53 protein-coding genes and 2 tRNA genes (2 of these 55 cut by a window edge) are annotated in these 56,025 nt (G+C 69.3%); 19 read left to right on the top strand and 36 right to left on the bottom strand.

All coding sequences use genetic code 11. The features are described from left to right. Both ASG71_RS04870 and ASG71_RS16570 read right to left on the bottom strand, forming a co-directional pair. Positions 1-471, bottom strand: the 5' portion of a protein-coding gene (locus ASG71_RS04870; protein WP_235563933.1) for a RidA family protein. The gene continues 99 nt to the left of window position 1, outside the view; only the first 471 of its 570 coding nucleotides appear in the window; it begins with the start codon at positions 469-471; its stop codon lies beyond the left edge, outside the window. A gap of 2 nt (positions 472-473) precedes the next feature. Next, complete coding sequence (locus tag ASG71_RS16570; protein WP_157366223.1) at positions 474-629, bottom strand: DUF4177 domain-containing protein; 156 nt, start codon at positions 627-629, stop codon at positions 474-476. Positions 630-666: 37 nt separating this feature from the next. Here ASG71_RS16570 and ASG71_RS04865 point away from each other — a divergent pair, with 37 nt between their 5' ends. The 5 genes from ASG71_RS04865 (at position 667) to ASG71_RS04845 (ending at position 8,094) form a co-directional block, all read left to right on the top strand. After that, on the top strand, positions 667-2,943 hold the full coding sequence (locus ASG71_RS04865; protein WP_056738518.1) for a transglycosylase domain-containing protein: 2,277 nt from the start codon (positions 667-669) through the stop codon (positions 2,941-2,943). Between the two features lie 8 nt (positions 2,944-2,951). After that, entirely contained in the window at positions 2,952-3,893 is a 942-nt protein-coding gene (locus tag ASG71_RS04860; RefSeq protein ID WP_414826659.1) for a metallophosphoesterase, read from the top strand. A 332-nt stretch (positions 3,894-4,225) separates the two neighbouring features. Continuing rightward, on the top strand, positions 4,226-6,043 hold the full coding sequence (locus tag ASG71_RS04855) for an ABC transporter ATP-binding protein (RefSeq protein WP_056737579.1): 1,818 nt from the start codon (positions 4,226-4,228) through the stop codon (positions 6,041-6,043). Next, entirely contained in the window at positions 6,040-7,902 is a 1,863-nt protein-coding gene (locus tag ASG71_RS04850) for an ABC transporter ATP-binding protein (RefSeq protein ID WP_056737578.1), read from the top strand. The genes ASG71_RS04855 and ASG71_RS04850 overlap by 4 nt, the downstream gene beginning before the upstream one ends. 115 nt (positions 7,903-8,017) lie before the next feature. After that, positions 8,018-8,094, top strand: a tRNA-Pro gene (locus tag ASG71_RS04845). A 161-nt stretch (positions 8,095-8,255) separates the two neighbouring features. On the opposite strand, the gene ASG71_RS04840 is transcribed toward ASG71_RS04845, so the two are convergent. After that, on the bottom strand, positions 8,256-8,474 hold the full coding sequence (locus tag ASG71_RS04840) for a hypothetical protein (RefSeq protein WP_056737577.1): 219 nt from the start codon (positions 8,472-8,474) through the stop codon (positions 8,256-8,258). Between the two features lie 128 nt (positions 8,475-8,602). Between ASG71_RS04840 and ASG71_RS04835 the strand changes: the two genes are divergently transcribed. Continuing rightward, positions 8,603-9,871, top strand: coding sequence for a helix-turn-helix domain-containing protein (locus ASG71_RS04835; protein WP_056737576.1), 1,269 nt, complete (start codon positions 8,603-8,605; stop codon positions 9,869-9,871). A gap of 55 nt (positions 9,872-9,926) precedes the next feature. Here ASG71_RS04835 and ASG71_RS04830 read toward each other — a convergent pair whose 3' ends face one another. After that, the gene (locus ASG71_RS04830; protein WP_056737575.1) at positions 9,927-10,874 is read right to left on the bottom strand and encodes a phosphoribosylaminoimidazolesuccinocarboxamide synthase; all 948 of its coding nucleotides are present in this window, start codon (positions 10,872-10,874) and stop codon (positions 9,927-9,929) included. Further along, a complete protein-coding gene (purD, locus tag ASG71_RS04825) occupies positions 10,871-12,196 on the bottom strand; it encodes a phosphoribosylamine--glycine ligase (protein ID WP_056737574.1) in 1,326 nt (441 codons plus the stop codon). The genes ASG71_RS04830 and purD overlap by 4 nt, the downstream gene beginning before the upstream one ends. Before the next feature lie 208 nt (positions 12,197-12,404). On the opposite strand from purD, the gene ASG71_RS04820 reads away from it, so the two are divergent. From ASG71_RS04820 to ASG71_RS04810, 3 genes are read left to right on the top strand one after another with little or no spacing between them, the layout of a single operon-like run. Beyond that, positions 12,405-14,126 carry a molybdopterin-dependent oxidoreductase gene (locus tag ASG71_RS04820; RefSeq protein WP_082574876.1) on the top strand — a complete coding sequence of 574 codons (1,722 nt, stop codon included), beginning with the start codon at positions 12,405-12,407 and terminating at the stop codon, positions 14,124-14,126. After that, positions 14,092-15,108, top strand: coding sequence for an asparaginase (locus ASG71_RS04815; protein WP_056737573.1), 1,017 nt, complete (start codon positions 14,092-14,094; stop codon positions 15,106-15,108). Before ASG71_RS04820 ends, ASG71_RS04815 begins: the two co-directional genes overlap by 35 nt. 2 nt (positions 15,109-15,110) lie before the next feature. Beyond that, the gene (locus tag ASG71_RS04810; RefSeq protein ID WP_056737572.1) at positions 15,111-15,497 is read left to right on the top strand and encodes a sterol carrier family protein; all 387 of its coding nucleotides are present in this window, start codon (positions 15,111-15,113) and stop codon (positions 15,495-15,497) included. Positions 15,498-15,512: 15 nt separating this feature from the next. Here the strand turns inward: ASG71_RS04810 and ASG71_RS04805 are convergent, their stop codons facing one another. Further along, complete coding sequence (locus ASG71_RS04805; RefSeq protein WP_056737571.1) at positions 15,513-16,274, bottom strand: SDR family oxidoreductase; 762 nt, start codon at positions 16,272-16,274, stop codon at positions 15,513-15,515. Positions 16,275-16,420: 146 nt separating this feature from the next. Between ASG71_RS04805 and ASG71_RS04800 the strand changes: the two genes are divergently transcribed. Then, positions 16,421-17,371, top strand: coding sequence for a CHAD domain-containing protein (locus ASG71_RS04800; RefSeq protein ID WP_056737570.1), 951 nt, complete (start codon positions 16,421-16,423; stop codon positions 17,369-17,371). Positions 17,372-17,452: 81 nt separating this feature from the next. Here ASG71_RS04800 and selB read toward each other — a convergent pair whose 3' ends face one another. From selB to ASG71_RS04785, 3 genes are all read right to left on the bottom strand, one after another. Beyond that, complete coding sequence (gene selB, locus ASG71_RS04795) at positions 17,453-19,249, bottom strand: selenocysteine-specific translation elongation factor (RefSeq protein WP_200947939.1); 1,797 nt, start codon at positions 19,247-19,249, stop codon at positions 17,453-17,455. Positions 19,250-19,252: 3 nt separating this feature from the next. Further along, positions 19,253-20,584 (bottom strand): L-seryl-tRNA(Sec) selenium transferase, encoded by a 1,332-nt coding sequence (gene selA / locus ASG71_RS04790; protein WP_056737568.1) that lies wholly within the window; start codon positions 20,582-20,584, stop codon positions 19,253-19,255. 35 nt (positions 20,585-20,619) lie between these two features. Further along, positions 20,620-20,714 (bottom strand) — tRNA-Sec (locus ASG71_RS04785). A 64-nt stretch (positions 20,715-20,778) separates the two neighbouring features. Between ASG71_RS04785 and selD the strand changes: the two genes are divergently transcribed. Further along, positions 20,779-21,780, top strand: coding sequence for a selenide, water dikinase SelD (gene selD / locus ASG71_RS04780; protein ID WP_414826658.1), 1,002 nt, complete (start codon positions 20,779-20,781; stop codon positions 21,778-21,780). 61 nt (positions 21,781-21,841) lie between these two features. Here selD and nrfD read toward each other — a convergent pair whose 3' ends face one another. From nrfD to ASG71_RS04740, 7 genes are all read right to left on the bottom strand, one after another. Further along, positions 21,842-22,930 carry an NrfD/PsrC family molybdoenzyme membrane anchor subunit gene (gene nrfD, locus ASG71_RS04775; RefSeq protein ID WP_056737566.1) on the bottom strand — a complete coding sequence of 363 codons (1,089 nt, stop codon included), beginning with the start codon at positions 22,928-22,930 and terminating at the stop codon, positions 21,842-21,844. Further along, positions 22,927-23,931 carry a 4Fe-4S dicluster domain-containing protein gene (locus ASG71_RS04770; protein WP_056737565.1) on the bottom strand — a complete coding sequence of 335 codons (1,005 nt, stop codon included), beginning with the start codon at positions 23,929-23,931 and terminating at the stop codon, positions 22,927-22,929. Before ASG71_RS04770 ends, nrfD begins: the two co-directional genes overlap by 4 nt. Before the next feature lie 103 nt (positions 23,932-24,034). Next, a complete protein-coding gene (gene fdh, locus ASG71_RS04765) occupies positions 24,035-27,340 on the bottom strand; it encodes a formate dehydrogenase (protein ID WP_235563932.1) in 3,306 nt (1,101 codons plus the stop codon). 135 nt (positions 27,341-27,475) lie between these two features. After that, positions 27,476-28,651 (bottom strand): zinc-dependent alcohol dehydrogenase, encoded by a 1,176-nt coding sequence (locus tag ASG71_RS04755; RefSeq protein WP_056737562.1) that lies wholly within the window; start codon positions 28,649-28,651, stop codon positions 27,476-27,478. Positions 28,652-28,722: 71 nt separating this feature from the next. Beyond that, positions 28,723-29,406 carry an HAD family hydrolase gene (locus tag ASG71_RS04750; protein ID WP_235563931.1) on the bottom strand — a complete coding sequence of 228 codons (684 nt, stop codon included), beginning with the start codon at positions 29,404-29,406 and terminating at the stop codon, positions 28,723-28,725. A 10-nt stretch (positions 29,407-29,416) separates the two neighbouring features. Continuing rightward, entirely contained in the window at positions 29,417-29,719 is a 303-nt protein-coding gene (locus ASG71_RS04745) for a YegP family protein (protein ID WP_056737560.1), read from the bottom strand. Between the two features lie 117 nt (positions 29,720-29,836). Then, entirely contained in the window at positions 29,837-31,600 is a 1,764-nt protein-coding gene (locus tag ASG71_RS04740) for a glycoside hydrolase family 15 protein (protein ID WP_056737559.1), read from the bottom strand. A 45-nt stretch (positions 31,601-31,645) separates the two neighbouring features. On the opposite strand from ASG71_RS04740, the gene ASG71_RS04735 reads away from it, so the two are divergent. Together ASG71_RS04735 and ASG71_RS04730 are read left to right on the top strand one after the other, a co-directional pair. After that, entirely contained in the window at positions 31,646-32,407 is a 762-nt protein-coding gene (locus ASG71_RS04735; protein WP_056737558.1) for a DUF72 domain-containing protein, read from the top strand. 63 nt (positions 32,408-32,470) lie between these two features. Then, the gene (locus ASG71_RS04730) at positions 32,471-33,550 is read left to right on the top strand and encodes an App1 family protein (RefSeq protein WP_056737557.1); all 1,080 of its coding nucleotides are present in this window, start codon (positions 32,471-32,473) and stop codon (positions 33,548-33,550) included. Here ASG71_RS04730 and ASG71_RS04725 read toward each other — a convergent pair. From ASG71_RS04725 to ASG71_RS04710, 4 genes are read right to left on the bottom strand one after another with little or no spacing between them, the layout of a single operon-like run. Continuing rightward, positions 33,547-35,118 (bottom strand): glycoside hydrolase family 1 protein, encoded by a 1,572-nt coding sequence (locus tag ASG71_RS04725; RefSeq protein WP_056737556.1) that lies wholly within the window; start codon positions 35,116-35,118, stop codon positions 33,547-33,549. The genes ASG71_RS04730 and ASG71_RS04725 overlap by 4 nt on opposite strands. A gap of 41 nt (positions 35,119-35,159) precedes the next feature. After that, on the bottom strand, positions 35,160-35,543 hold the full coding sequence (locus ASG71_RS04720; RefSeq protein ID WP_056737555.1) for a hypothetical protein: 384 nt from the start codon (positions 35,541-35,543) through the stop codon (positions 35,160-35,162). A gap of 24 nt (positions 35,544-35,567) precedes the next feature. Next, on the bottom strand, positions 35,568-35,933 hold the full coding sequence (locus ASG71_RS04715) for a J domain-containing protein (protein WP_056737554.1): 366 nt from the start codon (positions 35,931-35,933) through the stop codon (positions 35,568-35,570). 49 nt (positions 35,934-35,982) lie between these two features. Next, positions 35,983-36,408: an Hsp20/alpha crystallin family protein gene (locus tag ASG71_RS04710; protein WP_056738516.1), complete on the bottom strand. Its 426-nt coding sequence runs from the start codon at positions 36,406-36,408 to the stop codon at positions 35,983-35,985. 168 nt (positions 36,409-36,576) lie between these two features. On the opposite strand from ASG71_RS04710, the gene ASG71_RS04705 reads away from it, so the two are divergent. Then, positions 36,577-36,864 carry a MerR family transcriptional regulator gene (locus ASG71_RS04705; RefSeq protein WP_056737553.1) on the top strand — a complete coding sequence of 96 codons (288 nt, stop codon included), beginning with the start codon at positions 36,577-36,579 and terminating at the stop codon, positions 36,862-36,864. Between the two features lie 46 nt (positions 36,865-36,910). Here ASG71_RS04705 and ppsA read toward each other — a convergent pair whose 3' ends face one another. The 3 genes from ppsA to ASG71_RS04690 form a co-directional block, all read right to left on the bottom strand. Further along, positions 36,911-39,328: a phosphoenolpyruvate synthase gene (gene ppsA / locus ASG71_RS04700; RefSeq protein ID WP_056737552.1), complete on the bottom strand. Its 2,418-nt coding sequence runs from the start codon at positions 39,326-39,328 to the stop codon at positions 36,911-36,913. Positions 39,329-39,476: 148 nt separating this feature from the next. Further along, on the bottom strand, positions 39,477-40,295 hold the full coding sequence (locus tag ASG71_RS04695; RefSeq protein WP_056738514.1) for a pyruvate, water dikinase regulatory protein: 819 nt from the start codon (positions 40,293-40,295) through the stop codon (positions 39,477-39,479). Positions 40,296-40,329: 34 nt separating this feature from the next. Beyond that, positions 40,330-41,112 (bottom strand): phosphatase PAP2 family protein, encoded by a 783-nt coding sequence (locus ASG71_RS04690; RefSeq protein WP_056737551.1) that lies wholly within the window; start codon positions 41,110-41,112, stop codon positions 40,330-40,332. Positions 41,113-41,365: 253 nt separating this feature from the next. On the opposite strand from ASG71_RS04690, the gene ASG71_RS04685 reads away from it, so the two are divergent. Continuing rightward, the gene (locus ASG71_RS04685; RefSeq protein WP_056737550.1) at positions 41,366-41,575 is read left to right on the top strand and encodes a hypothetical protein; all 210 of its coding nucleotides are present in this window, start codon (positions 41,366-41,368) and stop codon (positions 41,573-41,575) included. Between the two features lie 113 nt (positions 41,576-41,688). Here ASG71_RS04685 and manD read toward each other — a convergent pair whose 3' ends face one another. The 7 genes from manD to ASG71_RS04650 form a co-directional block, all read right to left on the bottom strand. Beyond that, the gene (gene manD / locus ASG71_RS04680) at positions 41,689-42,918 is read right to left on the bottom strand and encodes a D-mannonate dehydratase ManD (RefSeq protein ID WP_056737549.1); all 1,230 of its coding nucleotides are present in this window, start codon (positions 42,916-42,918) and stop codon (positions 41,689-41,691) included. Between the two features lie 66 nt (positions 42,919-42,984). Beyond that, a complete protein-coding gene (locus ASG71_RS04675) occupies positions 42,985-43,974 on the bottom strand; it encodes a sugar kinase (RefSeq protein ID WP_235563930.1) in 990 nt (329 codons plus the stop codon). Next, positions 43,971-44,645, bottom strand: a complete 675-nt coding sequence (locus ASG71_RS04670; RefSeq protein ID WP_056738510.1) for a bifunctional 4-hydroxy-2-oxoglutarate aldolase/2-dehydro-3-deoxy-phosphogluconate aldolase — start codon at positions 44,643-44,645, stop codon at positions 43,971-43,973. The genes ASG71_RS04675 and ASG71_RS04670 overlap by 4 nt, the downstream gene beginning before the upstream one ends. Before the next feature lie 5 nt (positions 44,646-44,650). Then, on the bottom strand, positions 44,651-45,799 hold the full coding sequence (gene dgoD, locus ASG71_RS04665) for a galactonate dehydratase (protein ID WP_056737548.1): 1,149 nt from the start codon (positions 45,797-45,799) through the stop codon (positions 44,651-44,653). A 7-nt stretch (positions 45,800-45,806) separates the two neighbouring features. Next, complete coding sequence (locus ASG71_RS04660; protein WP_056737547.1) at positions 45,807-46,688, bottom strand: carbohydrate ABC transporter permease; 882 nt, start codon at positions 46,686-46,688, stop codon at positions 45,807-45,809. Beyond that, positions 46,685-47,650 (bottom strand): carbohydrate ABC transporter permease, encoded by a 966-nt coding sequence (locus ASG71_RS04655; protein WP_056737546.1) that lies wholly within the window; start codon positions 47,648-47,650, stop codon positions 46,685-46,687. The genes ASG71_RS04660 and ASG71_RS04655 overlap by 4 nt, the downstream gene beginning before the upstream one ends. A 150-nt stretch (positions 47,651-47,800) precedes the next feature. After that, complete coding sequence (locus ASG71_RS04650; RefSeq protein ID WP_056737545.1) at positions 47,801-49,090, bottom strand: ABC transporter substrate-binding protein; 1,290 nt, start codon at positions 49,088-49,090, stop codon at positions 47,801-47,803. 133 nt (positions 49,091-49,223) lie between these two features. Here ASG71_RS04650 and ASG71_RS04645 point away from each other — a divergent pair, with 133 nt between their 5' ends. After that, the gene (locus ASG71_RS04645; protein WP_056737544.1) at positions 49,224-49,961 is read left to right on the top strand and encodes a FadR/GntR family transcriptional regulator; all 738 of its coding nucleotides are present in this window, start codon (positions 49,224-49,226) and stop codon (positions 49,959-49,961) included. 65 nt (positions 49,962-50,026) lie between these two features. Here the strand turns inward: ASG71_RS04645 and ASG71_RS04640 are convergent, their stop codons facing one another. From ASG71_RS04640 to ASG71_RS04620, 5 genes are all read right to left on the bottom strand, one after another. Next, positions 50,027-50,902 carry a serine/threonine-protein kinase gene (locus ASG71_RS04640; protein WP_235563929.1) on the bottom strand — a complete coding sequence of 292 codons (876 nt, stop codon included), beginning with the start codon at positions 50,900-50,902 and terminating at the stop codon, positions 50,027-50,029. Then, positions 50,899-51,369, bottom strand: a complete 471-nt coding sequence (locus ASG71_RS16875) for a hypothetical protein (RefSeq protein ID WP_235563928.1) — start codon at positions 51,367-51,369, stop codon at positions 50,899-50,901. Before ASG71_RS16875 ends, ASG71_RS04640 begins: the two co-directional genes overlap by 4 nt. Before the next feature lie 55 nt (positions 51,370-51,424). Then, complete coding sequence (locus tag ASG71_RS04630) at positions 51,425-51,955, bottom strand: MarR family winged helix-turn-helix transcriptional regulator (RefSeq protein WP_056737543.1); 531 nt, start codon at positions 51,953-51,955, stop codon at positions 51,425-51,427. A 70-nt stretch (positions 51,956-52,025) separates the two neighbouring features. Continuing rightward, complete coding sequence (locus ASG71_RS04625) at positions 52,026-53,057, bottom strand: aldo/keto reductase (protein WP_056737542.1); 1,032 nt, start codon at positions 53,055-53,057, stop codon at positions 52,026-52,028. A gap of 38 nt (positions 53,058-53,095) precedes the next feature. Beyond that, a complete protein-coding gene (locus ASG71_RS04620) occupies positions 53,096-53,968 on the bottom strand; it encodes an NAD-dependent epimerase/dehydratase family protein (RefSeq protein ID WP_056737541.1) in 873 nt (290 codons plus the stop codon). A gap of 174 nt (positions 53,969-54,142) precedes the next feature. Between ASG71_RS04620 and ASG71_RS04615 the strand changes: the two genes are divergently transcribed. The 3 genes from ASG71_RS04615 (at position 54,143) to ASG71_RS04605 (ending at position 55,721) form a co-directional block, all read left to right on the top strand. Continuing rightward, the gene (locus tag ASG71_RS04615) at positions 54,143-54,604 is read left to right on the top strand and encodes a universal stress protein (RefSeq protein ID WP_056737540.1); all 462 of its coding nucleotides are present in this window, start codon (positions 54,143-54,145) and stop codon (positions 54,602-54,604) included. Between the two features lie 25 nt (positions 54,605-54,629). Beyond that, a complete protein-coding gene (locus ASG71_RS04610; RefSeq protein WP_056737539.1) occupies positions 54,630-55,304 on the top strand; it encodes a hypothetical protein in 675 nt (224 codons plus the stop codon). Positions 55,305-55,451: 147 nt separating this feature from the next. Beyond that, positions 55,452-55,721 (top strand): DUF6480 family protein, encoded by a 270-nt coding sequence (locus ASG71_RS04605; protein ID WP_056738503.1) that lies wholly within the window; start codon positions 55,452-55,454, stop codon positions 55,719-55,721. 16 nt (positions 55,722-55,737) lie between these two features. Here the strand turns inward: ASG71_RS04605 and ASG71_RS04600 are convergent, their stop codons facing one another. Further along, a protein-coding gene (locus tag ASG71_RS04600) for a phosphoribosyltransferase family protein (protein ID WP_056737538.1) crosses the window boundary here: on the bottom strand, positions 55,738-56,025 show its final stretch. It continues 1,065 nt past the right edge of the window; the window shows 288 of its 1,353 coding nt (coding positions 1,066-1,353); its start codon lies beyond the right edge, outside the window; its stop codon occupies positions 55,738-55,740.

The following is a 56,025-nucleotide window of genomic DNA, read 5'->3' as shown; positions in this document are numbered from 1 at the left end:
GACCTTGCCCAGCAGTTCGGAGGCGCCGTTGATGACGCCGGGCTGGCCGGTGAAGGACGGGTCGGAGGAGACGAAGCCGACGACCTTCACGATCCGCGTGATCCGGTCCAGGTCACCGATGACGCTTTTGACGGCGGCAAGGGCATTGACTGCGCAGACCTCGGCGTAGCGTTTGGCCGCCTCCGGTGAGACGGTGGCCTCGTCGGAGGTTCCCTCGGCGCCGGAAGCGACCTTGCCGGTGGCCTCGAGCTTGCCGTCGATGAACGGCAGTTGGCCGGAGGTGTAGACGTGGTTGCCGGAGATCACGGCCGGCACGTAGGCGGCGACCGGGGCGGCGACCTCGGGCAGTTTCAGGCCCAGCTCGGCGAGGCGCTGTTCGACGGCAGACGACGCGCCGGTGGCGGCCACGTCACCGGGTGCGCCGGCGGGGACGCCGGACCCGGTTGAAGCCGCGGTTTGGGGGGTGCTCATGACTAGCTCTTCTCCCGCTTGAGGTAGGCAACCAGGCCGTTACCGTCGGGTCCCGGCACGACCTGCACAAGCTCCCAGCCGTCGTCACCCCACTGGTCCAGGATCTGCTTCGTGGCGTGAATAATGAGCGGAATCGTGGCGTACTCCCATTTGGTCATGAAGTAAAGCCTAGTCCTTGCCGGTAAAGTGGAAAACATGGCGACTGGTAAGAACCCTTTATTCGATACTGCCACCACCCTCGGAAAGCTCGTACTCTTCCTTGGCGTGAGCGCAATCTGCGGCATCCTGGTGGCAGGGCTGCTGGTCCCGGCTGCCGCCGTGTCCGGCAATGCGGCCAGCGGTTCCATCAAGTTCTTCGAGGCGCTGCCGGCGGAACTGAAGGTTGACCCGCCCAGCCAGTCGACCAAGATCCTGGCCTCGGACGGCAGCGTCATCGCCAACCTCTACCTCGAGAACCGCACCCGCGTGTCCCTGGACCAGATGTCGCCATTCATCAAGGACGCCGTGATCGCCATCGAGGACAGCCGCTTCTACGAGCACGGCGGCGTCGACACCACCGGCATCCTCCGCGCGCTGGTCTCCACCGCCCGCGGCAACAAGCAGGGCGCCTCGACCATCACCCAGCAGTACGTCAACAACGTGATCAACTCTTCCCTGGAATCCGAGGGCAAGGGCGACCAGGTGTTGCTGAACGGCGTCAACAAGGGCGTCGGCGACAAGCTGCGCGAGATGAAGCTGGCCATCGCCCTGGAGAAGAAATTCAGCAAGGAGCAGATCCTTGAGGGCTACCTCAATATCGTCTTCTTCAACCGGGACGCGTACGGCATTGAAGCCGCCTCCCGGCTTTTCTTCAGCACCTCCGCCAAGAACCTGACCCTGCCGCAGGCCGCCCTGCTGGCCGGCGTCGTGAACAGCCCGTCGTTCTACGACCCGATCTCCAATCCGGACAACGCCAAGGTCCGCCGCGACCTCGTGCTGAAGGCCATGCTCACCCAGGGCAAGATCAAGAAGGCGCAGTACGATGCCGCCGTCGCCACCCCGGTCAAGACCAAGGTGACCCAGCCCCGGCAGGGTTGCGCCTACTCCCCGTCCGCCCCGTACTTCTGCGACTACGTCCTGCACCTGCTGCTGAACAACCCGGCCTACGGCGCGGACGCCAAGGAACGCGAGCGGAAGGTCTTCCGCGGCGGCCTGACCATCAAGACGACGCTGGACCCGAAGGCCCAGAGCGCAGCGCAGGCCCAGGTCAACGCCGCCGCCGGTTCGAACCCGGACAAGTGGGGCGCCGCGCTGGTTTCGGTGGAGCCAGGGTCGGGCAAGATCACCAACATGGCCCAGAACACCTCTTGGCTGCCGGGCAAGGGCAAATTCGACACCCAGTTGAACTTCAACGTGGACAAACGGGACAAGGACGGCAACGACCTCAACGGCATCGGCGGTGCCCAGCCGGGTTCCACCATGAAGCCCTTCACCTTCGCCGAGTGGCTGGATGAGGGCAAGTCGATGAACACCATCGTGGACGGCTCGAAGCGCGAGTACCGGTCCGACTTCCCGTGGCGGAACTCCTGCGGCACCACGGTCGGCGCCTACAGCACCGCCGAGAAGGACGCCGGCGGAAATGCTGCCGACGACCTGCAGAACGCCGAGGATGGCTACTACAAGCCCATGACGGTCCTCAAGGGTCTCTACAACTCGATCAACACCATTACCTTCGCGTCCGCCGCGCAGGTTGATTTTTGCGGCATCCAGCGCATCGTGGATGCCGTCGGGATCCATAACGGCCTGGACAACAAGCCGGTCGACATGTCGCGCCTGCCCAACCTGCTCGGCTCCACCCAGACCGCCCCGCTGACGATGGCCAGTGCGTTCGCGACCTTCGCCAACGACGGCCGCTACTGCGCGCCGATGGCCATCACCTCGGTGACGGATGCGACCGGAGCCAAGCTGCCCGCCCAGGCCCCGGACTGCCGGGACGCCATCAAGCCTGAGGTGGCTCGCGGCGTGAACTACGCGCTGCAGGAGGTCCTCAACCGCGGGTCCGGTTCCCTGATCCAGCCGCGGATTTCCACACTGACCGACTTCCCGATCGCGGCCAAGACCGGTACGTCGAACAACAACGGCTCCACCTGGGTGGTCGGCCACACCACCGGGCTCGCCACCGCCGCATGGTTCGGTGACGCGCTCAACGACCAGGGCCGCGCCGGCCAAAACGTCACCATCAACGGGCAGTTCTACGAGGGCATTGACGGCTACATGATCGCCGGCCCGATGTTCTCCAAGTTCATGGCCCAGATCGCCCCCACGCGCAGCACGGACCCGTTCCCGGCGCCGCCGTCGAACCTGCTCTACGAGCCGGCCCCGTACCAGCAGCCGAACACCGGGTCCGGAAACAACAACAGCAACAACCCGCCTCCGGCCAAGCAGGATCCCGCTCCGGCGCCGGAACCGACCAAGCCGAAGAAGGACAAGTAACCGTGGCCATCGGAGCCAACCTGGCCAGCCGCGCCCGAAGCATCGGGCGCGGCTTTGCCGTTACTGCCGCGGCCACCGCCGCCGCCGGTGCCGCCGCGGCCGGCTACGGCCTCTGGGAAAAGAACCAGTTCGAACTGCGCGAGGAAACCCTCGCCATCCTGCCGCCGGGATACGGCCCGCTCCGGGTGCTGCACCTGAGCGACATCCACTTCGTGCCCGGCCAGCACAAGAAGGCCGACTGGCTGCGGTCGCTCGCTGCGCTGGAACCGGACCTGGTTGTCAACACCGGGGACAACCTCAGCCACGCCAAAGCCATCGACCCGGTTCTGGAGGCGTTGCAGCCGCTGATGCAGTTCCCCGGTGTCTTCGTCCCGGGCTCCAATGACTACTTCGCCCCGAGGCTCAAGAACCCTGCCTCCTACCTCCTCGGCCCGTCCAAGTCCCGGCCCGACCCGGTCCAGCTGGACTGGCCCCGGCTTCGAGCCGGCTTCGGCATGTCCGGCTGGGTCGACCTGACCAACCGCTGCCAGTCGCTGATCATCCGCGGGCTGCGCATCGACTTCTCCGGCGTGGACGACCCGCACCTGCGGCTGGAACGCTACGCCGGCTGGCCCCGCGGCACCAAGGGCCAGGACGCGAAGCCGCACCTGCGGATCGCCGTCGCCCACGCCCCGTACCAGCGCGTCCTGGACCACTTCACCGAAGACGGCGCGGACCTGCTGCTGGCCGGCCACACCCACGGCGGACAGATCTGCGTGCCGGGCTACGGAGCCCTTGTCGCCAACTGCGACCTGCCGACCTGGCGGGCCCGCGGGCTGCGGGACTGGGAGAGCCAGGGACGTACGACGCCGGTGAACGTCTCCGCCGGCATCGGCACCTCCCGCTTCGCCCCGGTCCGGATTGCCTGCCGCCCCGAAGCCGTGCTGCTCACCCTCACCGCCCGGTCCTGACCCCGGCGGATTCCGCACCGCCTTCCCGCCCTTACCGGCTCCCCGCAGGACACGCCCGTCACTGCGGAGGATGGGCATGTCCGTCGCAGGCCCGCTGGGCTGGGCATAACGCACCATGCCCACTCCCCGCAACGAAGAATGGGCATGCCCGTCGCCGAGGGGTTCCGCCCGGGACCGGTTGCCCCCAGCCATTGCGGACCGTAATTACTGGGCCAGATTGAGGAACGACCCGATATCCTGTGAAGCGGGTCACCCAATGGCCTAGGGTGGTTGCTATAGGAAACTACATTCAGTTGCGTAATTCATCTCGCAGTTGCCGTTAAGAAGCAGGCATGGCCAAGCAGACCCCGTTTTTCACGTCAATCCGCCGTCTCTATCCACATGTCAGGCCGATCATGCCCCGGCTGGTCCTCGGCCTGATCAGTGCCCTGCTGGCCAGCATCGTCGCACTGGCCATCCCCCAGGTACTGCGGGTCCTCATCAATGACTGGCTGACGCCCGGCGGAAGCAGCCAGGCCGTCTGGATCGCATCGGCCGTGATCCTGGGACTGGGCATTGCCGAGGCGGGGCTTGTGGCCCTGCGCCGCCAGTTCGTCATCAACCCAGCCACCACCGTGGAGACCCGGATGCGGGTGTCGCTGTACAACCACCTGCAGGACCTGACGGTGTCCTTCCACGACCGCTGGGGGTCCGGGCAGCTGCTCTCCCGGGCCATGACGGACCTGAACTTCCTTCGCCGCTGGATGGCATTCGGCGCCATCATGCTCGTGGTGACCACCCTGACCGTGGTTATCGGCGTCGTCGTCATGTTCGCCATGAGCTGGCAGCTGGCATTGATCTTTCTGGCCGCCGCGGTGCCGATCATGGTCTACGGGTACCGCTTCCGGACCCGCTTCAGCAAAGTTGCACGGCGCAGCCAGGACCAGGCAGGGGACCTCGCCACCACGGTCGAGGAATCCGTGCACGGCATCCGCGTGCTCAAGGCCTTCGGGCGCAGCCGCGAGGCCCTGGAGAACTTCAACGAACAGGCCGAGGAGCTGCGCCAGACCGAGATCGCCAAGGCCAAGCACCTGGCCACCTTCAGCCTCGTCGTCACACTGCTGCCCGAGCTCGCCCTCGGCGCCGGGCTCGTCGTCGGCGTCATGCTGGCCGCCGCCGGGCAACTGAGCATCGGCTCGCTCGTCGCCTTCTTCGCCACGGCCGCCGTGATCGCGGCGCCGGTGGAATTCTGCGGCATGCTGCTGGCCATGGCACTGACCGCCAAGTCCGCCGTCGACCGGCACTTCGAGGTCATGGAGTCGGTCAACACCATCACCAACCCCGAGCAGCCCCGCCGCCCCGCCGAGCTTAGGGGCGCCCTGTCCTTCCACAACGCCACCTTCGCGTTCGAGGACGCCCCGGACAAGCCGATCCTCAAGAACATCTGCCTGGACATCCGGCCGGGCGAGACCATGGCCCTGGTGGGGATCACCGGCAGCGGCAAGAGCGCCCTGCTGCAACTGGTCCCCCGCCTGTTCGACGTCACGGCCGGTTCGGTCACGATCGACGGCGTGGACCTGCGGGAGTTCAGCGTGGAGGACCTGCGCGCCATCGTGGCCGTGGCCTTCGAGGACACCACCTTGTTCTCCAGCTCCGTCCGGGACAACGTGCTCCTCGGCGTCCGGGCGGACGAACCGGCGGAACGGCGGGAACAGATCCTGGCCGAGGCGCTGGACACCGCCCAGGCCCACTTCGCCAACTCCCTGCCCGAAGGCCTGGACACCCTGATCGGAGAGGAGGGGCTGAGCCTGTCCGGCGGCCAGCGGCAGCGCATTGCCCTGGCCCGCGCGGTTGCCGCCGGGCCGAAGGTGCTGGTCCTGGACGATCCGCTCTCCGCGCTGGACGTCAACACCGAGGAACTGGTGGAGGCCCGGCTGCGCGAGGTGCTCACCGACACCACCACCCTGATCGTCGCCCACCGGCCCTCCACCGTGGCCCTGGCGGACCGGGTGGCGCTGCTTGAGGACGGCCGGATTGCCGCCGTCGGCACCCACACGGAACTGCTCGCCGAGAACAGCCACTACCGTTACGTCATCGCCAGCCTGGACCCGGAACCCCGGGACCTCGACTCCGAATTGTCCGCGCTCGAGGCCGAGGAGCTGTCCCGATGACCACCGCCACCTTCGGCACCGCCAACGAGGACAACGCGCACCTGTCCAAGGCCGAGAGCAAGGCCGTCCGGCGCCGCTCCCTGGCCCTGCTCGGGTCGCTGATCCGCCCGGTCCGGCTGCGGTTCTGGCTGACGATTGCCGCCGTCGTCCTCTCCCAGGCCGCGCGCGTGGCCGGGCCCGCCCTGATCGCCTTCGGCATCGACCACGCCCTGCCGGCCCTGCGCGCCGGTGACAACCTCCCGCTGGTGCTGGCCGGCGCCGCCTACCTTGCCGCGGCGGTCGCGACGGCATGGCTCACCGCCCTGTACGTGACCTCCACCGCGCGGTTGAGCCAGGCCATGCTGCTGGACCTGCGCGTCCGGGTTTTCCGCCAGACCCAGCGGCTGAGCCTGGAATTCCACGAGAAGTACACCTCCGGCCGCATCATCGCCCGGCAGACCTCGGACCTCGAGGCCCTGCGTGAACTCCTCGACTCCGGGGTCAGCTCGCTGGCATCGGGCCTGCTGTTCATGGTCTTCACGGCCGTGACCGTCTTCGCCCTCGACTGGCGCAGCGGGCTGCTGGTGCTGGCCGCCGGCGTCCCGATGTGGTTCCTTTCCCGCTGGTACCAGAAACACTCCCAGATCGCGTTCCGGGAATCCCGCGTCGTCTCCGCCCGGCTGATCGTCCACTTCGTCGAGACCATGACCGGCATCCGCGCGGTCAAGGCCTTCCGCAAGGAACCCCAGAACGCCCGCCGCTACGCCGAACTGGCCGAGGACTACCGGAAGGTCACCGTCCGCTCGATCAACCTCAACGGCGTCTTCCAGCCCGGCCTGGTGCTGATCGGGAACGTGTGCGTCGCGGTCGTGCTGCTCACCGGCGGCTTCCGGGTCCTCTCCGGCGACCTCGCCGTTGGTGTGCTGCTGGCCCTGATCCTTTCCGCCAAGCGGTTCTTCCAGCCGGTGGACCAGATGGCCATGTTCTACAACTCCTTCCAGAGCGCGCAGGCTGCGCTGGAGAAGGTCTCCGGGCTACTGGAGGAGGTGCCCACCGTCCGGCCACCGAAAAATCCCGTGGCGCTGCCCGCGGCGCAGGGGCGCATCGATTTCGAGAACGTCGAGTTCCGCTACGGCGACGGCCCGGTCATCATCCCGGCCATGGACCTGCACATCCCGGCCGGCCAGACCGTCGCGCTGGTGGGCCAGACCGGCGCCGGAAAGTCCACGCTGGCCAAGCTGATTGCCCGCTTCTACGACGTCTCGTCCGGCTCGCTCACGCTCGACGGCGTGGACCTGCGGCAACTCACGACGGCGGACCTGCGCCGCAACGTCGTCATGGTGACCCAGGAAGCGTTCCTGTTCAGCGGCTCGGTCGCGGACAATATCGCCTTGGGCCGCCCCGAGGCCTCCCGCGAGGAGATCGAGGAGGCGGCCGCAGCCGTGGGCGCCCATGAGTTCATCATGGCGCTCCCAGAGGGCTACGACACCGACGTGAACAAACGCGGCGGCCGGGTGTCCGCCGGGCAGCGCCAGCTGATCAGCTTCGCCCGGGCGTTCCTGGCCCGGCCCGCCGTCCTGATCCTCGATGAGGCGACGTCGTCCCTGGACATCCCGTCCGAGCGCATGGTGCAGGCCGGGCTGGCGAGCCTGCTGCGCGGCGGTGGGGCCGGAGGCGCTGGCGGCGCAGGCGACGGCGCCGGTCCCGCCGGACGCACGGCGCTGATCATCGCGCACCGGCTCTCCACCGTTGAAACCGCGGACCGGGTGCTCGTGGTCCACGACGGCCGCGTCGTCGAGGACGGCACCCCGGCCGAGCTGATCGGCGGCGGGGGCCGGTTCGCGAAGCTGCACGGGGCGTGGAAGGACTCCCTGGTCTGAGCCGCGGCGCCGCCCGGACCCGGAAACCCGGGCGGCGCCGTCCGGGACGGGGCCCGATTTCGCATCCGGGGCCGGAATCGGATACTCTTGTGAAGTTGCTTTTGAAGTAACGGATCGGGATGTGGCGCAGCTTGGTAGCGCGCGTCGTTCGGGACGACGAGGTCGCAGGTTCAAATCCTGTCATCCCGACCAGTCAAAAAGGAGGGCCCTTCATACGAAGGGCCCTCTTTTGTTTCCGCGGCGTGAGGCCCCCGCAGCAGCCCGGCCGCGCACCCGCCGCCGCCCCCGCCGTCACCGGCACAAAAAACAGCCCCGGCCGCGTCAGACGCGTCCGGGGCTGTTCCGTTAGCTGCTTACATCGGGTCGGGCCAGTTGCCGACGTTGGTGGAGTAGGTCATCGGGTCAGGCCAGTTACCCACGGCCGAAGCGACCCGCATGGGGTCGGGCCAGTTGCCCACGGCGGTAACGTTGCTGGTGTCGGCGATGGAACCTGCGGACAGAACGGCCGGAGCCGCTGCGGAGAAAGCCAGGGCACCCGCCAGGGCTACGCCGGCTGCAATCTTCTTCAACATAGAGGTCCTCATTCGAGTCGGAGTCGTTACCAAGTCAGTACTGCCCTTGTTGACATACATTGTAAAATTTCTTCCACAGAGACTGTCAAGCATTTAGTATAAGAAGTGTCCGGAATGAGGTGGTATCCGTGGGGAACGGATTCGGGGAGAAACTCCGCGCGGAACGGCTGGAGCGTGGGCTGACGCAGGCGGAGCTGGGGAGGGACCTGTACTCCCCCAGTTACATCTCCCTGCTCGAAACCGGACGCCGCGAACCGACGGCCGACGTGATCGAGGAACTGGCCCGCCGCCTGGAACTCGCGCCTAAGGCGCTCGAAGCCTGGAGCCAGCCCGTCTCGGTCAGCGACGCGGAATACGTGCTCGCCGGACTGTACGCACGCCAGGCCTGGGACCTCCGCGACTATCCGCTGGCAGCCAGCCACGCCGCCAATGCCGCCCAGATCGCGTTGGAGGCCAAGAACACCAGCGCGTGGTGGAACATGACCTACATGCAGGCCGAGTGCCTGATCAAGCAGGGCCGGTGGGACGACTGCCGGACCATCGTGCAGCGGCTGCTGGACCACCCGATGGCGGCCGAGTCCGCCGGGCTGGGCGTCCGCGCGCGGCAGATGCTCGCCGCGGCGGCGCAGGGCCAGGGCCAACTGACGACGGCGGTGGAGAACGCCCAGGAGGCCGTGCGGCTGTGCTCCCAGCTCCCGAAGGGCTCCACCCTGATCATCGGCGCGCTCCGGGCGCTGATCGGCGCCCTGGCCGAGAGCGGCCGGCTGGACGAGGCCTGGCAGTACTGCCAGGAGATGAATGAGCAGATGGAGGGCCAGGCCAACTCCCAGCTCGCCGGCGAGGTGGCCTGGGTGGTGGGCAACGTGGCCTTCATGCGGCACGACTACGCCGAAGGCATCAAGCATCACGAGAAGGCCGCCACGCTGCTCTCCCCCGCAAACGACATCGACCTGTGGGCCCGCTTCAACAAGGCTTCCGCCGCCGTGCGCCTGTCCTCCGGCATCGTTGAGCCGGAGACCCTGTCCGCCATCGAACGGGCCGAGCTGGCCCTCTCGATCGTCGGCGGCAACAAGACCGACCGCCTCGAGGTGGCCTTCATCCGGGCGCGCTGGCTTTACCTGACCGGCGACATCGTGGGTGCGGTGCAGAAGCTGCGCGAAATCCACGCCGAGCGCGAGGTCCTCGCCAAGCACACGGCCGGGGAAGTCTCACTCCTGCTTGGCAAGGCGCTCAAGGCCGCCGGTGAGGCCGACGAAGCCCTCGTCTTCCTCGATGAGGCGCAAAAGGAATTCAGCGCCGCCGGGGCCTCGGACCGGGTCCAGCAGGCGATGGACGCCGTGCTGGAGATCCGCCTGGCCCAGCGCCGCGCCGCTGCTGCCGCCGGCAGCAGCACCTAGCCGACCACACCGCCGGCAGCAGCACCTAACCGGCACCGCCGTCGGCGGTCAGGACCTAGGCGAAGGTGCGGCCGGTCAGCTTTTCGTACGCTTCGACGTAGCGGCTCCGGGTGCGGTCGACGACGTCGGCGGGCAGCGCCGGCGGCGGCGTTTCGGAGGACCGGTCCCAGCCGGACTCGGCCGAGGTCAGCCAGTCCCGCACGTACTGCTTGTCGTAGGACGGCTGCGCCTTGCCGGGCTCATACGTGGCCGCGTCCCAGAACCGGGAGGAGTCCGGCGTCAGGACCTCATCGCCGAGGGTGATGACGCCGGTCGACGGATCCACCCCGAACTCCACCTTCGTGTCCGCCAGGATGATGCCGCGGCCGCGGGCGATCTCCTCGGCTTTGGTGTAAATGTCCAGGGTGAGCTCCCGCAGCCGTCCCGCGATGTCCTCGCCCACGAGCTCCACGACGGCGTCGTACGTGATGTTCTCGTCGTGCTCCCCCACCTCGGCCTTGGCCGAGGGCGTGAACACGGCGTCGGCGAGGCGTGAGCCGTCCACCAGCCCGTCCGGCAGCGGAATGCCGCAGACGGTGCCGGACTCCCGGTATTCGACAAGCCCGGAGCCGGTCAGGTAGCCGCGGGCGATGCACTCGACCGGGAACATCTCCAGCTTCTTGCAGATCATCGCGCGCCCCTCGACCGCGGCGGGCACGCCGCCGTCGACCGTGGCGGCGAGGACGTGGTGCTCGACGCCGAGCTGCTCGAACCACCACAGGCTCAGCTGGGTGAGGATGCGTCCCTTGTCGGGGATCTCGCTGGCCAGCACATGGTCGTAGGCGCTGATCCGGTCGCTGGCCACCACCAGGACACAGTCGTGCCCGATGCGTTCGGTGATGGAGCTGTCCGCGGGGACGTAGAGGTCACGGACCTTCCCGGAGTAAACGTGCTTCCAGCCCGGCAGTTCAGGGGCCGCGGTCGCCAGGCCGGCTGCGGTGCCGGCGGAGTCGGGGGTGTTCATGCCTGGGCCTTCGCTTTCGCGGCGGCGACAGCCGAAGCTGCCCCCGGCGCCGTTACCTTGATTTCGCCGCGGGCGGCCTTGCCTCCGATGTCGGTGCGGAACTGGCTGCCCTCGAGCTGCACCAGTTCGACGCCGTCGTACGCCCGTTCCCGGGCCTCGACGAGGTCCGCCCCGAGCGCGACGACGGCGAGGACGCGGCCGCCGGCGGAGACGACCTTGCCCTCGTCGTCGAGCCTGGTGCCGGCGTGGATGACGTGCACGCCCTCGATCGCCTCTACTTTCTTGAGCCCGCGGATGCGGTCCCCGGTGCGGGGCGTGCCCGGGTAGTTCTCGGCGGCGACGACGACGGCGACGGCCGATTCCTTGGACCAGCGGAGCGGCTGGACCTTGTCCAGCTCGCCCTTGGCGGCGGCCATCAGCAGCCCGCCGAGCGGCGTCCTGAGCCGCGCCAGGACCGCCTGGGTTTCCGGATCGCCGAACCGGACGTTGAACTCGATGACGCGGGTGCCGCGGGACGTCAGGGCCAGGCCGACAAACAGCACGCCCACGAACGGGGTGCCGCGGTGGGCCATCTGGTTCACGGTGGGCTGGGCGACGCGTTCGATCACTTCGTCCACGAGATGCTCGGGCGCCCAGTCCAGCGGGGTGTAGGCGCCCATGCCGCCGGTGTTGGGGCCCTCGTCATTGTCGTAGATGCGCTTGAAATCCTGCGCGGGGGAAAGTGCGACGGTGTTGGTGCCGTCGCAGAGCACGAACAGCGACACCTCGGGGCCGTCGAGGAACTCCTCGATCACCACGGAAGCGCCGGCGTCGAAGCAACTCTGGGCGTGGGCCAGCGCCTCGTCGCGGTCGCGGGTGACGACGACGCCCTTGCCGGCGGCCAACCCGTCATCCTTGACCACGTAGGGGGCACCGAAGGTATCGAGGGCGTCCGCGGCTTCCTCGGGGGTGGAGGCCACGCGGGCCATGGCCGTGGGGACGCCGGCCTCGGCCATGATGTCCTTGGCGAAGGCCTTGGACGCTTCGAGCTGCGCGGCGGCCTTGCTGGGGCCGAAGACCGGGATCCCGGCCTTACGGACCGCGTCCGAGACCCCTGCGGCCAGCGGCGCTTCCGGACCGACGACGACCAGGTCGACGGCGAGCCGGGTCGCCAGCGCTGCGACGGCGTCGGGATCGTTGGCGTCGATGGCGTGGGTGGGGACCAGCTTGCTGATACCGGCATTGCCCGGGGCGGCGTGGACCTCCGAGACGTTCGGGTCGGCGAGCAGGGATCGGACAATGGCGTGTTCGCGGCCGCCGGGGCCGATGACAAGTACCTTCACACTTCCCAAGGGTACGTGGTGGACCTTGCAGGCTCCTAAGCTGTGACTCCCACCGGACATGCCCATCGCTGGGCGTGAGGGGTGGGCATAACGCTCTATGCCCACCCCTGCGCCACGGGATTGGGCATGCCCAATCTTGGTCCAGCCACAGCCCCGTTGCAGGACCGGGCATGCCCATCCGCCCGCACGTCCGCTCCGAATCCCCGGTATGACAACGCCCAGCACCCGGAAGCCCGGCACCACCCCGAAGCGCGGGAAGCGGTCGGCGCTGACCGGCCCCGCCGCTCTTGCCGCACTGGCCGGTGTGGTCTCGGCCGCCGTCGTGCTGGCCGTCGCGGAACTGGCCGGCGCGTTCTTTTCGTCCCGCGCCACGCCGCTGGTGGCACTGGGCTCGACCTTCATCGACTTCACGCCGCCGTGGCTGAAGGATTTCGCCATCGCGACCTTCGGCACCAACGACAAGGCCGCCCTGTTCGTGGGCATGGGGCTGACCATCCTGGTGCTGGCCTGCGTGCTGGGCATCGTGGCGTACCGGAAGTGGATCCTCGGCGCCGCCGGCGTGCTGTTGATGGGCGCCGTGATCGTGGCCAGCGTAGTGACCCGGGCCGGCGTCTCACCGCTTGACGCCCTGCCGTCGCTGCTGGGCACCCTGGCCGGGCTGCTGGTCCTCCGCTTCCTGATCGGCAAGCTGTGGCGGCTGGACGAAACCCAAAGCGCACCCAACCACGGTGCAGCGGCGCACGGCGACGCGTCGCACGGCGGCGCGGCACCGGAGACCCGCCCCGCGACCACCCGCCGGGCCTTCTTCACCGCCACCGGCATCACTGCCGCAGCCGCCGCAGCCGCAGCCACGGGCGGACGGCTCCTTGGGGCCGCCCGCAGCAACGTGGCAGCCGCGCGCGACGCCCTCAAACTCCCCGCCCCCGCCAAGCCGGCCCCCGCCGTTCCCGCCGGGGTGCAGTCCACAACGCCGGGTGTCACCCCGTGGCTGACCCCGAACAAGGACTTCTACCGGATCGACACCGCGCTCAGCGTGCCGGAAGTCGATGTGCAGTCCTGGGAGCTCCGGGTCCACGGCATGGTGGAGCAGGAGGTGCGCCTGACCTTCCAGGACCTGCTCGACGCTCAACTGATCGAATCCCACGTCTCACTGACCTGCGTCTCCAACCCGGTGGGCGGCAACCTGGCCGGCAATGCCAAGTGGCTGGGCATGCCCATCCGTGACGTGCTCAAGATGGCCCGGCCGACGGCGGGAGCGGACATGGTCCTGTCCACCTCGGTCGACGGTTTCACCGCGTCGACGCCGCTCGAAGTCCTCCAGGACGGCCGCGACGCGATGCTGGCCATCGGCATGAACGGCGAAGCACTGCCGCTGGAGCACGGTTATCCGGTGCGCATGGTGGTCCCCGGCCTTTACGGTTTCGTCTCGGCCACCAAGTGGGTGGTGGACCTGGAGGTGACGAGGTTCGCCGACAACAAGGCCTACTGGACGGAACGCGGCTGGTCCGAGCGCGGCCCGATCAAGACCATGGCCCGGGTGGAGGTGCCCAAGTCCTTCGCCAAGGTCCCCGCCGGGAAGGTTGCCCTCGGCGGCACGGCCTGGGCGCAGACCCGCGGCATCACCAAGGTGGAGGTCCAGATCGACGACGGCCCGTGGACCGCTGCCGTGCTGGCGGCCGAGGCGTCCGTGGTGACCTGGCGGCAGTGGTCCTACGAGTGGGAGGCCGCGCCGGGCCCGCACTACATCAAGGTGCGCGCCACCGACGGCACCGGAGAGCTCCAGACCGACCAGCGCGCCGATCCCGTGCCCGACGGCGCGTCGGGCTGGCAATCCATCATGGTGACCGTGGAGGAGCTAACCCGGTCCGGAGGCCCGCGCACCATAGACTGGCAGCATGCCTTTGAACCCGCATGCGACCTTCACCGTTGACTCCGCCGTCGAACTGGCAGTGCTGGAACGCAGCGGCTTCGTCGAGTCACGGCATATCGGCTCCGCCGTCGTGCTCGCAGCCGACGGCAACGTCGTCACGGAGCTTGGCGACATCACCACGCCGGTCTTTGCCCGCTCCACCCTCAAGCCCCTGCAGGCCCTCGCCTCCATGCAGTCGGGCGTCCCCTTGCGCGGCGCGCAGGTGGCGATCGCCTGCGGCAGCCACGTCGGGTCCCTCGACCACATGGATGTGGTGGAAGGCATGCTGAAGGCTGCCGGCGCCAAGGAGGACCAGCTGCAGTGCCCGGCAGCGTGGCCGGAGGACGAAACGGCACGGACCTGGCTGGTCCAGACCGAGCGCGGGAAGTCGCGGCTGGCCTTCAACTGCTCCGGGAAGCACGCGGCCTTCCTCTGGGCCTGCACGGAGAACGGCTGGGACACCCACAGCTACCTTGAACCGAACCACCCCCTGCAGCAGCGCATCCGGTCCGTGATCGAGGAGTACTGCGGCGAACCGATCGCCCACCTCGGCATTGACGGCTGCGGCGCCCCGGTGGCCGCCGTCTCCCTCACCGGCCTGGCCCGCGCCTACTCCCGGCTGGCCAAGGCGCCCGGTGACAAGAACTCCAACGCCCGCGCCGCGACGATCGCCACCTCGATGCTGGACTACCCCTGGGCGGTGCAGGGCCGGGGCCAGGCCAACACGATCGTGATGGACGACCTGGGGATCATCGCCAAGATCGGCGCCGAGGGCGTCCTGGTCATGGCCACCCCGCAGGGCGTCTCGGTCGCGATCAAGGTCCTCGACGGCAGCATCCGCGCCACCACCCTCGTGGGCCTGACCCTGCTCGCGGCCGCGGGCGCCGTCGACATCCCGGAGGTCTCCAGCGTGCTGGACAAGGTTGTCGAACCGGTGCTCGGCGGCGGCCGGCCGGTCGGCAAAATCCGCCTGGGCAGCGCCGTGTCGGCGCTGCTGGACTAGCCGTGGCAGTCCCCAGGCGCCGCATCCCGGTGGACGAGGGCAGGGCGGCGCTGGCCGCCTGGCGGGACGCCGCTGCAGCCGAAGCGGGAACCACGCCGCCCCCGGTTCCCCGCGCCACGCTCGCGACGGCGGTGCGCTATTCGCTCGAAGAGGTCGCCACCCGTGCCCCCGGGAACTCCGTGGAGGTCCGCGTGCCCCCGTTCGGGGTGACCCAGTGCATCGAGGGCCCGCGCCACACCCGCGGCACTCCCCCGAATGTCATCGAGTGCGACGCCGCCACCTGGCTCGCCATGGTGACCGGCCGGCTCCGCTGGGCGGACGCCGTCGACGCCGGCCGGGTCGCCGCGTCAGGGCTCCGCGCCGATCTGTCGGGGCTACTTCCGCTGTAGCGCCACGGGGAGGGTTCAGCCCCGTCCGAGGAACGGCATCCCGGCGGCGGTGACGACGAGGGAGCCGACATTGGCCGAGGCCGGCATGCCGGCCATCAGCACCACGGCGCGCGCCGCGTCCTCCACCGGGAACGTCGGCTCCGTCCGGCGGCTGCCGTCAGGCTGAAGTGCCCCGGCACCGACCCCGATCGCATCCATCAGTTCCGTGGCGGCGTTGCCGATGTCGATCTGGCCGCAGCTGATCCCGAAGGGCCGGCCGTCGAGGTCGATGCTCTTCGTCAGTCCCGTGATCGCGTGCTTGGTGACGGCATAGGCCACGCTGCGGGGCCGGGGCGAGTGGGCGGCAATGGAGCCGTTGTTGATGATCCGGCCGCCCTGGGGTGACTGCGCCTTCATGGCCCGCACCGCGGCGGCCGCGCAGAACAGCGAGCCGGTCAGGTTCACGGCGAGGGTGGCTTCCCAGTCGGCCACGCTGATCTCGTCCACCGAGGCGGCTGGGCCGAACACGCCGGCGTTGTTGAACAGCACATCCACCCTCCCCCACTCTTCCACGGTCACGGCGAACAGCCGCTCGACGTCGTCGGGCCGGGTGACGTCGCAGGGCACCGCGAGGGCTTGGGCATGGCCGGCCCCGGTCTCCAGCAGGGGCGCTTCCCGCCGGCCGGCGAGCACCACGCGGTAACCCTCCGCCAGCAGAAGCCGTGCCACCGCCCGGCCGATCCCGGAGCCGGCGCCCGTCACAACGGCGACCTTGGCGGGATGGTGCTGGCGTGTCATGGGGTCCTCCTGGGCTGGCGGGTGCTGTGCGGTCCCGCCAGCCTATGCCGAGAGGGCAGTTCGCGGCAGTGTCCCGCACCGGCATTGCCGCGAACTGCCAACTCGCCGCACCGGCACTGCCTTGTGTCTTGGACGTAAAGTGAAGCGTGGCAACCACCGCGGGCGATGTCCTGCTGGCATATCTGGACCAGCAGCTGGACGAGCTGCGCCGGCACGCCCCCGGCGTCCTGGCGCACCAGCCCGAGGCCGTGCACCAGATGCGGGTGGCGGCGCGGCGGCTCCGTTCCCTACTCGCCTCCGGCGCACCGCTGTTCGAGGACGACGCCGCGAAGCCGCTCCGCGACGAGCTGCGCTGGCTCTCGGCGCTGCTGGGGGCCGCCAGGGACCCAGCGGTGGTCCGGGAACGGCTGGAGTTCCTGCTGGCCGGTGAGCCCGAGCCGCTGCGCGGAATGGCCGGACCGGTCTCTGAGCGGATCGGCGAGGACCTCGGCGCGGCAGCTGAGGAGGGATTCGAGGCAGCCGTTGCAGCCCTCGGGGGCGGGCGCTACGCCGGGCTGCTGGCAGCGCTGGAGCGGTACCTGGCGGATCCGCCGCTCACTGCCCGGGCGGCGGAAGCTCCCGCCCGGCGGCTCCGGAAGCTGGTGGCAAAGGACAAACGGCGGCTGCGCAGGCGCGCCGCCGGCCTTCCGGGGAAGGACGCAGACGACGGCGGAGCCCGGGATGCCGGCCTGCACGAGATCCGCAAGGCAGCGAAACGGCTGCGCTACTCGGCCGAGTTGGCGGCCTCATTGCCCAAACGCACCGGGAAGAAGCACGCAGGCAAGAAGCGGCGCCGGACTGCCAAACGGACAGCGAAGTCCGCGCGAAAAATCCAGCAGTTGTTGGGGCTGCACCAGGACAGCGTGGTGGCACGGCAGCGGCTGGCGGAGCTGTCCCGCCGGGCCCGGGACAGCGGCGGGAACGCCTTCACCTACGGACGGTTGCACGCAAAGGAGGAGGCCCTGGCGGCCGCCGCCGAGCGGGACTTCCTGGACTTCTGGAACTCGTCGTCTAGGCCGGCACTGGGCGGGTTGAGGACAAAACAGCCACCACGCTAGCGGCCCACCGGCCGCTACCCGCCGCCCGGGAACACGCGGCACGGACTGCGCGGCCGGTCGCCCGGGCGTAGCGCCCGCGGGTCAGCGCACCACTGTGCGGTGGCCGGCATCCAAGCGCCGGGTCCAACCGCGCGAGTCAAGATGCTCCAGCAGTGGAACCGCGATCCGGCGGGTGGTGTCGAGCGCCTGCCGGGCCTGGCTGGTGGTGAAGGGCTGGTCCAGGCGGGCCAGTGCACGCATCGCAAGGGCCGGTGCGGAGGGCAGGAGCACCACCCCGTCCCGTAACCGCAGCAGACGCCCGGCGCGCTCGGCGGCGGCCAGTTCACGGCTACCCAGGCGCAGCGTGGCCAGGTCGTCGGCCTCCGGGGCGTGGAATGGGTCCGCAGCCAGCCGGCGTTCGATCTCGGCGACGGCGGGCTCGGCGGCGCCGAGGTCGTCGCGGCTCCCGGGCACCCGGACGTGTCCGGCGGCGGCCTCCAGGGTCGCTCCCTCGATCACGTGAGGCAACAGCCGTTCGTCCGGCAGGCTCAGCAGGCCGGCCGCGGCTCCCATGGAGAGCCCGGGGGCCAACGGGTCCCGTTCCCGCAGCTCCTCGACGGCCGTCCGCAACCGCTGCTGCCACGTTTCGAGGACCGGGGCGTGCACCCACCAGTCCCCCATGACATGGATGTCGTCGAACCCTGCGGGGTCCTGACCGGTCAGCAGCCCCAGCCGCCTCAGGTGATCCTCCCGGACCGCCCCGCGGGCCGCGACCGCCCCGGCGAGGTCGCCTGCGGGGTCCATCGCGGCGAGCCGCCGCGCCCACTTGGCCCCGTCGCCGCGGCGCAGCAGTTCGGGCGGGTCGGCGTCGAGGATGCGGGCGCCGCCCAGGACGGAGTGCCGCCCGGGATCCCGCAGGACCAGCCGGTCCCCCAGCACCAGGGGCAGGGCCCGGTCGAGGACCAGACGGGCAAGGTCGGCGCCGAAGGGACGCAGCCGGGCCGGCACCGCGGCGGTTCCCACGTGCACCATGATGTTCTCCGGCACCTCCGTGTACTCCAGGCCTGAGGCACGCTGGATGCCGACGACGGCGGTGGTGGGCCAGGCGTCCGGGGTCACCAGGACGTCGCCCCGGTGAATCTCGGCGGGGCCGACGTCGCGAAGGTTCAGGGCCACCCGGCTGACCGGTTCAACGGAGGTCCGCGCGGTGTCGCAGCTTTGCAGCCCGCGGATGGCCACCGGCCGCTCGGTGGCGTCGCCCAGCAGCATCAGCCGGTCGCCGCGGGCCAGGGTTCCGGCGGCGAGGGTCCCTGTCACCACGGTCCCGGAGCCGGTGATGGTGAAGGACCGGTCCACCCAGAGCCGCACCCGTCCGGTCAGGGCTGGCGCCGGCACCCGGGCGAGGACGTCGTCGAGCGCGGCGCGCAGGTCGCCCAGCCCGGTTCCGCCGATGGCGGAGACGGCGACGGCGGGAGCGTCGCGCAGGCCGGTTCCGGCCAGCTCGGCGCGGGCCCGGGCCAGAACCTCGGCGCGGCGTTGCTCCGTGGCCCGGTCGGACCGGCTCAGGACGATCAGGCCGTGCTCGATGCCGAGGGCCACGACGGCGTCCCGGTGGTCACCGGACTGGGCCTGCCAGCCCTCGTCGGCGGCCACCACGAAGCAGACCACGGGCGCCGGGCCGATGCCGGCGAGCATGTTCCCGAGGAAGCGCTCGTGTCCCGGGACGTCGACGAAGGCCACGTCCCGGCCGGAGGGCAGCGTAGTCCACGCATAGCCCAGGTCGATGGTCAGTCCGCGGCGGCGTTCCTCTTCCCACCGGTCCGGTTCCATCCCCGTGAGGGCACGGACCAGTGTGCTCTTGCCGGAATCAACGTGCCCGGCCGTGGCGATGACGTGCATAATTCAGGCTGCGCCCCCGGCGTCGGCGGCCGCAAAATGTGACTGCGCGTGGCGGACGGCGTCGAGGATCCGGTCGTCGTCGGCGGCGGGCACGCAGCGGAGGTCGATCAGGCAGGCGCCGTCGTGCACGCGCGGCAGCACGGCCGGGGTGCCGGTGCGCAGCGGCCCGGCGAGCCGCTCCGGCAGCCGCAGGGCCCAACCCGGCAGGGGCACGCCGGGGGCGCCGCCGCCGCCGACCCTGCCGTCGTGGGCCACGACCGGGACGCCGAGGGCCGCGGCGAGCCTGTCGGTGCGCCGGCGCAGCTCCTCGACGTCGGCGTGCAGGGCCTGGGACACGGGCGTGGCTCCGCCGGTGAGGGTGGCTTCGAGGGCGGCGAGGGCGAGTTTGTCGGCGCGGACCGCCCGGGCCAGGGGATGCCGGGCCAGCCGCTCGATGATCTCCTTGCGGCCCAGCAGCAGGCCCGCCTGGGGGCCGCCCAGCAGTTTGTCGCCGCTGGCGATGACGACGTCGGCGCCGGCCAGCAGCGCGGAGGTTACGTCCGGCTCGTCCGGCAGCAGCGGGTCGTGCGTCAAGAGTCCGCTGCCGAGGTCGGCCACCAGGGGCACGCCGCCGGAAACGGTCAGCCGGCTCAGTTCGGTCAGCGGCACGGCGGAGGTGAACCCGTCAACCCGGAAATTGCTGGGGTGCACCTTGAGCACACACCCTGTCTGCGGTCCCAGGGCGTCCGCATAGTCGGCCAGGTGCGTCCGGTTCGTGGTGCCGACCTCCCGGAGCACCGCGCCGGTGGACTCCATCAGGTCCGTAAGGCGGAAGCCTGCGCCGATCTCGACCAGTTCGCCGCGGCTCAGGACTACGTCCTTGCCGGCCGCCAGGGCGGTGGTGGCCAGGACGAGTGCGGCCGCTCCGTTGTTGACCACCAGGGCGGCCTCCGCCGCGGGGCAGGCGGCAAGCAGGGCCGCCCGGGCGCCCGCTCCCCTGCTGGAGCGGCTTCCGTCCTGAAGGTCGATTTCGACGTCGACGTAGCCGCTGGCGGCGACGAGGGCTTCCTTCGCGGCGTCCGAGAGCGGCGCGCGTCCGAGGTTGGTGTGGACGATAACGCCGGTGGCATTGAGCACCGGCCGCAGGGTGGTTGCCCGGCGGGCGTTCACCGCCGCCGTCAGCGTCGGTTCCACCAGGTCGGGGGCGAGTTCGCCGCGCCGGGCCTGGTCCTGGACGTCCCGGACCAGCTCGCGGATGACATGCCCGCCGAGCCGCCGGGCGGCCTCCCGGACGGCGGCCAGGGCGAGAAGGTCGTTCGTCCGCGGAATGAATCGCCGGGGGTCGATCTGGTCCACGGTCCTCCTCGGCCGGCGGCAGTGACGCCTGAAGTTGGCGGTGGCGGACGGGAATCGAACCCGCCAGGCCGAGATGCTCGGCCGCACCGGTTTTGAAGACCGGGGGGCCCACCAGGACCCGGACGCCACCGCGCCTCAATATAGCAGGGTTGCCTTGGGGGTACGCTGGGCGGGTGACCGAGGCTCAGACAACCATCCCGGAGCCGGAGGAGGGCGCCGCGCCCATCCGGCTCACAGGCTTTGCCCACGGCGGAGGATGCGCCTGCAAAATCCCGCCGGGCGAACTCGAGGACGCCGTCCGCGGCCTGATCGGTCACCCCGGGCCGGAGGTGCTGGTCGGGCTGGACAGCGGCGACGATGCCTCAGCCGTCCTGGTCCGCGAGGACCTGGCGGTGCTGACCACGGCCGACTTCTTCACTCCCGTGGTCGATGACGCTTACGACTGGGGCCGCATCGCCGCGGCCAACGCCCTGTCCGACATCTACGCCATGGGCGGCCGGCCCGTGACAGCCATCAACCTCCTCGGCTGGCCGCGTGGTGTGCTGCCGATGGAACTCATGACAGAGGTGCTCCGCGGGGGCCTGAGCGTCGCCGCCGAGGCGGGCTGCCCGGTGCTGGGCGGCCACTCCATCGACGATCCGGAGCCCAAATACGGCATGGCCGTCACCGGCGTCGCCCACCCGGATCGGTTGCTGCGCAACGACGCCGCCGAGCCCGGACTGCCCATCACGCTGACCAAGCCCATCGGCGTCGGGTTGCTCAACAACCGCCACAAGCAGACCGGCGAGATCTTCGCCGAGGCGATAGAGACGATGGCGCGGCTCAACCGCGACGCCTCCGACGCCGCCGTCGCCGCCGGGGTCAAGGCGGCCACCGACGTCACCGGCTTCGGCTTGTTGGGACACCTCTACAAAATGGTCCGCGCCTCCGGGATCGGCGCCGTCATTGACCTGCAGTCCGTCCCCCTGGTGGACGGCGCCCGGGAGGCGCTCCGCGACGGATTCGTCTCCGGCGGCACCAAGCGCAACCTCGACTGGGTGCGCGCCCACCTCGACGCCGACGCCGGGATCACGGAGGATGACCTGCTGCTGCTGGCGGACGCGCAAACCTCCGGCGGCCTGCTCGTGGTGGGCGAGGTGCCCGGCTACCCGGTGATCGGCCAGACGACGGCGGGCCAGGGCATCCGGATCAGCTAGTCCTGGGCCGCGGGTCGCCGGGGCCGGGTCACCAACTGTCGGGTGATCGGCAGCGGGCGGGTCAGCTGCCGGTGGTAATGGCGTCGCCGGTGACGCCGGCGGCCCGCCGTGCCGCCAGGCGCCGCTTCTGCGGTTCGATCGTGTAGCGGGGATCCTTGGCCGAGGCGAGCCCGGCCTCGAACACGCCGAAGCGGGTCAGTGCCGAGCCTGCCAGCAGCGCCAGTCCCGACGCCGCCGCGACCGCCCGGTTCCGGCCTCCAAGCAGGGTGCCCAGACCCCCGGCCAGGACAAGCCGCTCGCTCCACTTCAGCATGGTGCCGGCCTTGCCTTGGTGCAGGGGCTCCGCGGCCACCGGATCCATGCCCCGTTCCATGATCTTCATCGCCACCACGTCCCCGACCACGCCGAGCAGCGCGAGGCTCCGCGCGGGCCCGGCCTCGCGTACCGGCGTTGTCACCATCGCGAGCCCCGCGGAGGCCAGGCTGGCCGAGCTGACGAACACGAACGGCAGTTCCCCGTGCATCTCGTTCCAGGTCGGCGTGGCAGTGTCGCCCAGCAGGACGGCCGTGTAGGCCGCCAGCGGTCCCGCGAAGACAGCGGCCTCGAGGCCGGCCGGGCCTTCGACGGCGCGGAGGACGCCCCGCAGCGGTCCCAGCGGCAGCCGCTCGCCGCTCATCCGGTCGATCTCCGCAACGGCAGCCACGCCGGCTCCCGCGCTGAACGCGCTGAGAATCCAGGAGCCGACGCTCATCGGCGAGGTCACCTTGAAGGTCCGCAGCATGTTCAGGAAGCGCTCCGGGCGCCCGAGGTCTTTGACCAGGGCGGCCGCGCCGAGGCCAACCGCCCCCAGGGCACTGAGCCGGGCGTTGCGCCGCAGCGTCGGCCGTCCGGTCAGCTGGCCGCCGGCGCCCAGCAGTGCCGAGCCCGCGGCGACGCCGCCGAGGAACAGGTAGGCGGCGACGTCGTCACCCCAAGGCGCCGGCTTGACCACCGGACGGCCGTAATACGAGGTGAACTCCGGCTCCGGCACCATCGGCATTTCGCGGGAGCCATCACCGTTGTCCCTGCGCCGCCCGGGCCCGCGCTTGCCGCCGCGGCGGCGTCGGGCGGGTTCGGCGGGACGGAAGCTGTCGAATTCGGAAAGCGTCACTCGCGTCCTCCCAGGAACGCCACCGCGGCGGCGACTGCCATGCCCGCTACAGCCATGCCGGCCCGCCGGTACATCTTCGGCAGATCGGCTGTAGGCACCCGCGGGTCCGGCGGAAGCCCGTAGACCTCGGGTTCATCCAGCAGCAGGAAGACCGAACCGGTTCCGCCGACGCCGTCGTTCTCGTTGGCGCCGTAAAGCCGGGCCTCGGTCATGCCCTGGCCGTGCAGGGTGGCGACCCGTTCCTTGGCGGTCTCCACCATGTCGTCGTGGTCGCCGAACTTGATCGACGTGGTCGGGCAGGCCTTGGCGCACGCGGGCGTCTCGTCGGCCACCAGCCGGTCGTAACACAGGGTGCACTTCTGCGCGACGCCCGCGTTGGGGACGTCGGCGTGCTTGGCGTGCTGTTCCTCCCTGCTGGCGGCAACCTTCACGGTGCCGTTGCTGCGGCGCTCGATCACGCCGAAGGGACACCCGGCCACGCAGGTTCCGCAGCCGTTGCAGACGTCGTCCTGGACCACGACGGTGCCGAACTCGGTGCGGAACAACGCTCCGGTGGGGCAGACGTCGAGGCATCCGGCGTGGGTGCAGTGCTTGCAGACGTCAGAGGACATCAGCCAGCGGAAGTCCGCCGTGTCCGGCGGGGTGGTATCGGCGTCCGCGAGGTCCGCCACGCTGGGTGGGGCCGGCGGACCGATGCGCGGCATGCCAAGGCTGACCAATGCGCGGCCTGATTCCCGGGCCTCAGCAATGCGTTCCTGGCCCTGTTCGATGAAGGCGACATGCCGCCAGGTGCTGGCACCCAGCGACCCGGTGTTGTCATAGGAGGACCCGAGCAGCTCGAGGTTTCCGTCCTGCGGGTTGTGGTTCCACTCCTTGCAGGCAACTTCGCAGGCCTTGCAGCCGATGCAAATCGATGTGTCGGTAAAGAACCCCTTGCGCGGATGGTTGTGCTCCCAGTGGGCATCGGCGGTGGGGTCGGTCGGTCCGGTCAGCTGGCCCATTCGGTCCTCCAACGTCGGGTCGGTGTCCGGGGCGCGGCGGTGAACCGCCGCGCCCCGGACCGGGCATAATGTGCTGCGTTCGAGGCAGTTTCCGGGGCGCGGGTCACGGCGTCGGCCCGCCCGGGTGTTCGCCCTCGGCGGGATCGGTCACCGTGCGGTTCCCGGTCTCCACCGTGAGCCCGGCACGCTCCTGGTACTCGGCGACGAGCGCCAGGAGCTCCGGTCCCCGCGGCCTGCGCCCGGGGCGGATGTCGCAGGAGGCCACCTTCGATTCCTGGATCTGGACGTTGGGATCGAGGGTGACGCCCAGCAGGTCGTTGGCGGCGTCGCCGCTGACGACGGCGCTGTTCCCGACGCCCCAGTGGTACGGCAGCCCGATCTGGTGCACTGTGTGGTCACCCACGGTCAGCGGCGTCATCCGCTCCGTGACCAGCACCTTCGCCTCGATGGCCGATCGCGCCGAGATGATGGTGGCCCACCCGTAGGGCTCCAGTCCGCGCTCGGCGGCCAGTTCGGGTGAGACCTCGCAGAACATCTCCGGCTGCAGTTCGGACAGGTACGGCAGCCAGCGGCTCATGCCACCGGCCGTGTGGTGCTCGGTGAGCCGGTAGGTGGTGAACACGTACGGGTAGACGTCTGTGCCCGGGCTGCCGGCGCTGGGCGCGCTGAGGTTGTCCTTGCGGGGGTACTTCAGGCGTGCCGGGCTCTGCTGCTGCGGGTACAGCCGGTTGGCGACGGGCGATTCCTGGGCCTCGTAGTGGGTCGGTAGCGGACCGTCCACGAGGCCCTTCGGCGCGAACAGCCAGCCCTTGCCGTCGGACTGCATGATGAACGGATCGTCCCCGCTGAGCGCGGCCGGACCGCCCACCGACGGATCGGGTTTGCTGCCGGGGGCCAGGGTCGGCGGGAAGTCGGGGACGTCTTCGCCGACCCACTTGCCCTGGTCCTCGTCCCACCAGATGTATTTCTTGCGTTCGCTCCAGGGTTTGCCGGCCGGATCGGCGGAGGCCCGGTTGTACAGGATCCGTCGGTTAGCCGGCCATGCCCAGCCCCACTCCGTGGCTGCGGGGCCCTGTTCCTGGCCCGGCTTCCGGTTGGCGGCGTGGTTGATCCCCTCAGCGTAGACACCGGTGTAGATCCAGCAACCCGCCGTCGTGGAACCGTCGGCGCGGAGCTCGGTGTAGGCGGAGAGGGGCTTGCCCGCGTCGGGACCGGTCAGGTGCCGGCCGTTGATTTCGGCCAGAACCGATTCGGGGTCCGGATCGCCGTGGTCGTCCGTGGGGTAGTCCCACGTCAGGTCCAGCAGCGGCCGGTCCCGTTCGTCCTGGGAACCGGCAAGCTTCTCCCGGATCAGGTGCCCCAGTTCGTAGAAGAACTGGAGCTCGCTCTGGCACTCGCCCGGCGGGGCCACCGCCTGGTGGCGCCACTGCAGCAGCCGCTGGGTCTGGGTAAAGGACCCGGCCTTCTCCACGTGGGTCGCCGCCGGCAGGAAAAAGACCTCGGTCTCAATGTCCTCGGAGCGCAGTTCCCCGGATTCGATTTCCGGGCCGTCCTTCCACCAGGTCGCCGACTCGATCATGTTCAGGTCGCGGACCACGAGCCACTTCAGGTGCGACATGCCCAGGCGCTGCATCCGTCCGTGGGCCGAGCCGACCGCAGGATTCTGGCCGAGCAGGAAGTAGCCTTCCACCTCGTCCCGGAGCATGCTCATGACGGTCTCATAGGTCCCGTGCGCACCAGTCAGGCGCGGCAGGTAGTCGTACGCCCAGTCGTTGTCCGCCGTCGCGGCGTCACCCCACCATGCCTTGAGCAGGCTGATGGTGTACGCGTCGGCGTCGGCCCAGAATCCCTTCTGGTTCTTCGAGGCGTTCGCCTTGAGGTACTCCTCCAGGGTGTCGTGCCGCCCGGCGCTGGGCATCGGCAGGTAGCCGGGCAGCAGGTTGAACAGCGTCGGAATATCGGTAGAGCCCTGGATGCTGGCGTGGCCGCGCAGGGCCATGATTCCGCCGCCGGGGCGTCCCACATTCCCCAGCAGCAGCTGGAGGATGGCGGCGGCGCGGATGAACTGTGCTCCCAGGGAGTGCTGGGTCCAGCCCACGGCATAGGCGAAGCAGGTGGTCCGGTCGCGGCCGGAGTTCTCCGTGATGGTCTTCGCCAGGTAGGCAAAGTCCGCTTCGCTGATGCCGCACATGTCGCGCACCATCTCCGGGGTGTAGCGGGCGTAGTGCCGCTTCACGATCTGGAAGACGGTCCGGGGGTCCTGGAGCGTGTCGTCCCGCAGCACCTCGGCGTGCTCAAGGGGCGGGCCGCCGCTGCCGAAAGTATCACCGGAGGCCCGGGCGCCGGCCTCTGCGCCGTGCTCAGGACCCGCCGGCTCGCCGATGGCGCCTTCGTCAGCCTCATCGTAGGCCCAGGACGAGTTGTCGTAGGCGCCCTTCTCCGGATCGAAGCCCGAGAACAGGCCGCCGAGGTCCTCGGCATCGCGGTAATCCTCATGGACCAGCGTGGCCGCGTTGGTGTACGCGGTCACGTACTCCTTGAACCACAGGTCGTTGGCAATGACGTAGTTGATGAGGGCGCCAAGAAGCACGACATCGGATCCGGCCCGGATCGGCAGGTGCTTGTCAGCAACCGCCGAAGTGCGCGTGAACCGGGGGTCAATGTGGATGACCTTGGCTCCGCGTGCCTTGGCCTCCGCCACCCACTGGAATCCGACCGGATGGCACTCGGCCATGTTGGATCCCTGAATGATGATGCAGTCGGCGTTGGCCATGTCCTGCAGTGATTGCGTTGCACCACCGCGTCCAAACGAGGCTCCCAAACTGGGAACCGTGGCGGAGTGTCATATACGGGCTTGGTTCTCCGTCTGTACCGCCCCGGCGGCGGTGAAGAGCTTCTTGATCAGGTAGTTCTCTTCGTTGTCCAAGGTGGCGCCGCCGAGAGAGGCGATGCCCATGGTGCGCCGCAGCAGGCGGCCCTCGTCGTCTTCCTGCTGCCAGGTCCTGCGCCGGCTTTCGATGAACCGGTCGGCGATCATGTCGACGGCGGTGGAAAGGTCCAGCCGTTGCCATTCCTTGGCACGCGGGGCACGGTACAGGACCTTGGTTTGCCGGCCCGGCGAGTTGACCAGCTGTTCGCTGGCTGAGCCCTTGGGGCACAGCCGGCCGCGCGAAATGGGCGAATCGGGGTCGCCCTCGATCTGGACAACCTTCTCGTCCTTGACGTAGACGCGCTGTCCGCAGCCGACCGCGCAATAAGGGCAGACGCTCTGCACGACGCGGTCCGCAGTGGCAGTGCGCGGGGCGATCGCCCGGGTCCGAGGCGAGGTAACCGACGGCCCGCGGCCCAGCAGGTCGCCCGTGCTCAGCTGCCGAACAACCGGCCATTGAAGAAAACTTCGCGGTGCCATTTCAGGAGCATATCCCAATCCAGGAACGAGTGACAGGACAGGCTTTCGTCATGTCCGCCCCCGTTTCCTACGTGTATTCACGGGCAGTCTCGCTGCCGGCCGGCCCCCCGGGGGGACCGGCCGGCAGCGGCACCGCTACGGCTTGAGGACGACCTTGATGCAGCCGTCCTGCTTCTTCTGGAACTTCTCGTACATGGCCGGAGCCTCGTCCAGGCCGACCTGGTGGGTGACCAGGTCCATGACGCCGAGGGGATCGGCGTCGGCTTCCACCAGCGGCAGCAGATCCTCGGTCCAGCGCCGCACGTTGCACTGGCCCATCCGCAGCTGGATCTGCTTGTCGAACATGTGCATCAGGGGCATCGGGGTCGCGCTGCCGCCGTAGACTCCGCTCAGCGAAACGGTGCCGCCGCGGCGGACCGCATCCAGCGCCGTGTGCAGGGCGGACACCCGGTCCACTCCGACGGTCTCGAAGGCCTTCTGTGCCAGCTTGTCCGGCAGCAGCCCGGCCGCGTGCTGGGCGAAGGCAGCCACGGGCGAATCATGGGCCTCCATGCCGACCGCGTCCACGACGGAGTCGGCGCCGCGGCCCTGGGTCATCTCGCGCAGCTCATCGGCCACACCCTTGGAGAAGTCGAGGGTTTCGACTCCGTGCCGCTCCGCCATCGCACGGCGCTCCGGCACCGGGTCCACGCCGATGACGCGCAGCCCGAAGTGCTTGCCGAGCCGGGAGGCGAACTGGCCGACAGGCCCAAGGCCCATCACCGCGAGGGTGCCCCCCTTCGGCACGTCTGCATACTTCACGCCCTGCCAGGCCGTGGGCAGGATGTCCGAGAGGAACAGGTAGCGCTCGTCCGGGAGGTCGGCGCCCACCTTGATGGGACCATAGTCCGCGTGCGGCACGCGCAGGTACTCCGCCTGGCCGCCGGGGACGGACCCGTACAGTTCGGAGAAGCCGAAGAGCGACGCGCCGGAGCCCTTCTCCTTAACCTGCGTCGTCTCGCACTGGGACTGCAGGCCCTGGTCGCACATGTAGCAGTGGCCGCAGGAAATGTTGAACGGGATAACCACCCGGTCGCCCTTGGAGAGATTGGTGACCGCGCTGCCGACTTCGACGACGACGCCCATCGGCTCGTGGCCGATGATGTCCCCCTTGTGCATGTACGGGCCGAGAGTCTCATACAGGTGGAGGTCGGAGCCGCAGATGGCGGTCGACGTGATGCGCACAATCGCATCGGTGGGTTCCTGGATCACCGGATCGGGGACGTTCTCCACGCTCACGGAACGCTTGCCCTGCCATGTAAGTGCCTTCATTTGCTGCCTTTCGGTTGCGGTCTGGAGGGAAAATTTAGGGGCGGAACGGGGGCCGGATGCCGGGGTGCCGGCTAGCGGACGCCGGCGGCCAGCGTTCCGATGGCGCTGCCGGCGAGGTTCTCCAGCAGGGCCCGGGGGCTTTCATAAACCTCTGCGGCTCCGGCTTCACGGAGCTCGGCCTCGCTGGTGCCACCGCAGCTCAGCCCGATGGCGGGGATATCGAGGGCGGCGGCCGCGTAGATGTCCCAGACGCTGTCGCCGACATAGACGGCACGGTCGGCCGGCACGCCGAGCGCGGCCAGGGCGGCGGCGAGGATGTCCGGGGCCGGCTTGCTTTCCTTGGCATCGGCGGAGCTGGTGGCGGCGTGGATGTAGGCGTCCGCGTCAATGGTGGAGCGCAGCATTTCCAGGTCGCGGTCCCGCGCCGAGGACGCCAGGGCCACCCCAAGGCCGGAATCGAAGCACTGGGCCAGCAGCTCGCGGGCGCCGTCGAGCCGGCGCAGGGAGGGCCAGAAGGTGGAGAACACCGCGGCGTGCGAGGCCATGATGGTCGGGTCCTGGTCGGGATCGCGGTCCGCGGGCAGGAGCCGGTCCAGGATCCGGTCCCCGCCCATGCCGACGGCGCGGTGGATGGAGGCCATCGTCACGTCGTAACCGGCCTGGCGGAAGGCCTGCCACCACGCGAGGGTGTGGATGTAGGACGAGTCCACCAGGGTCCCGTCGACGTCGAAGAGGACCGCTGCGCGGTGTTGCACGGCCGGCACGTCAGTGATGCGCCCGCGTGCGCTTGGTGGCCGCGAGGGTACTTCCGCCGGAAAGCGTGGAGCTCCGGCCCGCGCCGGTGGTCCGCCGTTTGGCCAATGCGGCCATCACGGCGGGCTGGCCGTCGCCGCTCCGGTCCCTGACCAGCCCGGTGCCGGCGATTTCCCGAGCCTGGGCGATCCCGGCCACGGCCGCACGCTTGGTGGGAAAGGTGACCGAGACAGCCATCAGGCCCCCGGCTGCGTCCATCATCCGAATCCGGTACCCGCCGTCGGGCGCATCGACGAGCTCGAAATATCCAGCCATTGCATACTCCTTCAATCCTGCACCCCGCCTGGGGATATTAGTAAGTATACTTATCGAAGCTCTGGAGAAAAGCCCGGCTGATTCCCGGCGCTGGTTCCCGGCGCAGGACCGGCCCGGTCAGTGGGCCGCCGCGTTCAGCTGGACGGCGCTGCGCACCAGGGCGAAGTGGCTGAACGCCTGGGGCGTGTTGCCCAGCTGCCGGGCGGCGTGGACGTCCCACTCCTCGCTTAGCAGGCCGACGTCGTTGCGGAGCGCGAGCAGCCGTTCGAACAGCTCCCGGGCCTCCCGGCGCCGGCCGGCCCCCAGCAGCGCCTCGACCAGCCAGAACGAACAGGCCAGGAAGACACCCTCGCTGCCGGGCACGCCGTCGTCGCTCTGGTCCGTCCGGTAGCGCAGCACAAAACCGTCCTGGCTAAGCTCCCGCTGGATGGTCTCGATGGTGCCGACCACCCGCGGATCATCCGGAGGCAGGAACCCGACCCGCGGGATGAGCAGCAGGCTGGCATCCAGTTCCGGCCGGCCGTAGGACTGCACAAAGGTGTTGCGGCCGGAGTCGAACCCGTGGGCCATAACGTCGGCGTGGATGCGGTCGCGGAGGGCTTCCCAGCGGTCCGCCGGCCCCGGCAGCCCGAAGTCCCGGACCCCCTTGACCATCCGGTCGGCCGCCACCCAGGCCATCACCTTGGAGTGCGTAAAGTGGCGGCGCGGCCCCCGCATCTCCCAGAGCCCGTTGCCCGGCTGGTCCCAGGCCGTCTCCAGATGCTCCATCAGGGCCACCTGGACGTCCCAGGCGTCATCGCCGTCCTGCAGCAGCGAGCTCCGGGTCAAGGCCAGGCAGTCCAGCACCTCGCCCCAGACGTCCAGCTGCAGCTGCCCGGCCGCACCGTTCCCGATCCGCACCGGCGCGGATCCCTCGTACCCGGCCAGCCAGTCGAGCGTCGCTTCCGGAAGCCGGCGTTCGCCGTGGAGCCCGTACATGATCTGCAGATCTGCCGGGTCGCCGGCCACCGCACGCAGCAGCCAGTCCCGCCAGGCCGCGGCTTCGGCCGAATAGCCCGCGCCCAGCAGCGCCTGCAGGGTCAGGGTCGCGTCCCGCAACCAGCAGAAGCGGTAGTCCCAGTTCCGTTCCCCGCCCAGCTCCTCCGGCAGCGAGGTGGTTACCGCCGCGACGATCCCTCCGGTCGGCGCGAACGTCAGCGCCTTGAGCGTGATCAGCGAGCGCAGCACGGCGTCCTTGTACGGGCCGGTGATCCGGCAACGGGCCGCCCACTCTTTCCAGAAGGCCTCGGTGGTGGTGAGCACGGCCTCGGGGTCGATGCGGCGGGGGCGGCCCAGGTGGCTGGGCGACCAGGTCAGGACGAAGGGGACCCGCTCCCCGGCCTTGACGGTGAACTCGCTGACGGTCTGCAGGTGCTCCCCGCGCAGCGGCGCACCGGTGACCAGGTAGGCGGCGTCGGGACCGGCCACGGCGTGGATGCCGTGTTCGTCGTGCCGGACCCACGGGACGATGTTGCCGTAGTCGAACCGCAGCGTCAGCTCCCCGCGCATCCGCACGGTCCCGTGCACGCCCACGACGATCCGCACCAGGTCCGCCGCACCGTCGCGGGGCGGCATGAAATCGATAATCCTGACCCTGCCGTCGGGGGTTTCCCATTCGGTTTCCAGGATCAGGGTGTTGCGGCGGTAGCGCCGGACGGTGCATTCGCCGCCGTCCGCCGGCGCCAGCAGCCAGCGGCCCGCGCCGGGGCTGTCCAGCAGCGCATTGAAGCATCCCGGCGAGTCGAACCGGGGCAGGCACAGCCAGTCGATGGAGCCCTCGGTACTGATCAGGGCGGCGGTATGCAGGTCGCCGATCATTGCGTAATCCTCGATGCGTGCCATGGCTCTTACAGTGCCACATCCGCCCCGCGGCGCTAGGATCCCTTCATGCCGGAACAGCAATCCGGGTCGGCGCACATCGGCACCAGCGGCTGGAGCTACGACCACTGGGAAAACGTGCTCTACCCGCCGGGACTGCCTGCGAAGGACCGGCTGTCCCACTACGCCTCCCGGTTCAGCACGGTCGAGCTGAACGCGAGTTTCTACCGCTGGCCGCGGGAGAGCTCCTTCGCTGGCTGGCAGCGCCGCCTCCCCCCGGGTTTCGCCATGTCCGTCAAGGCCCCGCGCGGCCTCACCCACGGCAAGAAGCTGTACGGCCCCGAAGCCTGGGTAGAGCGGATCACCCGGGGCTGGCACGAGCTCGGCGACAAGCGCGCGGTGCTGCTGGTGCAGCTGCCGCCGGACTTCGCCCGCGACGACGCCCGGCTGGAGTATTTCCTGGCCGCCCTGCCGGAGTGGATCCGCGTCAGCGTCGAGTTCCGCCACGCCAGCTGGGACCACCCGGAGGTGTACGAGCTGCTGGAGCGGCACCGGGCCGCCTACTGCGTCATGAGCGGGGCGCAGCTGCCCTGCATCCTCCGGGCCACCGCCCCGTTCGTCTACCTCAGGCTGCATGGACCGGACCGGGAACACCTGTACGCGGGCTCCTACTCCGAGGCCGACCTCCGCTGGTGGGCGGAGCGGATCCGGGAGTGGCAGGAGGGCGGGCGGGAGGTCTACGCGTACTTCAACAACGACGGCGAAGGCAACGCCGTGCGCGACGCCTTTCGGCTGCGGGAGCTGCTGGGCGTCAGCCGACGTGACAGCTGAGGTGGCGGCTGACGGGCCGACGCAAACGACGGCCGCGGCCGTCTGCTGTGGGAGAGTGGAGGCATGAAAATGGCGTCGCAGGATTCCCCGCAGGAACGGCCGGACCCGAAGGTCTCCGGCAGCCAGGCCTTCCGTCTGGCCCACCTGGTCTCGGACACGGTCAACCACCTGAGGCTGAAGCTGGCCAGGCGCTGGAACTTCAGCCCCCAGACGATCGCCTACCAGGGCTATGGCTCCACCGAGTGGGTCCGGGTGCTGGGCCGCGTGGTGCTCACCAGCAAACCGGCCGCGGGCAGCCGCGCGGAGCGGGCGGCGCAGAACGGCAACCAAAACGTCCGCGGGTGGCGGGCCTTCACGTCCGTTCCGATCCAGTTCGTCGAGGTGGACATCGAGATCGGCGGCGTCACCACCCGGGTGCATGCCGACCGCGGCGGCCTGGTGGACACCGTGGTGCCGGTCTCGCTGGCGCCGGGCTGGCACACCGCGGTGCTGCGCGCCGACGGGACCGAGGCCGCGGAGGCAAGGATCTACGTCATCTCCCCGGACACCCCGCTGGGCATCGTCTCCGATATTGACGACACCATCATGGTCACGGCCCTCCCCCGCCCGTTCCTGGCCCTGTGGAACACCTTCGTGCTCAACGAGCGGGCCCGGATGGCGACTCCGGGGATGGCCGTCCTGATGGACCGGCTGCTGGTGGAGCACCCCGAGGCGCCGGTGATCTACCTTTCGACCGGGCCGTGGAACGCCGCCCCCACCCTGGCCCGCTTCATCACCCGCAACATGTATCCGACCGGGACCCTGCTGCTGACCGACTGGGGCCTTACGCACGACCGCTGGTTCCGCAGCGGCCAGGACCACAAGCGCCGCAACCTGGAGCTGCTGGCCCGCGAATTCCCGAACATGCGCTGGCTGCTCTTCGGCGACAACGGCCAGCACGATGAGGCCATCTACTCACAGTTCGCACGGGACCACGGCGACCGGGTCGCGGCGATCGGCATCCGCCAGCTCTCCACCAGCGAGGCCGTGCTGGCCGGCGGGCACTCCGAGACCGGGGACCACACCGATACACGCGTGCCCTGGATCTACTCCCCGGACGGCGCCGGCATGGCCGCCCGGCTCGAGGAGCTGGAGCTCCTCTAGCCGGCGGCTGTTCCGGCGGCCGCGTCGGGCGCAGCCCCGCTGCCGGCGCCCTCGACGTCGGCGGCTTCCGGCGCGGACTCCGCGCCCCCGCCGGCTGCGGGCACGGGAGCACCGGCCACGGCGGCGCCCTGCTTCCGGGCCGCCATCAGCTCGCGGAGCCAGTAATAGGATGCCTTGGGCGTACGGGCCATGGTGTCCCGGTCCACATGGATCAGGCCGAACTGCTGCTTGTACCCGGCGGACCATTCAAAGTTGTCCAGCAGCGACCACACGTAGTAGCCGCGCAGCTCAATCGATTCTGCGGTGCCGCCGGGAGAGGTCGCTTCGATGGCGGCGCCGATGTGCTCGGCGAGGTACCGCACGCGGCGCTCGTCGGGGACGATCAGCCGGCCGTCGGCGTCGTGGATTTCCAGGTCCTCGAAACTGGCGCCGCCCTCGGTGATGTAGACCGGCGGCAGTTCCGGGTAGCGTTCGGCCATTTCCGCGAGCGCCACGGCCATGTAGTCCGGTTTGATCGGCCAGCCGTAGGCGGTGATCTCGGTGTCGGGGAAGCTCTGGATGTGGAACGGCGTTCCGGACCCTCCGCCGTTCAGATCGTTGCCCATGGCCTCGGCCATGCCCTTGGGCACGGTCCCCTCGCCCGGGCCCGCCGCCACCCGGGTGGGCATGTAGTAGTTCAGGCCGTAGAAGTCCAGCGGCTGGGAGATCAGCTCCATGTCCTCGCTGGACGGGCTGAACGAGGAGAAGAATGTCGCGGCCCGGATCGCGTCCGGGTACTTGCCCAGCAGCACCGGGTCCGCGTACAGCCGGTTCTGGGCCATGTCCATCAGCCCGGCGCTGACTTTGTCCAGGGGGTTGCCGGAGGCGGGGACCATGGGTGAGTAGACATTGGTCAGCCCGATCTCCCCGGGCACCTTCGCGGCCCGCAGCGCCTGCATCGCCAGCCCGTGGCCGAGCAGCTGGTGGTGGACGCTTGGCAGCGCCTTGAGCATGTGGGCCTCCCCCGGGGAGTGCACGCCCAGCATGTAGCCGTTGGCGCTTACCGTGGCCGGTTCGTTGATGGTCACCCAGCGCGCCACCCGGTCCCCGTACGCGGCGGCGGCGATCGCGGCAAACTCCCCCAGCCGGTAGGCGGTATCGCGGTTCATCCAGCCGCCGGCCTCGTCCAGTTCGAGCGGCGTGTCCCAGTGGTACAGGGTGGCCATCGGGGAGATCCCGTTGGCCAGCAGCAGGTCGATCAGCCGGTCGTAGAAGTCCAGGCCCTTGGGATTGACCGGGCCGCTGCCGCCGGGCTGGATCCGGGGCCAGGACAGCGAGAACCGGTAGGAGTCGATCCCCAGTTCCTTCATCAGCGCCACGTCTTCGGGCATCCGGTGGTAGTGGTCACAGGCAATTGCGGGACTGTGGTCGTTGACGATCGATCCCGGCGTGGCTGCGAAAACGTCCCAGCCGGAGGGCCCGCGCCCGTCCTCGTCCAGCGCCCCCTCGATCTGGAAGGCGGCGGTCGCCACGCCCAGGGTGAACTCGGGCGGCAGCAGAGCGGCCAGATCGTGGGCGGAAGCGTTCATTGGCGAATCCCCTATGCAGTTGCGCTGGTGGTGGATCGATCTTAGGCCCCGCCCGGCCCGAAGAGGAACTCCCGGGCGTGCGCCACGGCCTTCTTGAAGGCGTCGTTCCGGAGGACGACGAGCTGCTCGGCGTCATCCGCCGCCGGCTCGAGGTACCCGGTGAACCCGGGCCGCAGCACCCAGATGTCCCCGGCCGGCGGCAGGTAGAACACACCGAAGGACCGGTGCTGGCTGTCCTGGTCCGCCCAGACGGGAACGACCGCCAGCGCGGCGCCGGTGTCCACGTTGATCCATTGGGCGCGCGGCACCGGCAGCTCGTGCGCCTCCGGATCGAGGAACGGCGCCGTGTCCTTTCCCCAGCGTTCCTCGAAACGCTCATGGAAGGCGGGAATCAGGTGCGAGTCGTAACGCCGCCAGGCGCTCATGGTCGAACTCCTTCTGTCGGTTCCTCAGCGTTCCCAGCGCACAGGGGTGATGCGCAGGACCGGCTGCCGTACGGCGTGGTGCCGCACCGGGATCGCGCGGCCGACGGCGGGGTCCCGGTTTCCCGCCGGTACCCCCGGACCGGCACCGGGATCGTAGGCCGCTCGGGAGGCCGGGTCCCTGAGCACCGCGAAAGACTCGAGGATCCGCCGGACCTCCGCGCCGTCGTCGGCCCGGGCGCCGGTCCCGGCGCTGCCGGCAGCACCAGTACCGGCGCCGAGATCGGGGTGGCGCAGCCGCATCAGGGCGCGGAAGGACCGCTGGATCTCGGCCGGCGTGGCATCCGGCGAGACCCCCAGCGCGGCGTAAAACCCCCGCGGGTCGCGGTTCACTGGCCACCCCCTCCCGTGCCGCGGCGGGACGAGCCGTCCCGCCGCGGTCCTACTTGCCGATCTCCTGCATCTTGTCCTGCGTGTGCGTGATTTCGATTTTCCGCGGCTTTGCCTGTTCCTGCACCGGGATGCGGAGGGTCAGGACGCCGTCGGCGTAGTTCGCCCGGACCTTCTCGGTGTCCAGGGTGTCGCCCAGGATGAGCTGGCGGCTGAAGACGCCGCGCGGCCGTTCGGAGGCGATGAGTTCAACATTCGGCTGGGTCGGGTCCCGCCGCTCGGCCTTTACCGTCAGGACATTGCGTTCGATGTCCAGGTCCACCGAGTCGACGTTGACGCCGGGAAGATCGAACGCGACGACGAATTCGCCGTCCTCCTGCCAGGCGTCCATCGGCATCGCCGCCGGCCGCGCCGCCGTCCCAAAAACCTGCTGGGTCAGCCGGTCCAGATCACGGAACGGGTCCGTACGCATCAACATCATTTCCCACTCCTTCAGATGAGAGTTGCCTGCTGTGTTGGTTCTCCAGCCAACGATTATCTGTTGTGGCTGATATAGATTTTTTATAGCACCGGTGCCAGACTGTTGCAAGGGGAAAATTGACCGGGCAACGGCGGCCGAGGGGCCGCCAGCAGGGAAGGGGGCGCCGTGGCGGAACGCGAGGACGATTTGGGGCTGTATGCCATCTCTGTGGTGGCCCAGCTGGTAGGGACCGGGCAGCAGAACATCCGTCTTTACGAGCGGAAGGGCCTGCTGACGCCGGACCGGACCGCCGGCGGCACGCGGCAGTACAGCGAGGCGGACCTAGTGGTCCTGCGCCGGATCAGCGAACTCCTGGAGGAGGGCCTGAACCTGGCCGGCGTGGCCAAGGTCCTGGAATTGGAGGCCGCCAACGCCCTGCTCCGCGCCGAGCTGAAACGGGCCAGGGCCCGCTGAGGCCCGTACTCCGCTGCGGACACGCGGAGCACGGGCCTCGGGACAGTCAGCGGGCTGCTGTGCCTGCCTCGGCCGGGACACTCTCGTTGCCGGCGGCGCGGGCCAGCCGGAGCCAGGTTTCCACCACGGTGTCGGGGTTCAGGGAGACGGACTCGATGCCCTCCCCCACCAGCCATTCGGCCAGGTCCGGGTGGTCGCTGGGGCCCTGGCCGCAGATCCCGACGTACTTGCCGCGCGCCTTGCAGGCCTGGATGGCCATGCTCAGGAGCTTCTTGACGGCCGGGTCGCGCTCATCGAAGCTGCCCGCGACGATTGCCGAATCCCGGTCCAGGCCGAGCGTCAGCTGCGTCATGTCGTTGGAGCCGATGGAGAAGCCGTCGAAGTGCTCCAGGAAGTCGTCCGCGAGCAGGGCGTTGGACGGAACCTCGCACATCATGATGACCTCGAGCCCGTTCTCGCCCCGGCGCAGCCCGTTCTCTGCCAGCAGCTCGATTACGCCGCGGGCCTCGTCCACCGTGCGCACGAACGGGATCATCAGCTTGACGTTGGTCAGGCCCATCTCGTTGCGGACAAAGGACAGCGCCTCGCATTCAAGGTCGAAGCAGTCCCGGAACTCCGGCGCCAGGTACCGGGAGGCGCCGCGGAAGCCGATCATAGGGTTTTCTTCGTGCGGTTCGTACGCCGGGCCGCCGATCAGGTTGGCGTACTCGTTGGACTTGAAGTCCGACATGCGCACGATCACGGGCTCGGGTGCGAAGGCCGCGGCGATCGTGGCCACTCCCTCGGCCAGGCGCTTGACGTAGAACTCGCGCGGGCTCTGGTACGCGGCGATCCGCTGCTTGATCTCCGCCGCCACGTCCGCCGGCTGCTCGTCGGGGTTGAGCAGCGCCTTCGGGTGGATGCCGATCTGGCGGTTGATGATGAATTCCAGCCGGGCCAGGCCGACGCCGTGGTTCGGCAGCTGGGCGAAGGTGAACGCCTGCTCCGGGGTACCGACGTTCATCATCACTTTCACCGGCGCTTCCGGCAGCTGCGTGACCCCGGTTTCCTCGACCGTGAAGTCCAGCAGGCCGGCGTAAATCACGCCGGTCTCGCCGTCCGCGCAGGAGACGGTCACCTCGGCCCCGTCGGACAGGGCATCGGTGGCGTCGCCGGTGCCGACGACGGCGGGGATGCCCAGTTCGCGGGCGATGATGGCAGCGTGGCAGGTGCGCCCGCCCCGGTTCGTGACGATCGCCGAGGCGCGCTTCATGATCGGTTCCCAGTCCGGGTCCGTCATGTCCGCCACCAGCACGTCGCCGGTCTGGAACGCTGCCATTTGGTCGAGGGCGGTGAGCACCCGGACGCTGCCGGCGCCGATCTTCTGGCCGATCGCGCGGCCTTCGGCCAGCACCGGGCCGGTTTCGTTGAGCCGGAAGCGGCTCATGCTGCCAGGGGCACGCCGGGACTGCACGGTCTCGGGGCGGGCCTGGAGGATGTAGAGGCCGCCGTCGGTCCCGTCCTTGCCCCACTCGATGTCCATCGGGCGGCCGTAGTGGTTTTCGATGGCCACCGCGTGCCGGGCCAGCTGCTCGACGTCCTCGTCGCTGAGGCTGAAGCGGTTCCTCAGCGCCGGGTCGACCGGAACAAAGTCGATGGTCCGGCCGATTTCGCTGCTGGCCGTGTAGGTCATCTGCAGCGCCTTTTCGCCCAGGCCGCGCTTGAGGATGGCGGGCCGGCCGGCCTGCAGGGCGGGCTTGTAAACGTAGAACTCGTCGGGGTTCACGGCGCCCTGCACCACGGCCTCGCCCAGGCCGTAGGAGGAGGTGACGAATACCGCGTCCTGGAATCCGGATTCGGTGTCCATGGTGAACATGACGCCGGAGGCGCCGACGTCGGAGCGCACCATCCGCTGGATGCCCGCGGACAGCGCCACCTCAGCGTGTTCGAATTTGTGGTGGACGCGGTAGGCGATCGCACGGTCGTTGTAGAGCGAGGCGAAGACGTCCTTGATGGCCTGCAGGATGTTCTCGATGCCGCGGACGTTCAGGAAGGTTTCCTGCTGTCCGGCAAAGGAGGCGTCGGGGAGGTCTTCCGCCGTCGCGCTGGAGCGCACGGCCCAGGACAGGTCATCGGAGCCGGCGTGCTTGTCGACCAGCTGCTGGTAGGCGTCGCGGATCTGCGTTTCGAAGTCGGGCAGGAAGGGCGTCTGGCGGATCAGCGTGCGGATGTCCTGGCCCGCTGCCGCCAGGGCGGTCACGTCGTCGGTATCCAGGCCCACCAGCCGGTCGGCGATCTGCTGGTCCAGGCCGGAGTCGGCGAGGAACCGGCGGTAGGCGTCCGCCGTCGTCGCGAAGCCGTCGGGGACCTGGACGCCGGCAGAAGTCAGGTTCTGCACCATCTCGCCCAAGGAGGCGTTCTTGCCGCCCACCCGGTCCAGGTCCTTGAGTCCGAGTTCCGAGAACCACAGGATATCCGTCGTCATTGTTGCTGCTCCTTCGCAGAAATGGTGGCGTGCCGCCGGCCCGCTCGCGGCGATGGCCGCTCGCAGGGCGCAAGTCCTGTCCACAGTGTCAGGTCTTCAGGGCGCTTTCCATATGACGTCCGCCACACATCGTTTGTGAATTTTTTCTCTAATGCTTGAGTTTCATCCGTTGCAGGATCGTCGCCGCCATCTCTTCGACGGAGACGGTGGCGGAGTTCAGGTACGGAATCCCATGTGAGACGTACAACCGCTCGGCGCTGCGCAGTTCGAATCCGCATTGCCGGAGCGAGGCGTACGGCGAGCCGCGGCGCCGCTCGGTCCGGATCTGACTGAGCCGCAGCGGGTTGGACGAGAGCCCGAAACATTTCGAGATGAAGGGGCGCAGGGGCTTCGGCAGGCCCTCCTTGTCGAAGTCCTCGTCCACCAGCGGGAAGTTGGCGGCGAAGATGCCATGCTGCAGGGCCAAGTACATTGTGGTCGGCGTCTTGCCGCAGCGCGAGGGGGCTACCAGGATGACCTGCGCCTTTTCCAGCGCGCGCAGGCTTTGGCCGTCGTCGTGCTCCATGGCGTACTCGACTGCCGCCATCCGGGACTGGTACCGCGCGGCGTTGCCCAGGCCGTGGGCGCGCCCGGGCTCACCGCTAGCCGGAGTGCCGAGCGCCTCCTCCAGCTGTCCCACGTGGCTGCCGATGAGGTCCACGATCACGCCCTTGCAGGTGGCGAGCGTCTTACGGATATCGCTGCTGACGGCCGTGGAAAAAACGATCGGCCGCAGGCCCGTGGCGGCCAGCTCGTCGATCGTCCCGACCACGGCCCGGGCCTGCTCAACGGTCGTAATGAAGGGGATCGTGACACGGTCGAAGTTGCCCGCGGGGAACTGGGTCAGCAGGGTGCTGCCGAGCGTTTCGGCGGTGATGCCGGTACTGTCCGAGAGGAAGTAGACCGGCCGCAGATCGTCATTGGTCATGAACGCATTGTGCCCCACATCCGGTCCGGCCCCGCTACTCGGCGGAGGACTCCTGCTTGGAAAGTTCGCCGGTGATCTGCTCGCCGGGGATCCGGGCCGTCCGCCAGGTGTCGAGCATGATCACCGCGCCCAGGATCACGAACGAGATCGACAGGGACGCGAGCGCATCCGTGGTCCAGTGGTAGCCCAGGTACAGCCTGCTCAGCGCGGCGAAGACGATACCGACGCCGGCCAGGGCGAATCCGACGACCGCGGCCCTGGGGTTCTTCCGCCGCGAGAACACCAAAAACGTTGTGACCAACAGGAAGTCGCAGGCGCCCAGGACGTGCCCGGACGGAAACGAGAAGGTGTGGTCGGCGCCAAAGAGCATGAGGTCCACGGGCGGGCGCTGGCGGCCGATCGTCCGGCCGATGATCTGGGCCAGGATGACGCCGGTCAGCATGGCGCCGCCCAGCACCATGGGCCGCCAGGCGTGCTTGGCCAGCAGCCCCCAGGCCACGGTGAACACCAGGATGATGATGGGCAGCCCGATGGGTCCAAAGACAACGGCCAGGATGATCATGATGGTGGTGGCCGGTTCCCCGCGCAGCGTCACGAGCCAGGAGCGGATCGGCTCGTCCACGACGCTGACTCCGCCGCGCTGCAGGACGCTGACCAGGATGATGGTGAACAGCACGGCGCCGGTGACCATCAGTCCGACGGCGATACGGTAGAGGTTCCGCCGTGCCTCCGGCTCCATGTAGCGCTCTTCCACGACGAACTTGTCGTGGAAAACCCGCCACCAGCCGGACGAGTTCCCTTGTTGGTCCTGAGCCATGCCCGCATCCGCCTCTACACAGTGTTCCGTTGTTCTTCCGTGAAGATTATCCCGGTTCGGCCCGTCGCGGCGCTTCCCCGCCGGGCGGCGGTGTGAGCGCGGACCGGACCGGGCCCCGCGAGCTGCGGCGAGGCGGCCGGCGCGGCCCGCGGGCGGTCTTCGGCGTGGTGAGTTGACTCACATTTAAATCAGACGTTACTGTCACTTCAGCCGTCGGACCCGCGGCTGCCGCCCCTTGATGAAAGACAGCCCGATGACCACAGCGAACGAGTGCATTGAGATCCGTGTCGACAGCCGCCGGCTGCTGGACGAACGCCTCAACGATGCGGTCCAGGGCCTGCAGCGGCTGGCCATGCTCACGGGCACGCACGGCATCCTGCTGACCCGGCACACGGCGGGGCACTACACCGCGGCGCTCTCGGACCAGGTGCCCTACGGCATGACCCGCGAGCTGGTCCGCTAGTCCCCGACCCGGGGCTCCACAAAGCCAGGCCCCGGGCGGCTGAGCATCGACTCGCCGCCCGGGGCCTTCGTGGCGTTGGGCCGGTTATAGACCGTTGACTTGGCCGGTGAACGTCACCAGTCGTGGACCGTTCCGTCGACCAGGCGGTTGTAGGGCAGGTAGGCCTGCTGGTAGGGGTAGGCCGCTGCGGCCTCTTCATTGAACTCGACGCCCAGGCCGGGAGCCTCGCCCGGGTGCAGGTAGCCGTCGACGAAGGTCATGGACTGCTCGAAGACCTCGTTGGTGGCGGCCGAGTGCTGCATGTACTCCTGGATTCCGTAGTTGTGGATGGCCAGGCCGACGTGCAGCTGGGCGGCGAACCCGACGGGGGAAATGTCCGTCGGGCCGTGGAAGCCGGACTTGACCTGGTACTGCGCGGCGAAGTCCATGACTTTCTTGAGCGGCGAGATGCCGCCAAAGTGCGTGGAGGCGGCGCGGACGTAGTCGATCAGCTGCTCCTTGATCAGGGTCTGGAAGTCGTAGACCGTGTTGAAGACTTCCCCGATCGCCAGCGGCGTGGTGGTGTGGGAGCGGACCAGGCGCAGCGCATCCTGGTTTTCCGCCGGGGTGCAGTCCTCCAGCCAGAACAGGTCGTAGGGTTCCAGGGCCTTGCCCAGTTTCGCGGCCTGGATCGGGGTCATCCGGTGGTGCCCGTCGTGCAGCAGCGGAATGTCCGGGCCGAACTCGTTCCGGACCGCCTCGAACACCGTCGGCAGGTGCCGCAGGTAGGCCCGGGTGTCCCAGTCCTCCTCCAGCGGGAACGCCCCGCGGCCGGCCGGTTCGTAGTCGTACCGTTCCCCCGAGGCCTGCGCCTGCGCCGCGACCCCGTACACGGCCTTGATGCCGGGCACCGCGGTCTGGATCCGGATCGACTTGTAGCCCAGCGCCAGGTGCTCCCGGACCGAATCGAACAGCGACTCCAGGTCCGATCCGGAGGCGTGGCCGTAGGCGCGCAGGCCGTTCCGGGAGGCGCCGCCGAGCAACTGGTAGACCGGCATGCCGGCCAGCTTGCCCTTGATGTCCCACAAGGCCATGTCGACGGCGGCGATCGCGGCCATCGTGACCGGGCCACGGCGCCAGTACGAGGACCGGTAGAGGAACTGCCAGGTGTCCTCGATCCGGTGCGGGTCTTTGCCGATCAACAGCTGCGCGACGTGCTCCTTCAAATATGCGGCGACGGCCAGTTCGCGGCCGTTGAGGGTCGCGTCACCGATGCCGGTGACACCGTCCTCAGTGGTGATCCGCAACGTGACGAAGTTGCGGGAAGGGCTGGTCACAAAGACTTCGGCGGCAATGATTTTCACGGCTGGTCCAGGCTTTCGGTGTTGGTCGGGGGTGATGCCGGGGTCTCCCGGCTGGGGCGGGGAATCTTAGCGCTGGGTACTTCCATCCGGGGCGGCGCCCAGCAGCGCCAGTTCCGCAGCGCTGGGCAGGCCCTCGCAGTCGCCAGCGGTGCTGACCGCAAAGGCCCCGGCGAGGGTGCCGCGCTTGAGCCGGGCGGCGACGTCGCCGCCGTCGAGCAGGGCCGAGAGGTAGCCGGCGGTGAAGGCATCGCCGGCTCCGACGGTGTCGATGCTGGTCACCGGGACGGCGGGAGCTTCGCAGCGGCCCGCGGCGGTGTGCACGCCGGCACCGGCGGCGCCCCGCTTGACCACCACCTCCCGCACTCCGCGGTCCAGCAGCTCGGCGGCCATGGCCAGTTCGGCAGCCTCTGCTTCTGCCGGCCCGCGGCCGCCGCTGCCGGGTGTTCCTCCGTCGTCGGCGACCAGGCCGAGCTCGTCGTCGGAGGCGATCAGGACGGTGGCGTGCCGGGCGAGCGGGGTGAGGACCGCGCGCGCCTCGTCGCGGGACCACAGCTTGCTGCGGAAATTGACGTCGAGGGACACCACCAGGCCCTCCGCCGCACCCCGCGCCGCCGCGTATTCGACGGCGCGCCGGGCGTCCGGGCTGAGGGCTGCGGTGATGCCGGTCAGGTGCAGCACGCCGGGACCCGCGGCGAAGGCCCGGTCCACGTCCTCGCGGCCGATCGTGGACCCGGCGGAACCGGCCCGGTAGTAGTAGGCGCGGCTGAGGTCGGCCGTGCGGCGTTCCAGGAACATCACTCCGGTGGCCCTGGCGGTATCCACCCGGTGCTGCACGGCGATGCCCTCGCCGCGGAGCCGGCGCAGGATGAACTCGCCGTGCGGGTCCGCCCCCACAACGCCGGCCCAAGCAACGCTGTGGCCCAGCCGGGCGACGCCGACGGCGACGTTGGACTCCGCCCCGGCCACGTGCATAGTCAGCGCGCCGCCGGCGGACAACGGCCCCCCGGAGCGCAGCGAGACCATCGATTCGCCCAGGGTCAGCAGGTCCACGCTCACCGCGCCGGCTCCGCGGGCGACCGCCGGCCGTAGCCGGCCGCCGTGTCGACAAAGGCGCGGGCCCGTGCGCGCATCGGGGCGAGGTCCCCGCCCGAACCGGCGTCGCCGAACAGCGGACCCCCCAGGCCGACCGCGATTGCGCCGGCGTCCCAGTACGCGGGCGCCTCCTCCAGCCCGACGCCGCCCACGGCGATGAACGGGATGCCGGGGAAGGGATCGCGGAGCGCCTTCAGATAACCGGGACCGCCGATGGAAGCGGGAAACAGCTTCACCGCCGTCGCCCCGCGGTTCATCGCTTCGTAGGCCTCGCTGGGAGTCAGCGCCCCGGCCAGGACCGGGATGCCGAGGCGGGCGGACTCCTCGATCGAGGAGGCCAGGGCGGGCGTCACCGTGAACTGCCCGCCGGCGTCCGCGACGTCGGCGACGTCCGCGGCGGTGAGGACGGTGCCCGCCCCGACGAAGCAGCCGGCCGGTGCCGCCGCGCGGACCGTGCGGATCGCCGCCAGCGCGTCCGGGGTGGTCAGGGCGATTTCGACGTAGCGGAAGCCCTCCTCCATGGCCGCGAGGGCAGCCTTGGCGGCGGCCCCGCCGTCGGTGCCGCGCACGATCGCCACGAGGCGGGTCTCGCAGATACCGGCCAGCAGGTCTTCGGGGGTCGGTAGGGTACTCATCTCGTTCACCATTCTGCGAAGGCGCCGTCGGGGTGGCGCCAGACCGGTCCGCGCCAGGCGTGGCCGCGCTTGTCCGCTGCACGGACCACGGCCTCGTCGATCTCGATGCCGAGTCCCGGGCCGGTCAGCCGTTCGATGTGGCCGTCAACGAATTTCAGCGGGCTCTTGTCCACCACGTAGTCCAGGACTTCGGCGCCCTGGTTGTAGTGGATGCCGATGCTTTGTTCCTGGATCAGGAAGTTGGGCGTGGCGAAGCCGACCTGCAGGCAGGCCGCCAGCGCCAGCGGCCCGAGCGGGCAGTGCGGGGCCAGCTGTACTTCGTAGATTTCGGCCAGCGAGGCGATCTTGCGCACCTCGGTGATGCCGCCGGCGTGCGAGAGATCCGGCTGGGCCACGGCGATGCCGGCCTGCAGCGCCGGCAGGAATTCCTGCCGGCTGTAGAGCCGCTCGCCGGTGGAGACCGGCGTCGTCGTCGAGGCGGTGAACTCGCGCAGCAGGTGGGTGTTTTCCGGGACCACGGGCTCTTCGAGGAAAAACGGCCGGTACGGTTCCAGCAGCGGCGCCACCCGCCGGGCGTTGGCCAGGCTGAAGCGGCCATGGAAGTCGACGGCGACGTCGCGGTGGTCCCCGAGCACCTCGCGGGCCGCGGCGACCCGGCGGACGACGCCGTCGAGCTCGGCCACCGAGGCGACCGGGCTCATCCGGCCGCTGGCGTTCATCTTCACCGCGGTGAGTCCGACCTCCAGCTGGGCGCTGATCTGGTCCGCCACCTCGTTCGGCTCGTCACCGCCCACCCAGCCGTACATCCGGATCCGGTCGCGGACGTGGCCGCCGAGGAGCTGGTGCACGGGGGTGTTGAAGTGCTTGCCCGCGATGTCCCAGAGGGCCTGGTCCAGGCCGGAGACCGCGCTGGCGAGGATGGGGCCGCCCCGGTAGAAGGAGCCCTTGGTCATGACCTGCCAGTGGTCCTCGATGCGCAGCGCGTCGTTGCCGATGAGCAGTTCGGAGAGTTGCTCGACGGCGGTGCGCACGGTTTCGCTGCGGCCCTCGCAGCTGGCCTCGCCCCAGCCGATGATCCCGCTGTCGGTCTCGATCCGGACGAAGAGCCAGCGCGGCGCGACGAGGAAGGTTTCAATCCTGCTGATGCGTGTCATGTGTGGCCTAGCCCTTGGTCGCGCCGGCGGTGAGGCCGGAGACGATGTACTTCTGCGTGAAGAGCGCAATGATCATGATCGGGATGGTGACCACGGTGGCGGCGGCCATCAGCCCGCCCCAGTCGATGCTGGCGTAGGAGACGAAGTCGAAGATCGCCACCGGCAGGGTCTTGGTCTTGGAGCCGGAGAGCACCAGGGCGAACATGAAGTTGTTCCACGAGAAGATAAAGGACAGGATCCCGGCGGTGGCGATGCCGGAGACGGACAGCGGCAGCGTGATGCGGCGGAACGCGCCGATCGGGGTGAGTCCGTCCACCTGCGCCGACTCCTCCAGTTCCAGCGGCAGCGAATCGAAGTAGCTCATCATGATGTAGACGATCAGCGGCAGCGCGACGAACATGTGGCTCAGGATCAGCACCTCGAAACCGCCCACCATTTTCAGGTTGGAGAAGACGTAGTACCAGGGCACCAGCAGCGAGACGCCCGGAATGACGCGGGCCATCAGGACCACGAGCGCCGATCGGCCCATGGTGAACCGGCTCATCGCGTAAGCCGCCGGGACGCCCAGGACCAGCGAGAGGGCCGTGGAGACGAACGCGACCCAGAAGCTGTTGAAGATGAAGATGAAGTAGTTGTTCCGCTGCAGCACGTTGGCGTAGTTCTCCCCGGTGGGGGTGAAGATGAACGACTTGGCGGTGTCGTAGATGTCCACGTTGGTCTTGAAGGAGGCCAGCAGCATCCAGAACAGCGGGGCGATCAGGAACAGCACCACGGCAACAAGCGCGACCACCCTGAACACCTTGTAGGCGCGGGTGCCCAGCGGCTTGCGGCGGCGCGGGGCGGGTGCCTGCGGAGCGGCGGAGGTCTGGGACTGGGTCAGGACGGTCATTTGCTTACCGCTTTCTTGCGCATGGTCAGCAGCCACATGGTGCCGATGATGATCATGAAGAACAGGATCAGCACCGCGGAGGAGAGCCCGTACTGGTTGTAGTCAAAGCTCAGGCCATAGGCGTAGACGTTGAGGGTCTCGACCTCGTGGAAGGAGCCGCCGCCTTTGCCTTTGGTGGCGTAGAGGATGTCGAAGGTCTTCAGGGCGTCGATGCCGCGGAGCAGGATGGCGACGATCACGGTCGGCATCATGAGCGGCAGCGTGATGAAGAAGAAGCGCTGGAAGGCGTTGGCGCCGTCCATCCGCGCGGCCTCGTCGGGTTCTTCGGAGAGGGAGGTGAGGCCGGCGAGCAGGATCAGCACCACCATCGGAGTCCACTGCCAGATATCCATGAAGATCGTGGTCCCCAGCGCGGTGTCCTGGCCGGAGAGCCACGGCTGCGGGGGGATGCCGATCATGCCGAGCAGCTGGTTGACGAAGCCGATGTTCGGGTCGAAGATCAGCCGCCACATCATGCCGACGGCCACCGGGGTGGCGACGAGCGGCAGCAGGATGGCGACGCGCACCCACTTCTCGCCGCGGAAGGGCCGCCACAACAGCAAGGCGATGCCCATGCCCAGAACGACTTCGCAGGCCAGTGCGACGCCGGTGAAGGACAGCGTGCGCCCGACGGCGGGCCAGAACCGTTCGACGTCGGAGAGCACCGTCACGTAGTTCTCCAGGCCGATGAATTCGGTCGCGGCGCGGACCGAGCCCTGCGAGTCGGTGAGGCTCAGGTAGAGCGTCCAGGCCAGCGGGAAAACGATCAGGACGCCGACGAAGATCATGGCCGGCGCGGCGAAAAGCCACTTGCGGTGCCGGTTGGCCCAGGCGGAAAAGGACTTCCGCGGGACGGGCGGACGCGCCGCGCCGCGGCCGGCGCCACGGCGTGTGTCGCCGCGGGAGGTGTTCAGTACAGACATGGTTCACCTAAAAAGTTGGGGGTGAAGTGAAGAGCGTGGCCGCGGCGGGACGGCGGCTGGGCAGCCGTCCCGCCGGGCAGTGGTGCGTCGGCAGATTGCCTCAGGCACTGCGCGTCCGGCAGTTTGCCTCAGGAGCGCTGCGCCGGGATGTTACTTCTTTTCGCTGTCCAGGAACTTCTGGAACGCTTCGTTCGCGGAGTCGGCCGCGGACGACGCGTCGGCGCCGGTGATGGACGCGACGATCGGTTCGCCGACGATCTCGCGGGCCTTGCCCACGGTGATGACCTGGGGGCGGTCATGGCCGACGCCGTTCTTGGCGCTGGTGGCGATGGCCTCGGCGAGGTCCTTCGGGTAGGTGGAGGTTCCGGCAGGATCAGCCCAGACCGAGGCTCGCGGGCCGGGGACGCCGGCCTTCTGCGCCGCCAGCGTGCGGTCCTTGCTGGTGGCCCACTGGATGAACTTCCACGCGTTGTCCTGGTTGCCGGAGGCGTTGTTCACGGCCAGGCCCCACGACGGGATGTTGTACGGCTTGGAACCGGCGGGGCCCGCGGGCAGCGCGGCAAAGCCAACCTTGTCCGCGACCTTGGACTTGGCCGGATCGGTGGCGTTCTTGTAGAGCGAGTCCGCTTCGGTGTAGAAGGCGGCCTTGCCCTGCGTGAAGATGGCCATCGCTTCGGGCCAGCTCATGTCGGTGCTGACGTTCTTCGGGCCGTAGTTCTTGATCAGGCCGCCGTAGAAGGAGTAGGCCTTCTTTGCGGCGTCGCTGCCGACTGCCGACTTGCCGTCGGCGTCCGTGAAGTCACCACCGAAGCTGTAAAGGAAGCTGGAGAACTGGGTCACCGCGGCGGACTTGGCAGTGCGTGCCACGAAGCCGGCGGTGTCCGGGTTGGCCGCGGCGATCTTCTTCGCGGCAGCTTCGAGCTCGTCCATGGTCTTGGGGACCTGGACGCCGGCGGCCTGCAGCAGGTCCTTGCGGTAGTAGAGGACTTCGCGTTCGGTGATGATCGGGACGCCGACCACCTTGCCGTCGACGGTGCTGGCCTTGACCGGACCCTCCTGGTAGTCCTTCCAGTCCCAGTTCGCGTCGGCGGAAACCTTGGAGGTGAGGTCGGCGAGGTAGCCGTTCTTGGCGAAGGCTTTGCCTTCCTGAAGCGGGCGGTACATCATGACGTCGATTTCGTCGCTGCCTGCGTTGAGCTTGACGTTGTACTGGTCCGAGAGCTGGTCTTCGCCGAGCTGGGTGAGTTCGACCTTAAGGCCGGTGGCCTTTTCGAACTCCGGAATGGCGGCCTTGATGCCTTCGGTCCAGACGTGGTTGGCCAGCGTGACCCGGACCGTTCCGGCGGCCTTGGCGTCGCCGCCTCCGCTGCCACAGGCGGTCAGCCCGAGCGACAGCGCGGCGGCCACGGCCGCGTACTTCACAATTGAACGTCGCTTCATTACGACTCCCTTGTCTTCAGGGCCGGATGCGATCCAGCCACCCGCGGATGCATCTTTACATCTGCTCTGGAGCGATCTTAGAGAAATAAAGCATACTTAAACAACCCCTTGCGCCCACCCGTATGATTTATTCATGCAAACCCCAAAGGCGGAGTCTTCAGCAGACCTGCACTCCGTGCTGGTCCAGACGCTGGGGCTCGCCATCGCCGAGGGGAGCCTCGCGCCGCATACGATCCTCCGGCTGGATGAGCTTGAGTCGCAGCACAATGTTTCCCGCTCCGTGGTCCGGGAAGCCACCCGGGTACTTTCGGCAATGGGGATGCTCGAATCGCGCCGCCGGCTTGGCACGGTGGTCCAGCCCGAGGATTCCTGGAACCTCTACGACCCGCAGGTCATCCGCTGGCGGCTGGCTTCGTCCCGGCGGGTGGACCAGCTGCGGGCACTCAACGAGCTGCGAGGTGCGATTGAGCCGCAGGCCGCCCGTCTGGCCGCCGAACGCGCTTCCTGGGACACCGGCAGCGACCTCGTCTCCCAGGCCGCCCGGCTGTGGGCCGCCGGGCAGCGTGGCAACCAGGACGAGTTCCTCCGGCTGGACATCGAGTTTCATGCGGCCGTACTGCGTGCCTCGGGCAACCCCATGTTTTCGCAACTGCACAACCTGGTCGCCGAAGTCCTGACCGGCCGCACCGAACACGGCTTGATGCCGCACCTGCCGCAGCATGAGGCACTCCAGCTGCATGTCGACGTCGCGAGTGCGATCCAGCGCGGCGAGACCGATGCTGCCCATGCGGCCATGCGGCGGATCGTGGAGCAGTCGACCGAGGAAATCGGGGACATCTGGTCCAGCCACCAGGGCGGGAAGACACCCTAGGCCAGGCATCTGTTCTGCCTGGGATCCGGCAGGTGGATCCGGCAGGCGGGCCCGGCGGAGATAGGTTAGCGGCCGATTCTTTGGAGCATCCGCAGGGTTTCACCCGCGGTCGGGCGCGTGGCCGGGTCCGTGTCGGTCATGGCCAGCAGCAGCACCGACCAGCGACGGCGCACGGTGTCCGGCAGCCGCGGGGACCGCAGCGTGCGGGCGACCATGGATTCCAGGGCCGGACCCGGGAAGGCTTTGATGCCGGTGAGGCATTCGAAAGCGACGAGGCCCAGGGCGTAGATATCACTGGCGCCGGTCGTGGGACGCCCGTGGACCGCCTCGGGGCTGAGGTAGTGCGGCGTGCCGGAGGCGTGGGCGTTGGGCCGGTGCCAGGCGCTGGTGGCGATGCCAAAATCAGTCAGCTTCGCAACGCCCGCCCCTCCCTCCGGGTTCCCGGCGACCATGATGTTGGCCGGCTTAACGTCGTTGTGCACGATGCCCCGCCGATGGATGTGTGCCAGGGCCTTGGCGACGCCGCCCAACAGCACGGCGGTCTGCGCCGCCGGAAGCGGCCCGCCCTGGAGCAGCTGCCGCAGGTCGGTCCCGGCCAGCTCGGCGACGATATAGTCCCGGCCGGCATCCGGGCCGCCCGCCGGCATCCGCCCGCTGCCGTGAATCCGGACCACATTTGCATGGTGCAGCGGGGCATGAAGCTCCCGTTCGCGGACAAAGGGTGAGGAGTTGTCCGACGAGGCGGAGCGGAAGACCTTGACGGCCGCGGCACTGGAGCCGGCGGCGTCCGGACCGCGGAAGTCGGTCGCATGGAAGACGTCGGCCTCGGATCCACGCCCCAGCAGGTGGTCGATGCGGTAACGCTGGCCAACCAGCTGCGCACCGGCGTGCGGCTGGCTGGCCGGGCCCCTGCGGCGGTTCAGGACACTGGCAAGGGTCACCGGATCACGTCGGCGAGGCCGTCAGCCGTCAGGCCGGCGGCCAGGCGCAGCGCTTCGCGCTCCGCCCCTGCCCGGGAGGCGTTGCGGACGGCGGCGTTGAAGGCAGCCTCGGCGGCGTCCATTTCCCACTGCAGGCTCTCCAGCCTGCCGGCCGCGGCCCGGACCGCGGCCAGTGGGTCCACGGCGGGGGCGGCATCCATGCGGAATCCGCAGGTGCAGATCCACTCGCCAAGGCCGGTGTGGAACTGCGCCCAGGGCAGCGAGGCGTCGGGCCCGGGCGAGGACGTCATCTGGACTCCGCAGTGCAGCGGGGGAACCGATCCGGCCTTCTCGCCGGTCGTGGCCGGCACTGCCCGGAAGGGGAGGTGCAGCGACCCGGCGAAATCTGCCTCAGGTCGCTTTTCCTGCCCGCCAATGCCAGCCGTTGAGGCGTTGCCGGCGGTCTTGCGTTCGACTACTGCTGTCATGGGACCCACTGCCTCTAAATAGCTAGCTGATAATGTAGCTAGCCTATCTAGTATTTTAGTTTTGTCCAGTTAGCACCAGTTGCGGGTGGTCGGCGTCGACCTTGTCTACCGCGTCGCGCATCCTGACCAGGAACTCCGTGACCGCCGCGGCCTGCTCGGGAGTCAGGGACTCGGCCACCTCGATCATGCGTTCGTGCATCTGGCTCAGGGTCTGCCGAACCTCTTCGTCAGCGCCGGGAGTCGGGCGCAGGATGATGGCGCGGCGGTCCACGGGGTGCGGCTCACGGGTGACGTAACCACCCTTGACCATGCGGTCCACCAACGCGGTCATGGAAGCCGAGGTCATGCCAAGGCGGGCCGCGAGCTCCTTGGGGCGGATGCCGGCGCCGGCACGCTCGGCTTCCAGCAGGTAGCGCAGGGCCAGGAGGTCCGTCTCACCCATCGCCATCGAGGAGCGGGTGCGGCGGCGCATCGCCGTCTCCGACGCGCGGTATTCCCTCAGCGCGTTCAGCACCCCCACGGCGGCGGCCCGCCGCTGCTGTTCCGGCGGGTACCAATAACCTTCACCGGCACCATGCGCATTCATCCCAGTTCCTTCGACGGCCTAGTTGTACGTCTGTCTAAGCAATCAATGATAGGGCATGCGCACCTGTTTGCTAACGCCCGCCGTCGAGTTTGCGGCTTCGCTGCTCCTGAGCCAGGGGCCCGTAGGGGTAGACCCCGACGGGCGGGCTGCTCACCGCGGTGAGTCGCAGGGTTTCTTCCTCGGTGAGCGTCAGCCGGGCCGCCGCCAGGTTGTGCGCCAACTGTTCGACGCTCCGGACTCCCAGGATCACCGAGGTTACGGCCGGCCGGTCGGCGAGCCAGGCCAGGGCCACTTGTGACGGGCTCACTCCGTGCCGCTCCGCCGTTTCCTGCACCTCGGCGATGATCTCCCAGGTGCGCGGGTCACTGTTCCGGGCTTCCCAGGCCTCCATGCCGCGTGCGGGGTTCTCGCCCAGCCGGGTGGCGCCCGTAGGAGGCTGGTCGCGCCGGTACTTGCCTGACAGCCAGCCGCCGCCCAGCGGCGACCACGGCAGCAGCCCGATTCCGGCGTCGAGGGCGGCGGGCACGATTTCCGACTCGATCCCGCGGACCAGCAGGCTGTACTGCGGCTGCAGGGTCACGGGCGGGTTCCAGCCGTGGGCCCTGGCCAGGTGCACGGCCTTGGTCAGCTGCCAGCCGAGGAAGTTGGAGAACCCGTAGTAGGCGATCTTGCCGCTGGCCACGGCGTCCTGCAGGAACCGCAGCGTCTCCTCGAGGGGCGTGACCGGATCCCAGGCGTGCAACTGGTAAAGGTCGATCTGTTCCACCCCGAGCCGGCGCAGGGAGTCATCCAACGCCCGGTGCAGGTGGCGGCGGGAGGTGCCGACATCGTTGGGGGCCTGGCCCATCGGGAACCGGCCCTTGCTGGCCACGACGGCACGGTCGCGGGCCTCCGGACGGCTGGCCAGCCAGCGGCCGATGATCTCCTCCGAGACCCCCGCGCTGTAGACGTCCGCGGTGTCGATGAAGTTGCCGCCGGCCGCGAAGTACGCGTCCAGGATGGCGTGGGACTGCTCCTCCGTGGCTTCCGCGCCGAAGGTCATGGTGCCAAGCGCGAAACTGGAGACGACGGCGCCGCTGTTACCCAGGGTGCGGTTCTGCATGGGGCTCCTTTGTGGTGGGGTTGACCGGGCCGGACGGGTCAGTCCTCGGTCGGCGTGGTCCTGTTGGAGTGGTAGTTCCGCCAGCTGTGTTCCGGCGCGTAGCCCAGGAGACGCTTCGCCTTGTCGATCGAGAGCATCGTTTCGTGCTCGCCGAGGTCCTTGACGACCTTGACCTGCGGAAACACCTCAGCGGCCAGCGCGCTGCTGGCCCTGCTCATCACGGTGTCCTCATTGGCGATGATGAAGGCCTCAAAACCCGGCTGGCCGTGTTTCAGGGCCCGCGCCACGGCCTGCGCGCCGTCGCGTCCGTCGATGTATCCCCAGAGGTTCCATTTCCGCAGCGCCGGGTCGGCGTCGAAGGACGGGAACTCCTCGTAGTCCTCCGCGTCCATCACGTTGGAAAACCGCAGGCCGGTGATGCTGAGCGCCGGGTCCCAGCGGGTCAGTTGGATGGCCATCTGCTCTTCGAGGTGCTTGACCAGCGAGTAGGTGCTCTCCGGGCGGGCCGGGTATTCCTCATCCACGGGAATGTAGGGCGGGTCGATGTCGAACGGCAGCCCCAGGACTGTCTCGCTGGAGGCGTACACGATCTTCTTGATGCCCGCGCGGCGGGCGGCCTGGAAGACGTTGTAGGTGGACAACATGTTGTTCTCGAAGGTCGCGGCGTCGGGCGCGAGCCCGGGGGCGGGGATGGCTGCCAGGTGGACAATCGCGTCGAAGCCCTGGTGCCGGTCGTCGAGGCCCAGGATGACGTCCACCACCTGGCCGTAGTTGCGCAGGTCCACGCGGGTGAACCCCGGCCCCCGGTCCCCCGTCTGGTCCAGATTCGTGACCTGGTGGCCGTCGGTATTGAGCCTCCGGACCACATGCCTGCCGAGCTTTCCGCTTCCGCCGGTAACTGCAATTCTCATCTGGGTCTCCTCGAGGGTCGGGGGCTGCCGTTCCCCCACCCTAGAACGGACGCCGCCCCGGCGCACCCGCGGTCCGGCCCCTGACAGCGGTCGCCGAGCGGGTGCCCGGGACGCGGCGGCCGCGGTGACCTTTGGCCCTAGGCGGTCCGGGGACGCCGGTGGATGGTGGGTGCCATGAGCGCAAATCAGCGGGTAGTCGTGGGCGTGGACGGTTCGGAGTTTTCGACGACGGCGCTCCGGGTCGCCGGGCGCATGGCGGCCGGCCTGGACGCCCCGCTGGAGGTCATCACCTGCCTGGGCACCTCGGATTTCTTCTTGGCTTCCCATCTCCCGGAAGAGCGCACTCCCTCGGCGGGCGAGCTCGAGGAAACCGCGAAGCGCCTGGTGGAGGAGTCCCTGGAACGGGCGTTCGGCGACGCGCGGCCCGAACGGCTCACCCGGCAGGTCAAGTTCGGGCCGCCGGCCAAGATATTGGTCGAGGAAAGCAGGGACGCCCAGCTCCTCGTGGTCGGCCGGCGGGGCAAAGGCGGGCTGCTGGCGCAGGTGATGGGCTCAGTGAGCGGCGTCTGTGTCGCACACGCGCATTGTCCCGTGCTGGTGGTCGGCCAGGACGGCGACAGCCAGCCGGCCGAGTAGTCGGGCCGGTTTTCGGAGGCGGACGGTGAAATCGGCTCGGACCAGCATTGCCGCCGGCCTCGCCCTGATGGCCCTGGGCGGACTGCTGCTGCTGGACCTGCTTGGCGTTCTGGACACTGTCGCATTCCTCCCGGCCCTGCTGTTCGCCGGCGTGGGTTCGGCGTTCCTGGTCCTCTTCGTCCGCTCGCGGGACTACTGGTGGGCCGCGATCCCCGGGTCCGTGTTCCTCGGCCTGGCCGCCGTCGTCACGGCGACACAACTCTCCGGCGGGGACTCCGGCGGGACCGTGCTGTTCCTGTTCATGGCCGCCGGGTTCGCCGCCGTCTACCTGCGCGAACGTGCCAACTGGTGGGCCGTGATCCCGTGCGGCGTGATGCTCACGCTCGCCGTCGTCGTGGCGCTGCCGGCGCAGTGGCAGGGCGCACCCGTCGCCGCCGCCTTGTTCCTGGGACTCGCCGGGACGTTCGGCTTGCTGTCCCTGGTCCCGGTCCGGTCTCCCGGAGGTCAGGCCCGGATGAGGTGGCCCTTGATTCCGGCTGCGGCCCTGGCCGTGCTCGGCGCGGCTTTCGCGCTGCAGGCCGCGGCCCTGCTCACCGCCGCCGACTTCGTTGTGCCGGCCGCTTTGATCCTGGCCGGCATTGCCCTGCTGGTCTACGCCTACCGGGCCCGGCACCGCGGCCACAAGGTGCACGGCGCCTAGGCCCTGCGGCCGCACCGCCGGCGCGGGCCGAACCCCGGAGACGCGCCCCACGGCCGGCTGGCATAGCCGGGGCGTGCCGCCGGCGGCTAGGATGATCAGCATGCTTACTGCATCGTCCAGCGTCGTCGAGCACCGGAAGGCATGACCATGAGCAGCTACCACCCCGAAAACGATCCCGCCAACCCGGACCCGCCCCGGCCGGGCGCCGCCAGCCAGCCGCAGGAGGACGCCCGGGAGGCGGCCACCCCGGCCGGCACCACGTCCGCCGGACAGGACGCCCCGGATGCGGGCGCCTCGGCCAACCCTGACCCGCTCAGCGGGAAGATCACCGGCCTGGAGCCGGGCGGAGGGGTGCCCCCGGGCGAGACGCCTCCGGCGGAAGACCAGATGAGCCGCGACCAGGGCCACGAGGAGTAGCCGGCCGGGCGCTTCCCTAGGCCGGCGCCCCGGGTTCCGGAGCCGGCAGCAGGTACTTGGTGAACCAGTCCCGGGCCAGGATCGCGGCAGCGGCCAGGGTTCCCGGCTCCTCGAACAGGTGGGTGGCGCCCTGCACCACGGCGAGCTGGTTGGGGCAGCGCATCGCCGCCTTCGCCTTCCGGTTCAATTCGAGCACCTCGTAGTCCAGGCTTCCGACGATCAGCAGTGTCGGCGCCCGGACGGCGGAGAGCCTCGGCCCGGCCAGGTCCGGGCGGCCGCCGCGGGAAACGACGGCGGCGACCCG

It is taken from the genome of Arthrobacter sp. Soil763 (assembly GCF_001428365.1).
GTDB lineage: Bacteria > Actinomycetota > Actinomycetes > Actinomycetales > Micrococcaceae > Arthrobacter.
Note: the sequence above shows the minus strand (reverse complement) of the source record. Positions and strands in the feature narration are given on the sequence as shown.

Excerpts from the sequence above, each read along its gene's own strand:
- ASG71_RS04840 (WP_056737577.1), bottom strand. The coding sequence starts at position 8,474 with ATGTTGAAGAAGATTGCAGCCGGCGTAGCCCTGGCGGGTGCCCTGGCT.
- ASG71_RS04650 (WP_056737545.1), bottom strand. The coding sequence starts at position 49,090 with ATGAAGCGACGTTCAATTGTGAAGTACGCGGCCGTGGCCGCCGCGCTG.
- ASG71_RS04630 (WP_056737543.1), bottom strand. The coding sequence starts at position 51,955 with ATGAATGCGCATGGTGCCGGTGAAGGTTATTGGTACCCGCCGGAACAG.
- ASG71_RS04605 (WP_056738503.1), top strand. The coding sequence starts at position 55,452 with ATGAGCAGCTACCACCCCGAAAACGATCCCGCCAACCCGGACCCGCCC.
- ASG71_RS04830 (WP_056737575.1), bottom strand. The coding sequence starts at position 10,874 with ATGAACACCCCCGACTCCGCCGGCACCGCAGCCGGCCTGGCGACCGCG.
- ASG71_RS04735 (WP_056737558.1), top strand. The coding sequence starts at position 31,646 with ATGCCGGAACAGCAATCCGGGTCGGCGCACATCGGCACCAGCGGCTGG.
- dgoD (WP_056737548.1), bottom strand. The coding sequence starts at position 45,799 with ATGACACGCATCAGCAGGATTGAAACCTTCCTCGTCGCGCCGCGCTGG.
- ASG71_RS04670 (WP_056738510.1), bottom strand. The coding sequence starts at position 44,645 with ATGAGTACCCTACCGACCCCCGAAGACCTGCTGGCCGGTATCTGCGAG.
- ASG71_RS04660 (WP_056737547.1), bottom strand. The coding sequence starts at position 46,688 with ATGACCGTCCTGACCCAGTCCCAGACCTCCGCCGCTCCGCAGGCACCC.
- ASG71_RS04625 (WP_056737542.1), bottom strand. The coding sequence starts at position 53,057 with ATGCAGAACCGCACCCTGGGTAACAGCGGCGCCGTCGTCTCCAGTTTC.
- ASG71_RS16570 (WP_157366223.1), bottom strand. The coding sequence starts at position 629 with ATGACCAAATGGGAGTACGCCACGATTCCGCTCATTATTCACGCCACG.
- ASG71_RS04865 (WP_056738518.1), top strand. The coding sequence starts at position 667 with ATGGCGACTGGTAAGAACCCTTTATTCGATACTGCCACCACCCTCGGA.
- ASG71_RS04615 (WP_056737540.1), top strand. The coding sequence starts at position 54,143 with ATGAGCGCAAATCAGCGGGTAGTCGTGGGCGTGGACGGTTCGGAGTTT.
- ASG71_RS04695 (WP_056738514.1), bottom strand. The coding sequence starts at position 40,295 with ATGACCAATGACGATCTGCGGCCGGTCTACTTCCTCTCGGACAGTACC.
- ASG71_RS04770 (WP_056737565.1), bottom strand. The coding sequence starts at position 23,931 with ATGGGCCAGCTGACCGGACCGACCGACCCCACCGCCGATGCCCACTGG.
- ASG71_RS04815 (WP_056737573.1), top strand. The coding sequence starts at position 14,092 with ATGCCTTTGAACCCGCATGCGACCTTCACCGTTGACTCCGCCGTCGAA.
- ppsA (WP_056737552.1), bottom strand. The coding sequence starts at position 39,328 with ATGACGACGGATATCCTGTGGTTCTCGGAACTCGGACTCAAGGACCTG.
- ASG71_RS04855 (WP_056737579.1), top strand. The coding sequence starts at position 4,226 with ATGGCCAAGCAGACCCCGTTTTTCACGTCAATCCGCCGTCTCTATCCA.
- ASG71_RS04740 (WP_056737559.1), bottom strand. The coding sequence starts at position 31,600 with ATGGCACGCATCGAGGATTACGCAATGATCGGCGACCTGCATACCGCC.
- ASG71_RS16875 (WP_235563928.1), bottom strand. The coding sequence starts at position 51,369 with ATGACAGCAGTAGTCGAACGCAAGACCGCCGGCAACGCCTCAACGGCT.
- ASG71_RS04655 (WP_056737546.1), bottom strand. The coding sequence starts at position 47,650 with ATGTCTGTACTGAACACCTCCCGCGGCGACACACGCCGTGGCGCCGGC.
- ASG71_RS04685 (WP_056737550.1), top strand. The coding sequence starts at position 41,366 with ATGACCACAGCGAACGAGTGCATTGAGATCCGTGTCGACAGCCGCCGG.
- ASG71_RS04755 (WP_056737562.1), bottom strand. The coding sequence starts at position 28,651 with ATGAAGGCACTTACATGGCAGGGCAAGCGTTCCGTGAGCGTGGAGAAC.
- ASG71_RS04850 (WP_056737578.1), top strand. The coding sequence starts at position 6,040 with ATGACCACCGCCACCTTCGGCACCGCCAACGAGGACAACGCGCACCTG.
- selB (WP_200947939.1), bottom strand. The coding sequence starts at position 19,249 with ATGCACGTCATCGCCACGGCCGGGCACGTTGATTCCGGCAAGAGCACA.
- ASG71_RS04820 (WP_082574876.1), top strand. The coding sequence starts at position 12,405 with ATGACAACGCCCAGCACCCGGAAGCCCGGCACCACCCCGAAGCGCGGG.
- ASG71_RS04730 (WP_056737557.1), top strand. The coding sequence starts at position 32,471 with ATGAAAATGGCGTCGCAGGATTCCCCGCAGGAACGGCCGGACCCGAAG.
- ASG71_RS04645 (WP_056737544.1), top strand. The coding sequence starts at position 49,224 with ATGCAAACCCCAAAGGCGGAGTCTTCAGCAGACCTGCACTCCGTGCTG.
- ASG71_RS04720 (WP_056737555.1), bottom strand. The coding sequence starts at position 35,543 with ATGAGCGCCTGGCGGCGTTACGACTCGCACCTGATTCCCGCCTTCCAT.
- ASG71_RS04745 (WP_056737560.1), bottom strand. The coding sequence starts at position 29,719 with ATGGCTGGATATTTCGAGCTCGTCGATGCGCCCGACGGCGGGTACCGG.
- ASG71_RS04805 (WP_056737571.1), bottom strand. The coding sequence starts at position 16,274 with ATGACACGCCAGCACCATCCCGCCAAGGTCGCCGTTGTGACGGGCGCC.
- ASG71_RS04725 (WP_056737556.1), bottom strand. The coding sequence starts at position 35,118 with ATGAACGCTTCCGCCCACGATCTGGCCGCTCTGCTGCCGCCCGAGTTC.
- ASG71_RS04620 (WP_056737541.1), bottom strand. The coding sequence starts at position 53,968 with ATGAGAATTGCAGTTACCGGCGGAAGCGGAAAGCTCGGCAGGCATGTG.
- ASG71_RS04710 (WP_056738516.1), bottom strand. The coding sequence starts at position 36,408 with ATGTTGATGCGTACGGACCCGTTCCGTGATCTGGACCGGCTGACCCAG.
- ASG71_RS04690 (WP_056737551.1), bottom strand. The coding sequence starts at position 41,112 with ATGGCTCAGGACCAACAAGGGAACTCGTCCGGCTGGTGGCGGGTTTTC.